73 protein-coding genes and 2 other annotated features (1 of these 75 cut by a window edge) are annotated in these 55,450 nt (G+C 42.5%); of the genes, 4 read left to right on the forward strand and 69 right to left on the reverse strand.

Annotation, left to right across the window (positions count from 1 at the left end):
- Positions 1-185 precede the first annotated feature (185 nt).
- A complete protein-coding gene (locus tag IHV12_RS20690; RefSeq protein ID WP_231620827.1) occupies positions 186-410 on the reverse strand; it encodes a hypothetical protein in 225 nt (74 codons plus the stop codon).
- Between the two features lie 150 nt (positions 411-560).
- Between IHV12_RS20690 and pdaB the strand changes: the two genes are divergently transcribed.
- Positions 561-1,322, forward strand: coding sequence for a polysaccharide deacetylase family sporulation protein PdaB (gene pdaB, locus IHV12_RS20695; RefSeq protein WP_197192135.1), 762 nt, complete (start codon positions 561-563; stop codon positions 1,320-1,322).
- Between the two features lie 22 nt (positions 1,323-1,344).
- Here pdaB and IHV12_RS20700 read toward each other — a convergent pair whose 3' ends face one another.
- Positions 1,345-1,965, reverse strand: coding sequence for a KinB-signaling pathway activation protein (locus tag IHV12_RS20700; protein ID WP_197192136.1), 621 nt, complete (start codon positions 1,963-1,965; stop codon positions 1,345-1,347).
- 148 nt (positions 1,966-2,113) lie between these two features.
- On the opposite strand from IHV12_RS20700, the gene gerD reads away from it, so the two are divergent.
- On the forward strand, positions 2,114-2,743 hold the full coding sequence (gene gerD / locus IHV12_RS20705; RefSeq protein ID WP_197192137.1) for a spore germination lipoprotein GerD: 630 nt from the start codon (positions 2,114-2,116) through the stop codon (positions 2,741-2,743).
- Between the two features lie 30 nt (positions 2,744-2,773).
- Here the strand turns inward: gerD and IHV12_RS20710 are convergent, their stop codons facing one another.
- The 40 genes from IHV12_RS20710 to rpsJ all read right to left on the reverse strand — a co-directional run bounded on the left by IHV12_RS20710 (position 2,774) and on the right by rpsJ (position 25,303).
- A complete protein-coding gene (locus tag IHV12_RS20710; protein WP_197192138.1) occupies positions 2,774-3,823 on the reverse strand; it encodes a P-loop NTPase in 1,050 nt (349 codons plus the stop codon).
- A gap of 298 nt (positions 3,824-4,121) precedes the next feature.
- The gene (gene cwlD, locus IHV12_RS20715; protein WP_197134160.1) at positions 4,122-4,847 is read right to left on the reverse strand and encodes an N-acetylmuramoyl-L-alanine amidase CwlD; all 726 of its coding nucleotides are present in this window, start codon (positions 4,845-4,847) and stop codon (positions 4,122-4,124) included.
- 72 nt (positions 4,848-4,919) lie between these two features.
- Positions 4,920-5,360: a DUF2521 family protein gene (locus IHV12_RS20720; RefSeq protein WP_197134163.1), complete on the reverse strand. Its 441-nt coding sequence runs from the start codon at positions 5,358-5,360 to the stop codon at positions 4,920-4,922.
- Between the two features lie 374 nt (positions 5,361-5,734).
- Entirely contained in the window at positions 5,735-6,127 is a 393-nt protein-coding gene (gene rpsI, locus IHV12_RS20725; protein WP_066237857.1) for a 30S ribosomal protein S9, read from the reverse strand.
- 16 nt (positions 6,128-6,143) lie between these two features.
- Positions 6,144-6,581: a 50S ribosomal protein L13 gene (gene rplM / locus IHV12_RS20730; RefSeq protein ID WP_137792238.1), complete on the reverse strand. Its 438-nt coding sequence runs from the start codon at positions 6,579-6,581 to the stop codon at positions 6,144-6,146.
- A 151-nt stretch (positions 6,582-6,732) separates the two neighbouring features.
- Positions 6,733-7,485 carry a tRNA pseudouridine(38-40) synthase TruA gene (gene truA / locus IHV12_RS20735; protein WP_197192139.1) on the reverse strand — a complete coding sequence of 251 codons (753 nt, stop codon included), beginning with the start codon at positions 7,483-7,485 and terminating at the stop codon, positions 6,733-6,735.
- A gap of 13 nt (positions 7,486-7,498) precedes the next feature.
- A complete protein-coding gene (locus IHV12_RS20740; protein ID WP_197134169.1) occupies positions 7,499-8,296 on the reverse strand; it encodes an energy-coupling factor transporter transmembrane component T family protein in 798 nt (265 codons plus the stop codon).
- A gap of 1 nt (position 8,297) precedes the next feature.
- Positions 8,298-9,164 carry an energy-coupling factor ABC transporter ATP-binding protein gene (locus tag IHV12_RS20745; protein WP_197192140.1) on the reverse strand — a complete coding sequence of 289 codons (867 nt, stop codon included), beginning with the start codon at positions 9,162-9,164 and terminating at the stop codon, positions 8,298-8,300.
- The gene (locus IHV12_RS20750) at positions 9,149-9,979 is read right to left on the reverse strand and encodes an energy-coupling factor ABC transporter ATP-binding protein (RefSeq protein WP_197134175.1); all 831 of its coding nucleotides are present in this window, start codon (positions 9,977-9,979) and stop codon (positions 9,149-9,151) included. Before IHV12_RS20750 ends, IHV12_RS20745 begins: the two co-directional genes overlap by 16 nt.
- Before the next feature lie 350 nt (positions 9,980-10,329).
- On the reverse strand, positions 10,330-10,692 hold the full coding sequence (gene rplQ / locus IHV12_RS20755; RefSeq protein WP_066237878.1) for a 50S ribosomal protein L17: 363 nt from the start codon (positions 10,690-10,692) through the stop codon (positions 10,330-10,332).
- A gap of 58 nt (positions 10,693-10,750) precedes the next feature.
- Complete coding sequence (locus IHV12_RS20760; RefSeq protein WP_066390697.1) at positions 10,751-11,695, reverse strand: DNA-directed RNA polymerase subunit alpha; 945 nt, start codon at positions 11,693-11,695, stop codon at positions 10,751-10,753.
- A 143-nt stretch (positions 11,696-11,838) separates the two neighbouring features.
- Positions 11,839-12,234: a 30S ribosomal protein S11 gene (gene rpsK, locus IHV12_RS20765; protein ID WP_066237883.1), complete on the reverse strand. Its 396-nt coding sequence runs from the start codon at positions 12,232-12,234 to the stop codon at positions 11,839-11,841.
- Between the two features lie 20 nt (positions 12,235-12,254).
- Positions 12,255-12,620 (reverse strand): 30S ribosomal protein S13, encoded by a 366-nt coding sequence (gene rpsM / locus IHV12_RS20770; RefSeq protein WP_066390695.1) that lies wholly within the window; start codon positions 12,618-12,620, stop codon positions 12,255-12,257.
- Between the two features lie 21 nt (positions 12,621-12,641).
- Positions 12,642-12,755: a 50S ribosomal protein L36 gene (gene rpmJ / locus IHV12_RS20775; RefSeq protein ID WP_007203526.1), complete on the reverse strand. Its 114-nt coding sequence runs from the start codon at positions 12,753-12,755 to the stop codon at positions 12,642-12,644.
- A gap of 35 nt (positions 12,756-12,790) precedes the next feature.
- Positions 12,791-13,009: a translation initiation factor IF-1 gene (gene infA / locus IHV12_RS20780; protein WP_066237890.1), complete on the reverse strand. Its 219-nt coding sequence runs from the start codon at positions 13,007-13,009 to the stop codon at positions 12,791-12,793.
- Positions 13,002-13,325, reverse strand: coding sequence for a KOW domain-containing RNA-binding protein (locus IHV12_RS20785; RefSeq protein ID WP_137792243.1), 324 nt, complete (start codon positions 13,323-13,325; stop codon positions 13,002-13,004). Before IHV12_RS20785 ends, infA begins: the two co-directional genes overlap by 8 nt.
- Positions 13,326-13,339: 14 nt before the next feature.
- Positions 13,340-14,086 (reverse strand): type I methionyl aminopeptidase, encoded by a 747-nt coding sequence (map, locus tag IHV12_RS20790; protein WP_197134178.1) that lies wholly within the window; start codon positions 14,084-14,086, stop codon positions 13,340-13,342.
- Positions 14,083-14,736 (reverse strand): adenylate kinase, encoded by a 654-nt coding sequence (locus IHV12_RS20795; RefSeq protein ID WP_066390692.1) that lies wholly within the window; start codon positions 14,734-14,736, stop codon positions 14,083-14,085. Before IHV12_RS20795 ends, map begins: the two co-directional genes overlap by 4 nt.
- A gap of 68 nt (positions 14,737-14,804) precedes the next feature.
- Positions 14,805-16,106, reverse strand: coding sequence for a preprotein translocase subunit SecY (secY, locus tag IHV12_RS20800; RefSeq protein ID WP_197134181.1), 1,302 nt, complete (start codon positions 16,104-16,106; stop codon positions 14,805-14,807).
- Entirely contained in the window at positions 16,106-16,546 is a 441-nt protein-coding gene (rplO, locus tag IHV12_RS20805; protein WP_197134184.1) for a 50S ribosomal protein L15, read from the reverse strand. The genes secY and rplO overlap by 1 nt, the downstream gene beginning before the upstream one ends.
- A 31-nt stretch (positions 16,547-16,577) precedes the next feature.
- Positions 16,578-16,766 carry a 50S ribosomal protein L30 gene (gene rpmD / locus IHV12_RS20810; RefSeq protein WP_066237910.1) on the reverse strand — a complete coding sequence of 63 codons (189 nt, stop codon included), beginning with the start codon at positions 16,764-16,766 and terminating at the stop codon, positions 16,578-16,580.
- A gap of 14 nt (positions 16,767-16,780) precedes the next feature.
- Positions 16,781-17,281, reverse strand: coding sequence for a 30S ribosomal protein S5 (gene rpsE / locus IHV12_RS20815; protein ID WP_066237913.1), 501 nt, complete (start codon positions 17,279-17,281; stop codon positions 16,781-16,783).
- A gap of 14 nt (positions 17,282-17,295) precedes the next feature.
- Positions 17,296-17,658: a 50S ribosomal protein L18 gene (rplR, locus tag IHV12_RS20820; RefSeq protein ID WP_066237916.1), complete on the reverse strand. Its 363-nt coding sequence runs from the start codon at positions 17,656-17,658 to the stop codon at positions 17,296-17,298.
- 31 nt (positions 17,659-17,689) lie between these two features.
- Positions 17,690-18,229 carry a 50S ribosomal protein L6 gene (rplF, locus tag IHV12_RS20825; RefSeq protein ID WP_066390685.1) on the reverse strand — a complete coding sequence of 180 codons (540 nt, stop codon included), beginning with the start codon at positions 18,227-18,229 and terminating at the stop codon, positions 17,690-17,692.
- Positions 18,230-18,253: 24 nt separating this feature from the next.
- Complete coding sequence (rpsH, locus tag IHV12_RS20830; RefSeq protein WP_066390683.1) at positions 18,254-18,652, reverse strand: 30S ribosomal protein S8; 399 nt, start codon at positions 18,650-18,652, stop codon at positions 18,254-18,256.
- 32 nt (positions 18,653-18,684) lie between these two features.
- Positions 18,685-18,870: a 30S ribosomal protein S14 gene (gene rpsN, locus IHV12_RS20835; protein WP_066390681.1), complete on the reverse strand. Its 186-nt coding sequence runs from the start codon at positions 18,868-18,870 to the stop codon at positions 18,685-18,687.
- 24 nt (positions 18,871-18,894) lie between these two features.
- The gene (gene rplE / locus IHV12_RS20840; RefSeq protein ID WP_066390678.1) at positions 18,895-19,434 is read right to left on the reverse strand and encodes a 50S ribosomal protein L5; all 540 of its coding nucleotides are present in this window, start codon (positions 19,432-19,434) and stop codon (positions 18,895-18,897) included.
- Between the two features lie 26 nt (positions 19,435-19,460).
- Positions 19,461-19,772 (reverse strand): 50S ribosomal protein L24, encoded by a 312-nt coding sequence (gene rplX, locus IHV12_RS20845; RefSeq protein ID WP_066294477.1) that lies wholly within the window; start codon positions 19,770-19,772, stop codon positions 19,461-19,463.
- A 57-nt stretch (positions 19,773-19,829) separates the two neighbouring features.
- A complete protein-coding gene (gene rplN, locus IHV12_RS20850; RefSeq protein WP_066237936.1) occupies positions 19,830-20,198 on the reverse strand; it encodes a 50S ribosomal protein L14 in 369 nt (122 codons plus the stop codon).
- Positions 20,199-20,243: 45 nt separating this feature from the next.
- Positions 20,244-20,507 carry a 30S ribosomal protein S17 gene (rpsQ, locus tag IHV12_RS20855; protein ID WP_066390676.1) on the reverse strand — a complete coding sequence of 88 codons (264 nt, stop codon included), beginning with the start codon at positions 20,505-20,507 and terminating at the stop codon, positions 20,244-20,246.
- 22 nt (positions 20,508-20,529) lie between these two features.
- Complete coding sequence (rpmC, locus tag IHV12_RS20860) at positions 20,530-20,733, reverse strand: 50S ribosomal protein L29 (protein WP_066237940.1); 204 nt, start codon at positions 20,731-20,733, stop codon at positions 20,530-20,532.
- A complete protein-coding gene (rplP, locus tag IHV12_RS20865; protein ID WP_066237943.1) occupies positions 20,723-21,157 on the reverse strand; it encodes a 50S ribosomal protein L16 in 435 nt (144 codons plus the stop codon). The genes rpmC and rplP overlap by 11 nt, the downstream gene beginning before the upstream one ends.
- A 2-nt stretch (positions 21,158-21,159) precedes the next feature.
- Entirely contained in the window at positions 21,160-21,819 is a 660-nt protein-coding gene (rpsC, locus tag IHV12_RS20870) for a 30S ribosomal protein S3 (protein WP_066237945.1), read from the reverse strand.
- Positions 21,820-21,822: 3 nt separating this feature from the next.
- Complete coding sequence (gene rplV, locus IHV12_RS20875) at positions 21,823-22,164, reverse strand: 50S ribosomal protein L22 (RefSeq protein WP_066237948.1); 342 nt, start codon at positions 22,162-22,164, stop codon at positions 21,823-21,825.
- A 19-nt stretch (positions 22,165-22,183) separates the two neighbouring features.
- Positions 22,184-22,462: a 30S ribosomal protein S19 gene (rpsS, locus tag IHV12_RS20880; protein WP_066237951.1), complete on the reverse strand. Its 279-nt coding sequence runs from the start codon at positions 22,460-22,462 to the stop codon at positions 22,184-22,186.
- Between the two features lie 57 nt (positions 22,463-22,519).
- Complete coding sequence (gene rplB / locus IHV12_RS20885) at positions 22,520-23,350, reverse strand: 50S ribosomal protein L2 (RefSeq protein WP_066390675.1); 831 nt, start codon at positions 23,348-23,350, stop codon at positions 22,520-22,522.
- A 28-nt stretch (positions 23,351-23,378) separates the two neighbouring features.
- A complete protein-coding gene (rplW, locus tag IHV12_RS20890; protein WP_137792245.1) occupies positions 23,379-23,666 on the reverse strand; it encodes a 50S ribosomal protein L23 in 288 nt (95 codons plus the stop codon).
- Positions 23,666-24,289, reverse strand: coding sequence for a 50S ribosomal protein L4 (gene rplD, locus IHV12_RS20895; RefSeq protein ID WP_066390669.1), 624 nt, complete (start codon positions 24,287-24,289; stop codon positions 23,666-23,668). The genes rplW and rplD overlap by 1 nt, the downstream gene beginning before the upstream one ends.
- A 17-nt stretch (positions 24,290-24,306) precedes the next feature.
- A complete protein-coding gene (gene rplC, locus IHV12_RS20900; protein WP_066237965.1) occupies positions 24,307-24,945 on the reverse strand; it encodes a 50S ribosomal protein L3 in 639 nt (212 codons plus the stop codon).
- Between the two features lie 49 nt (positions 24,946-24,994).
- Positions 24,995-25,303, reverse strand: coding sequence for a 30S ribosomal protein S10 (gene rpsJ / locus IHV12_RS20905; RefSeq protein WP_053356198.1), 309 nt, complete (start codon positions 25,301-25,303; stop codon positions 24,995-24,997).
- A 678-nt stretch (positions 25,304-25,981) separates the two neighbouring features.
- Between rpsJ and IHV12_RS20910 the strand changes: the two genes are divergently transcribed.
- A complete protein-coding gene (locus tag IHV12_RS20910; RefSeq protein WP_197192141.1) occupies positions 25,982-26,197 on the forward strand; it encodes a hypothetical protein in 216 nt (71 codons plus the stop codon).
- A 5-nt stretch (positions 26,198-26,202) separates the two neighbouring features.
- Here the strand turns inward: IHV12_RS20910 and tuf are convergent, their stop codons facing one another.
- The 27 genes from tuf to radA all read right to left on the reverse strand — a co-directional run bounded on the left by tuf (position 26,203) and on the right by radA (position 55,297).
- Positions 26,203-27,393, reverse strand: coding sequence for an elongation factor Tu (gene tuf, locus IHV12_RS20915; RefSeq protein WP_066390665.1), 1,191 nt, complete (start codon positions 27,391-27,393; stop codon positions 26,203-26,205).
- A 116-nt stretch (positions 27,394-27,509) separates the two neighbouring features.
- On the reverse strand, positions 27,510-29,588 hold the full coding sequence (gene fusA, locus IHV12_RS20920; RefSeq protein WP_197134187.1) for an elongation factor G: 2,079 nt from the start codon (positions 29,586-29,588) through the stop codon (positions 27,510-27,512).
- A 75-nt stretch (positions 29,589-29,663) separates the two neighbouring features.
- Positions 29,664-30,134 carry a 30S ribosomal protein S7 gene (rpsG, locus tag IHV12_RS20925; protein ID WP_197134190.1) on the reverse strand — a complete coding sequence of 157 codons (471 nt, stop codon included), beginning with the start codon at positions 30,132-30,134 and terminating at the stop codon, positions 29,664-29,666.
- 46 nt (positions 30,135-30,180) lie between these two features.
- On the reverse strand, positions 30,181-30,603 hold the full coding sequence (gene rpsL / locus IHV12_RS20930; protein ID WP_197134192.1) for a 30S ribosomal protein S12: 423 nt from the start codon (positions 30,601-30,603) through the stop codon (positions 30,181-30,183).
- A 116-nt stretch (positions 30,604-30,719) separates the two neighbouring features.
- Positions 30,720-30,968, reverse strand: a complete 249-nt coding sequence (locus tag IHV12_RS20935) for a 50S ribosomal protein L7ae-like protein (RefSeq protein ID WP_066237983.1) — start codon at positions 30,966-30,968, stop codon at positions 30,720-30,722.
- An 84-nt stretch (positions 30,969-31,052) separates the two neighbouring features.
- Positions 31,053-34,676 carry a DNA-directed RNA polymerase subunit beta' gene (gene rpoC, locus IHV12_RS20940; protein ID WP_197192142.1) on the reverse strand — a complete coding sequence of 1,208 codons (3,624 nt, stop codon included), beginning with the start codon at positions 34,674-34,676 and terminating at the stop codon, positions 31,053-31,055.
- A 29-nt stretch (positions 34,677-34,705) separates the two neighbouring features.
- Positions 34,706-38,248: a DNA-directed RNA polymerase subunit beta gene (rpoB, locus tag IHV12_RS20945; protein ID WP_197134196.1), complete on the reverse strand. Its 3,543-nt coding sequence runs from the start codon at positions 38,246-38,248 to the stop codon at positions 34,706-34,708.
- A 291-nt stretch (positions 38,249-38,539) separates the two neighbouring features.
- Positions 38,540-39,142 carry a class I SAM-dependent methyltransferase gene (locus IHV12_RS20950; RefSeq protein ID WP_197192149.1) on the reverse strand — a complete coding sequence of 201 codons (603 nt, stop codon included), beginning with the start codon at positions 39,140-39,142 and terminating at the stop codon, positions 38,540-38,542.
- 342 nt (positions 39,143-39,484) lie between these two features.
- On the reverse strand, positions 39,485-39,850 hold the full coding sequence (gene rplL / locus IHV12_RS20955) for a 50S ribosomal protein L7/L12 (protein ID WP_066237995.1): 366 nt from the start codon (positions 39,848-39,850) through the stop codon (positions 39,485-39,487).
- 47 nt (positions 39,851-39,897) lie between these two features.
- A complete protein-coding gene (gene rplJ / locus IHV12_RS20960; RefSeq protein WP_144704568.1) occupies positions 39,898-40,398 on the reverse strand; it encodes a 50S ribosomal protein L10 in 501 nt (166 codons plus the stop codon).
- Positions 40,399-40,437: 39 nt separating this feature from the next.
- Positions 40,438-40,588 (reverse strand) — a sequence feature (ribosomal protein L10 leader region).
- 45 nt (positions 40,589-40,633) lie between these two features.
- Positions 40,634-41,335 (reverse strand): 50S ribosomal protein L1, encoded by a 702-nt coding sequence (gene rplA, locus IHV12_RS20965; RefSeq protein ID WP_066390636.1) that lies wholly within the window; start codon positions 41,333-41,335, stop codon positions 40,634-40,636.
- 161 nt (positions 41,336-41,496) lie between these two features.
- Positions 41,497-41,922: a 50S ribosomal protein L11 gene (gene rplK, locus IHV12_RS20970; protein WP_066285502.1), complete on the reverse strand. Its 426-nt coding sequence runs from the start codon at positions 41,920-41,922 to the stop codon at positions 41,497-41,499.
- A gap of 158 nt (positions 41,923-42,080) precedes the next feature.
- Entirely contained in the window at positions 42,081-42,614 is a 534-nt protein-coding gene (nusG, locus tag IHV12_RS20975; RefSeq protein ID WP_066390634.1) for a transcription termination/antitermination protein NusG, read from the reverse strand.
- Between the two features lie 75 nt (positions 42,615-42,689).
- Entirely contained in the window at positions 42,690-42,896 is a 207-nt protein-coding gene (gene secE / locus IHV12_RS20980; protein ID WP_197134200.1) for a preprotein translocase subunit SecE, read from the reverse strand.
- Between the two features lie 57 nt (positions 42,897-42,953).
- Positions 42,954-43,103 carry a 50S ribosomal protein L33 gene (rpmG, locus tag IHV12_RS20985; protein WP_197134202.1) on the reverse strand — a complete coding sequence of 50 codons (150 nt, stop codon included), beginning with the start codon at positions 43,101-43,103 and terminating at the stop codon, positions 42,954-42,956.
- A 587-nt stretch (positions 43,104-43,690) separates the two neighbouring features.
- Positions 43,691-44,341: an RNA polymerase sporulation sigma factor SigH gene (gene sigH / locus IHV12_RS20990; RefSeq protein WP_066390628.1), complete on the reverse strand. Its 651-nt coding sequence runs from the start codon at positions 44,339-44,341 to the stop codon at positions 43,691-43,693.
- Positions 44,342-44,420: 79 nt separating this feature from the next.
- Positions 44,421-44,939, reverse strand: coding sequence for an NYN domain-containing protein (locus IHV12_RS20995; protein ID WP_137792248.1), 519 nt, complete (start codon positions 44,937-44,939; stop codon positions 44,421-44,423).
- Positions 44,936-45,709, reverse strand: a complete 774-nt coding sequence (gene rlmB / locus IHV12_RS21000) for a 23S rRNA (guanosine(2251)-2'-O)-methyltransferase RlmB (RefSeq protein WP_197192143.1) — start codon at positions 45,707-45,709, stop codon at positions 44,936-44,938. Before rlmB ends, IHV12_RS20995 begins: the two co-directional genes overlap by 4 nt.
- Positions 45,710-45,712: 3 nt before the next feature.
- The gene (locus tag IHV12_RS21005; protein ID WP_197134207.1) at positions 45,713-46,120 is read right to left on the reverse strand and encodes a Mini-ribonuclease 3; all 408 of its coding nucleotides are present in this window, start codon (positions 46,118-46,120) and stop codon (positions 45,713-45,715) included.
- The gene (cysS, locus tag IHV12_RS21010) at positions 46,121-47,524 is read right to left on the reverse strand and encodes a cysteine--tRNA ligase (protein ID WP_197134210.1); all 1,404 of its coding nucleotides are present in this window, start codon (positions 47,522-47,524) and stop codon (positions 46,121-46,123) included.
- The gene (gene cysE, locus IHV12_RS21015; protein WP_197134213.1) at positions 47,525-48,172 is read right to left on the reverse strand and encodes a serine O-acetyltransferase; all 648 of its coding nucleotides are present in this window, start codon (positions 48,170-48,172) and stop codon (positions 47,525-47,527) included.
- Between the two features lie 289 nt (positions 48,173-48,461).
- Positions 48,462-48,692 (reverse strand) — a binding site (T-box leader).
- 56 nt (positions 48,693-48,748) lie between these two features.
- Positions 48,749-50,218, reverse strand: a complete 1,470-nt coding sequence (gltX, locus tag IHV12_RS21020; RefSeq protein ID WP_197192150.1) for a glutamate--tRNA ligase — start codon at positions 50,216-50,218, stop codon at positions 48,749-48,751.
- A gap of 246 nt (positions 50,219-50,464) precedes the next feature.
- Complete coding sequence (gene ispF / locus IHV12_RS21025; RefSeq protein ID WP_197192144.1) at positions 50,465-50,941, reverse strand: 2-C-methyl-D-erythritol 2,4-cyclodiphosphate synthase; 477 nt, start codon at positions 50,939-50,941, stop codon at positions 50,465-50,467.
- A complete protein-coding gene (gene ispD / locus IHV12_RS21030) occupies positions 50,938-51,633 on the reverse strand; it encodes a 2-C-methyl-D-erythritol 4-phosphate cytidylyltransferase (protein ID WP_197134219.1) in 696 nt (231 codons plus the stop codon). Before ispD ends, ispF begins: the two co-directional genes overlap by 4 nt.
- Positions 51,634-51,651: 18 nt before the next feature.
- Positions 51,652-52,743: a PIN/TRAM domain-containing protein gene (locus tag IHV12_RS21035; RefSeq protein WP_197134221.1), complete on the reverse strand. Its 1,092-nt coding sequence runs from the start codon at positions 52,741-52,743 to the stop codon at positions 51,652-51,654.
- 95 nt (positions 52,744-52,838) lie between these two features.
- Positions 52,839-53,912: a DNA integrity scanning diadenylate cyclase DisA gene (gene disA / locus IHV12_RS21040; RefSeq protein WP_066390602.1), complete on the reverse strand. Its 1,074-nt coding sequence runs from the start codon at positions 53,910-53,912 to the stop codon at positions 52,839-52,841.
- 8 nt (positions 53,913-53,920) lie between these two features.
- Positions 53,921-55,297, reverse strand: a complete 1,377-nt coding sequence (gene radA, locus IHV12_RS21045) for a DNA repair protein RadA (protein ID WP_197192145.1) — start codon at positions 55,295-55,297, stop codon at positions 53,921-53,923.
- Between the two features lie 106 nt (positions 55,298-55,403).
- Here radA and IHV12_RS21050 point away from each other — a divergent pair, with 106 nt between their 5' ends.
- Positions 55,404-55,450, forward strand: partial view of a hypothetical protein gene (locus tag IHV12_RS21050; protein WP_197192146.1) — the start only. It continues 142 nt past the right edge of the window; only the first 47 of its 189 coding nucleotides appear in the window; the start codon lies at positions 55,404-55,406; its stop codon lies off the right edge, out of view.

The following is a 55,450-nucleotide window of genomic DNA, read 5'->3' on the forward strand; positions in this document are numbered from 1 at the left end:
GTGTGTTTCAGTGTGTCGCTCGTTTTGGCGACTTTTATAAGATACCACCGTTGGCTAGTTGATGTCAACTGCTTTTTTTAGTGATTCTTAATTTGTTTGTTTCGTTTGTTTCAGCCGCTGTAAAAGCGACAAGAAGTAATATACCACCTTCTTGATAATATGGTCAATAGTTTTTTCGAAAAAAGTTAATTTCTTTGTTTCCGCCTTAAATATCTTCTGCAATCAGAAGGCTTAGCGAACCTGCAGAACAAACGATAAATAATCTGATACCGCTCTTCTAATACAGTTTTTACAATGGAATCAATCTTATTGTCTTCAAGATCGACCCTTAGTTCTTCCATTTCCTTTTTTAACACATATTCAAACTCAGAAAGCTCTTGATGATTTAACAGCATCCCTACCAAAGACAATAGACGACACCCCTCTTATTTTTTCTTTTACCATTATGGCCATGAAAAGTCAGAGTTAATATTTTATAGGAATGTCTAAATTTTCGGTATATCTTGTCCCTTTCATCATAGATATTTTGTAAGGAAGATGGACAGGGGGTAGATGGTTTTATGAAATTTTTCTTCGTTATTAACGGCAAGAAAATGAAACAATACATGGTTGTTGTGTTTGCAGCTTTCTTTGCTGCCTCACTTGCATTTGTAGGACAGCAGCAACTATCTGTGTTTTCATCTAAAGATGGACCCCGTGCGATTTATAAGGGAGAAGACCAAGGAAACAAAGTATCTCTTACGTTTGATATCAGCTGGGGCGACAAACGGGTCACACCGATCTTAGACGTCTTAAAGGAAAAAGGCGTAAAAAACTGTACCTTTTTCCTATCAGCCGCTTGGGCTGAACGTCATCCTGAAATCGTCGAACGTATTGTAAAAGATGGTCATGAAGTAGCCAGTCTCGGTTATCAATACAAAAGCTATACAGATTGGGAAGATAAACAGATCAAGCGGGATATCCTTTTAGCTCAGGAGAAAATTAAAAAAGTATCCGGGAAAATGACTTCTCTCATACGACCGCCAAATGGGAATTTTGATGAGCGTGTCTTGAACATCTCAGAAGATCTCAACCACACGGTAGTTCATTGGAGCATCGACACGAAAGATTGGAAGAACCCTGGAGTAGATCGTATTGTTACAACTGCTACTGATGAGACGAAAGCAGGAGACATCATCTTGCTTCATGCATCGGATTCTGTTAAACAAACGCATAAAGCACTTCCAACTATTATTGATAAACTCCGCGACGATGGCTTTAAATTTGTGAGTGTAAGTGAGATGATCGCGAATACCGAGGCCAACAGTAAAGAAGTTAACTGATGAATGAAAAAACGCCCCTGCCTTATAAGGCAGTGGGCTTTGTTTGTTTAGATGATTTAGATTGATTTGACTGCAACAGTCGATGCAGCATTAAAATTTGATACGTGTTACAAAGCATGATCGGAACAAAGCCCATCCATAGTGAAAGGGTATTGTTTTCTTTTAACACCGGCACCCATTCTAAGATGGTTACGACTGTAATAAAGAAAAGCGTTGGGATGAACGCTACACTCGATGTTTGTTTTACTTTTACATATGCAATGACCAATCCGTAAGCTAAAATCGCAAGCGGAATAAGAATGTAGTTAACGAGGCTGTCGCCTTCCTTGTGAAAAGATGTATATCGTAAATAGAACAAATCGAAAAGTACGACCGCTATCAATACAAGTTGTACTCCGTTCCAAAGGCGATGACTTTTAAAAATACCAAGGCCAAAGCGATGAACCGTTAAATATGCAAAAAAGCCCATCTGACTAAATACACTGAACAACGCGCCAAAACCGATCAGTCCAAAAATATATAGAAGTACTTCTAAAGCGCTGCTGTCCTCTGGAAACTTTAATATAAGACCAACTGTGATTGCACTGACAACCCCAATTAATAATGTGGTAAAGAATAAAAAGATCCAACTTCTAATTTTCACGCGTGTTTTCCCCCTCTAACATGCTCCGTAACGATTGTACCAATGTCTATTTTAAATTGCCAGTTTTCCTTTAAATAACCAGTATAAATACGTGCTAAAAATCAATCCTATAAGTATCGAGCTCAACTTGAAAGGAGGAGGAATTCAAATGAAAAAAATATACATTTTCCTCTTTTGTATCTCTTTTGCTGTTCTTTCGGGCTGTGCTCAAGAAGCCCAGGGCAGTTCACAGGTCGATTACGAAGCGACGAAAAAGATGCTTGTCGATCTATTGAAGACAGATGAAGGAAAAAAAGCCATTAAAGAAGTTCTATCAGATAAAGAAATTCAACAAGATATACTCATTGATCAAGAAGTCATCAAACAGACGATTGAAAAGCAGCTTCTTTCTGAAAAGGGCCAAAAGTTTTGGCAGACCCTTTTTAAAGATCCGAAGTTCTCAGTAGCTTTTGCGAAAAGCATGCGAAAAGAACATGAGAAATTGATGAAGGATCTAATTAAAGATCCTCAGTATCAAGCAGAAGTGATGAAGATCATGCAGAACCCGCAAATGGCAGAAAAATTATTATCCCTCGTTGATACACAGCCAGTTAGAAAAGAAATGAAAAAAGTGATGCTTGAGACGTTTGAGAGTCCAATCGTACAAGCTCAAATTCAAGAGATGTTAAAGAAAGTGGCTCATGAAGAAATTGATCAGTCCATCTCGAAAAAAGGAAAAGAAGCTTCATCATCTGGCGGCGGACAAGAGCAACAAGAAGAGTCCACAAGCCCGCAATAAAAGCCTCCCGACAACCGGAAGGCTTTTTCTTTAATTTGTTTTATCAATAATTTTCTTTGCCATCTGAATGTAGTGTTCACCGATTGGATGTGTTTGGTCATATACACTTGGCGCAAAATCATCTTCTTTTATTTCAGGCTGACCAAGCGGTATTTGTCCTAGCAACGGTACATTTAACTCTTCTGCTAAACGCTTTCCGCCGTCTTTACCAAATACATATTCCTTTTCACCTGTTGATCCGCTTTGGAAGTAAGACATGTTCTCAACGATACCAAGCACTTCATGGTTTGTCTTGATTGCCATCGTTCCCGCTCGAGCTGCTACGAATGCTGCTGTAGCATGAGGTGTTGTTACGATTACTTCTTTACACTTCGGAAGCATCTTATGAACATCCAGCGCCACATCACCTGTACCTGGCGGCAAGTCTAGAAGAACATAGTCTAGATCTCCCCATTCTACTTCGCTGAAGAAATTCATGAGCATCTTCCCAAGCATCGGTCCACGCCAAATTACAGGTGCATTATCCTCCACGAAAAATGCCATAGAGATTACTTTTACATCAAAACGCTCAACCGGAAAGATATGGTCGCCCTTTACTTTCGGACGTTCTGTAATTCCCATCATATCTGGAACACTGAATCCGTAAATATCTGCATCGATCAATCCGACCTTTTTCCCAAGTCTCGCAAGAGCAACAGCTAAGTTGACCGAAACCGTTGATTTCCCTACGCCGCCTTTACCACTAGCGATCGCGATAAATTGAGTCTTGCTGTTTTCGGAAAGAAGAGTAGTTGGTGCAGTTTGGTTCGCTGCTTCACTTGGGTTTACAGCCGTAATATCGTCTCTTTTTTCGAAACGAAGTCCGACAGATTCCGCTCCAGCGTTTTTCAAAACTTGAACGATCTGCTGCTGCAGCTGCATTTGTTCAGGCGTTCCTGTATGTGCTAAGCCGATTTTCAGCCCCACATATCCTTCTTTTATCTTCAACTCACGTATACTCCCTGAGTCGACCATGCTTTTATGTAAATAAGGGTCTTGAATAGGACCTAACAGCTCGATGACTTTTTCTTCTGTAAGCACATAGACACATCCTTTACCTGTAAAATTCCTTTTCAGTATATCACAACCCCTACCGACAATCATGTAAGCGGTTTTTTTAGATGTGTGAATTTCACTCAAACGAGGAAGCTCGCTAAAGGAGGTATGAGCACTTACTGTCGTCTTTTATGAAAATACTGTCCACTTATTGAAATTTACTGTCCACTTTCAAAGAAATACTGTCCACTTTTACATATTTACTGTCCACTTCGGTATTTTTACTGTCCACTCCAAATTACTCGCCCGGAAAGCAGCACATGAAAATAGAGAAACACCCCCTCTAATCAAGAGGAGATGTTGGTGGTGTTTCATTTGTATAAAATCGCAGCATACCTTGGTAGATCGATGCCGCTATACTTTTTTGGTACGATTCTGTTTTTAACAGCTCTCGTTCTGATGGATTGGATAAGAAACCGACTTCGACTAGCGCTCCTGGCACTTCTGCAGTCCGCAGCAAGTATAAACCTTCTATGGATTTTGCAAACCGATCCGTATTATTTAGATTTCTTTTGATTTCGTCTTGTATAAATTTAGATACGGCTTCTCCGTCTTCTTTGCCGGGATGATAAAAGACTTGTGCGCCTCTCCACCTAGATGAGGGCAAAGAATTTAAGTGAATCGAAATAAATAAGTCCGCATGATTTTCGTTAATAATTTTTTTTCGCTCTTTTAAATCTTCCCATTTGCGATGTCGCAATTTTTTTGTACCTTCGTCCGCGAGGTCAGTGTCTGTTTCACGTGTCATGATGACAAGCGCTCCCGCTTCTTGTAAATAATCTCGAAGTAACATGGAAATGTTTAATGCGATCTCTTTTTCAAGAACTTCTCCATCACCAACAGCACCACCGTCAGCACCGCCATGGCCTGGGTCGATTACGATAATCTTTCCAGAGAGCGGCATGTTCCACGAGCGCCACGAATCATCATCTAAAAAATGATAGGTGAAAATAAAGATAAGGACAGCGCATCCAAGTGCAAATGCGGCTCCCTTCACCCACTTCTTCATGTTTTGTCCCCCTATACAAGCCATATATCACTATGTATATGGGACAAGAAGAAATTTATAACTGTTTAGCGATTATTGCAACTTCATCCGGTAGCGTTTTTCACCGTTTTTGTAGCCTTCCATCCACCAAATATGAACGAATGCCTCACAGCAAAGATGAAGAGATTCCATCATCATCTCTGTTCCCCAGCACCAGAACTGCCAATATTCAAAAAGGCCGTCTGCGATTGCCTGTTGTTTTGCATATGCTCTTTCCTTAATCTTTTCTAATGTTTCTCCATGATACGCAAATCGGCTGTAGCCTGCACCTAAGAGATAAGAATCGATTGCCATATCGATGCACGCATCTTCAATGTCATTTTGATAAAGAAGCGAGTATTGAAAAAATGGTTGAAACAAACGCTGAAATTCTTTTTTTATGGTAGCAAGGGATAAGTCCCGAAGTACTTTCCGCTCGAACGTTTCTTTTTTGAAGCGCTGCTTTTCTTTAAAGTTGTTTAATACGATTGCCATTAATACCTCCCCTTTCATCATGTTGTGTTTTCCATATCTATATTTTCTCCAGAGATGGCTTCACGACACTTCATAAAAGATGGGAATAACTCTTTATGGCATTATGGAGGGGAAAAAGGCAGGGCACGATAAGATCTGCGTTAGACTTAATTTTTTCGTTTTTGACTTAATTATTTTAAATTAGACTTAATTATTCGGTTAAGACTTAATTATTTAAAATTAGACTTAATTATTTGGGTTAAGACTTAATTTTCACGATTTTAGGCTTAATGGTTTGGAATTAGACTCAATCTTCTCGAACTAGACGCAATTCACAAATAAAAAAACCCCGCTCTCTAAAAAAGAGAACAGGGTTTTGAAAAACGTAATAGAAATTAACGTTTTGAGAACTGAGGTGCACGACGAGCGCCTTTAAGTCCGTACTTCTTACGCTCTTTCATACGAGCGTCACGAGTAAGGAATCCAGCTGCTTTAAGAGAACCGCGGTACTCAGGATCTGCTTCAAGAAGCGCACGAGAGATACCGTGACGGATAGCTCCTGCTTGTCCAGTGTATCCACCGCCATGAACAGTAACTAATACGTCATACTTGTCAGTTGTTTCAGTTGTGTTAAGTGGTTGCTTAACGATAAGCTTTAAAGTTTCTAATCCGAAAAATTCGTCAATGTCACGTCCGTTAATTACGATACGGCCTTCACCAGGAACTAATCGTACACGCGCTACGGAGTGCTTACGACGTCCAGTGCCATAATATTGTACTTGTGCCACGTAAATACCCTCCTTTTTATCCGCGTAACTCGTAGTTTACAGGTTTTTGTGCTTGGTTGTTGTGCTCAGCTCCAGCGTAAACGTGAAGCTTTTTGAACATTTGGCGACCAAGGCTGTTCTTTGGAAGCATACCTTTGATTGCTAGTTCAAGCATTTGAACTGGACGAGTTGTACGCATTTCTAATGCAGTTCTCGTACGCAGTCCACCTGGGTGACCAGTGTGGCGGTAGTAAATTTTGTCTGTTAATTTCTTACCTGTTAATTCAATCTTCTCAGCGTTGATGATGATTACGTGATCACCAGTGTCAACGTGTGGTGTATAAATAGGCTTATGCTTACCGCGAAGGATAGATGCAACTTCACTGGATAGACGTCCAAGTGTTTTGCCTTCAGCGTCGATCACAAACCATTTACGTTCTACTTCAGAAGCTTTCGCCATGAAAGTCGTACGCATGTGTTTTCCCTCCTGTATCTTCAATCAAATTTCATTATATTCATGTGAACATTTCCCGAGATATCTACACGGGGCATGTGGACGATATCTGTAGAAATACCAAATAATATCTTATAATATATAAACAACGATGTCAAGCGTATCCTAAATATTATTCCGTTTTATCTTCATATTCTACATGAAAGAGATAGAGTCCGTTTGCTGGAGCTGTTTTTCCAGCGAGTGCACGGTCTTGGCCTTGTATAATTCCTAAGATCTCATGGGGTTTGAGCTTTCCTTGTCCCACTTCTAAAAGAGTACCAACAAGAATGCGAACCATGTTATATAAAAAACCACTGCCTCTTACCTTCAGCGTTAGGACGTTACCTTCTTCCTCAACATCTAAAGCAAAGATCGTTCGAATTTTATCTTCCACTTCCGACTTTGCTGATGAAAATGAGGTGAAGTCATGTGTACCTAAAAATAACGATGCAGCTTGCTTCATATCCTCTACGTTTAAAGAATAGGGAAAATGAAACAACTGATTCCTTTGAAACACATCTGGTTGCTTACTTCTTAAAATTTTATAATGATACTCTTTACCTGTTGCAGAGAAACGAGAATGAAACGAATCGCTGACCAACTCTACGTCTTTTATTAGAATATCATTCGGAAGCATCGCATTCAATGCCTTCCCCCAAGCTTCAGAAGGAATCTCCATAGGTGTATCAAAATGAAACACTTGACCGATGGCATGAACACCCGCATCCGTGCGTCCTGAGGCATAGATTCCTACAGGTTCCCCTTTGTGCATCTTTTGCAGGACGGCCTGAATCGTTCCTTGCACCGTTCTGCCGCTAGGCTGTATTTGGTATCCGGCAAACTCAGTACCATCATAAGCTACGGTTACTTTCATACGAGCCATGTTCAATCTCCTTTTAATTGCGTAATAAGAATAGCGCAAGAGTCAGCAATGCTAGTAAAAGCAGTGCAAACGTATCACGTTGATGCCACTCTAGCGCTCGAAGTCGCGTTCTGCCTTCACCACCACGATAACCTCTCGCCTCCATCGCAAGAGCGAGTTCTTCAGCCCGCTTAAACGACGAGACGAATAACGGAACTAACAGCGGTACAAAAGCCTTTGCTCGTTCTTTGATCGGTCCGCTCGTGAAATCAGCACCACGTGCCATCTGCGCTTTCATGATTTTTTCCGTCTCTTGTAAGAGCGTTGGAATAAACCTGAGTGAGATCGACATCATCAATGCGAACTCATGAACAGGAAGTTTCCACTTTTTTAAAGGTCCTAACAAGTGTTCCAACCCGTCAGTAATATCGATCGGTGTTGTTGTTAAGGTTAAGAGCGACGTCATCATAACAAGTAATAAAAGCCTTAAGGCAATGAATATCCCTTGAATCACTCCGCCTTCGTAAATTTCAAGAAAGCCCGCTTTATAAAGCAAATCGCCTTCTTTTGTTAAGAAAATATGCAAAAGCATCGTAAACACGACCAGTAAAAGAATCGGCTTTAATCCTTTATATAAAAAACGAAGTGGAACTTTTGACAAACTGATCGTTACAAACGTAAAAGCGATCAGTAGTCCATAAGTCAGCCAGTTGTTCGCCAAAAAGACGATAAACAAATAAAAGAAGGCAGCAATGAGCTTCGAGCGGGAATCCATTCGATGAAGGGGAGAGGAAGCTGGGTAATACTGCCCGATAATAACATTCTGCAGCATATTAATTCCCCCTCTTCTTCAGACTCTGACTAACTTGTTTAGCCAGCTCGTCCACTGTAAACTTCGATAATGTCAGATTCAAACCAGACTTCTCATTCCATTTTTGTAAAAATTGAACGGTCTCTGGCACATCTAATCCGGCTTTCTGTAGAGCTTCTCGCTCACTAAAGATGTCAGTCGGCTTACCATGGAGATACAGTTCACCTTTATGCATCACAGCAATCTCATCTGCGTATCTCGAAGCGTCTTCCATACTGTGAGTAACAAGTATCGTAGTGAGGTTATTTCTCTCATGCAGGGAATAGAACAGCTCCATAATCTCAACACGCCCAGCTGGATCAAGTCCTGCTGTAGGCTCGTCCAAGATCAGCACTTCGGGATTCATGGCAAGAACACCTGCAATCGCCACACGACGCATCTGGCCACCGCTTAAGTCAAAGGGAGACTTCTGCAGAACACTCTCGGGAAGTCCTACCATCTCAATTACTTTAGTAGCAGTTAGCTTCGCGCTTTCTTCTGACACACCAAAATTCCGTGGACCAAACATGATATCTTTTTCAACCGTTTCTTCAAAAAGCTGATGCTCAGGATACTGAAAAACAATACCGGCTTTTTTTCGAAGTGATTTTAAATCTTGTTTCTTACCGCCAGCCTTAAGTTCAGTACTGCCCATCTTTATCGAGCCTGCTGAAGGCTTTAATAGCCCGTTAAGATGTTGAATAAGTGTAGACTTTCCAGAGCCAGTGTGCCCGATCAAAGCAAGGAAAGTACCATCCGCGATGTCGAGGTTAATATCGTGCAGAGCACGCCTCTCGAACGGAGTTCCCTCCATGTATCTATGCTCTAGACGGTTTATGCTAATTTCCATAATGCATTCACCAGCTCTTCCTGCGTTAAATAGCTTTTATCAAGCTCCACACCTTGTTGGCGAAGAGCCTCACTTAACTTTAGTGAAAACGGTAAATCCAGACCGGCCGATTTCAAAAGTTCACGCTGCTGAAAAATGTCTTCAGGTACGCCTTCAGCTGCCTTCTCTCCCATTTTCATGACGACAACTCTGTCTGCACTTAGCGCTTCCTCTAAATCATGAGTGATAGAAATGACAGTGATGCCCTCTTTTTCATTCAGTTCGCGCACAGTCTCGATCACTTCAATTCGACCGATCGGATCGAGCATCGATGTCGCTTCATCCAAAACGATAACAGAAGGTTTCTGTGCCAATATACCGGCTATTGCCACTCGTTGCTTCTGCCCACCGGATAATTGATGAGGTTCCTGGTTTAAGAAAGCTTCCATTCCCACTCTCTCTATACTTTCATTGATACGCTTTACCATCTCGTCTCGCGGAACACCGAAATTCTCCAGGCCAAACGCGATGTCATCTTGTACGCTCGTTCCTACAAACTGGTTATCTGGATTTTGAAACACCATCCCGACAAGTCTTCTTATTTCCCAGATGTCGTCTGGAAGGCCTGTCGTGTACTGTGAGACATATACAGCCCCCTCATTAGGCAACAACAGCCCGTTGAGCATTTTTGCCAACGTGGACTTCCCAGAGCCGTTATGGCCCACGATCGATAGCCATTCCCCTTTGTGTACATCTAACGTTACACCTTTAAGCGTAGGTGTCTCTTCTCCCGGATAATAAAAGGTCACATCTTTAACGGTAATGATGTTTTCCATGTGACATCCTCCTCTTAACTGCTGCTCATTCTAAGCTGCTCTCTGCTCAATTACTTTTAACAATAATGGGCTTGAACTTTCAATAACTTTTTTTAATGGTTTTGCTTTAGAACTTTGTTGTCCCTTCATTGAAAAGTTGATTGGAGCGCAAGGTGCGAGACTCCTGCGGGACAAGCGGTCAGGTGAGACCCTTAACGGCGCAAAGCGGCAAGGGGCTCACCGCCTGCCCCGCGGAAAGCGAGCACCTGGAGCGCAAATCAACTCTCGCAATTACTACTTGGCTTTTCAATAAAAATAAAAAAGGGCAAGATTGTCATTGAAGACTTGATCCCGCCCTTTCATACGTTTTATTAAACTAATTCAATGATAACCATTGGTGCACCATCACCACGGCGAGGGCCGATTTTTGCGATGCGAGTGTAACCACCGTTACGCTCTGCATAGCGAGGTGCAAGATCACTGAAAAGCTTTTGTAGAGATCTTTGTCCAGACTCAGCGTCTGCTACTTCGTTACGAAGGAACGATGCAGCTTGACGGCGAGCATGAAGGTCTCCACGCTTACCAAGCGTAATCATTTTCTCAGCAAATTTACGAACTTCTTTTGCACGTGCTTCTGTAGTTTCAATACGCTCGTTGATGATTAAATCAGTAGCTAAATCACGAAGCATTGCTTTACGAACCGCAGATACACGACCTAACTTTTGGTATCCCATGCTTGTATTCCCTCCTCTGCGCGTTTCTCTCTCGTCTTGAAAAAGCGCGTATTACGAATTAATCGTCAGCGCGTAATGAAAGACCTAGCTCTTCAAGTTTCTCTTGAACTTCTTCAAGAGATTTCTTTCCAAGGTTGCGTACTTTCATCATGTCTTCTTCAGACTTATTCGCAAGTTCTTGAACTGTATTAATGCCAGCACGCTTTAGGCAGTTATAAGAACGAACAGAAAGATCAAGTTCTTCGATCGTCATCTCAAGTACTTTTTCTTTTTGGTCTTCTTCTTTTTCTACCATAATCTCAGCGTTCTGAGCTTGATCTGTTAAGCCAACAAAAATGTTTAAATGTTCGCTAATGATCTTCGCACCAAGAGAAACTGCTTCCTCTGGACGAATGCTCCCATCTGTCCATACATCAAGCGTTAGCTTATCATAGTTTGTTACTTGTCCTACACGAGTGTTTTCCACTTGATAGTTCACACGCGAAATTGGCGTGTAAATTGAATCAACAGGAATAACCCCGATCGGCAGGTCTTCGCGTTTATTGCCTTCTGCCTGTACATAACCACGACCACGTTTCGCATGAAGCTTCATTTGGAAATGAGCTCCTTTTGCTAGTGTTGCGATATGAAGATCCGGATTAAGGACTTCAACATCGCTGTCATGAGTAATGTCGCCAGCTGTTACAACACCGTCACCTTGTACATCGATTTCAAGTGTCTTCTCTTCATCAGAGTAAATCTTCATTGCAAGTTTCTTTAAGTTTAAGATGATGGTTGTAACATCTTCAACTACACCTTCAACTGTAGAGAACTCATGCAATACGCCATTGATCTGAATAGATGTAACTGCTGCACCAGGTAGTGAGGACAACAAGATACGACGCAAGGAGTTGCCTAGTGTAGTCCCGTATCCACGTTCAAGTGGTTCAACAACAAACTTTCCGTATGTGGCATCGTCGCTGATTTCAACCGTCTCAATTCTTGGCTTTTCGATTTCGATCATTCAACTGAACCCTCCTTCAAACGTCGAATCTCGGCTGGAGATTTCCAGCCGAAATTCCCCATAGGCATTCCGACTTATCATTTACCAAAACTTTCACTATAACCATTATAGACAAGTTATAGAAATATATACCGTGTATATTGTTACACGCGACGGCGTTTTGGCGGGCGGCAACCGTTGTGAGGTACAGGAGTAACGTCACGAATAGCTGTTACTTCTAAGCCTACCGCTTGAAGGGCACGGATTGCTGCTTCACGTCCAGCACCAGGTCCTTTAACGGATACTTCCAACGTTTTCATACCATGTTCCATTGCAGTTTTACCAGCTGTTTCAGCTGCCATTTGTGCTGCGAACGGAGTAGACTTACGAGAACCTTTAAATCCTAGGTGACCAGCAGTCGCCCAAGAGATTGCGTTCCCGTGCGTGTCAGTGATCGTAATGATCGTGTTGTTGAATGTAGAACGGATATGTGCTACGCCGACTTCAACATTCTTTTTGACACGACGTTTACGTGTATTAGTCTTACGTGCTTTTGCCATTTAGAGTTTACCTCCTTTACTTACTTTTTCTTATTCGCTACTGTACGACGAGGTCCTTTACGAGTACGGGAGTTGTTCTTCGTGTTTTGACCACGTACTGGTAATCCACGACGATGACGAACACCACGATATGCTCCGATCTCGATTAGACGCTTGATGTTTAGTGATACTTCACGACGAAGGTCACCTTCCACTTTGTGTCCATCGATGACTTCGCGGATTTTATTTAATTCATCTTCAGTAAGATCACGAACGCGTGTATCTTCAGAAACTCCAGCTCCAGCAAGAATTTGCTGTGCTTTTGTTTTACCGATACCGAAGATGTATGTTAAAGAGATTACTACTCGCTTATCACGAGGAATATCTACACCTGCAACACGTGCCATAATTTTTGCACCTCCTGTATATTAACCTTGTTTTTGTTTATGTTTCGGGTTTTCACAGATCACCATTACAGTGCCTCTGCGGCGAATCACTTTACATTTTTCACATATTGGCTTGACTGATGGTCTTACCTTCATTGTTTATAACCTCCTTATGTCACGGAGTACATTGATTATTTAAAACGATACGTTATACGACCACGTGATAAGTCATACGGAGACAATTCTACGGTTACTTTATCCCCTGGAAGAATTCGAATGTAGTGCATACGAATCTTTCCAGAAACGTGCGCTAGAACTTTGTGTCCGTTTTCTAGTTCAACACGAAACATGGCGTTCGGAAGAGGTTCAATTACTGTACCTTCGACCTCAATAACATCATCTTTAGCCATCGACTTGATCTCCCTTCTTCAGAGCAATGACTTTCTCGTCGGAAAACTTCGCTACTGCATAACGCAATTTGCCATTGGTTACACGACCTGTTTCAAGAATGCTTTTAACAACTTCCGGAGAAGTAAAATCCAGCAGCTCTAAGTGGTTTAGGTTCTTACGCTTGGCTCGATCAAACTTTCTCTTGTCACCATCTGCTACGAGGACGAAACGTCCATCGAGAATACCGACAATCACACCTAACCGATCTGCGTCTCTTCCTTTTAGTATCCGAACCAGTTGACCTATGCTCGGTACCGAATCAGATTCGCTTACCATTTCATCACCTTCACTTAGATCTTTGTTAAGATTTCAAAGCCTTCTTCCGTAATGACAACCGTGTGTTCGAAATGAGCACACCATTTGCCATCCGTTGTGACAACCGTCCAGTTATCGGATAATGTTCGAACATAGCGAGTTCCCGCATTAATCATAGGCTCTATTGCTAGAACCATGCCCTTTTTCAGCACCGGCCCTTTACCAGGCGGTCCATAATGAGGAATTTGCGGGTCCTCATGTAAGTCCTGGCCTATTCCGTGTCCGACATATTCGCGAACAACAGAAAACCCTTCACCCTCAGCATACTTTTGTATCTCATGAGAAATGTCAGTTAACCGGGCACCGGCTTTTGCTTTTTCGAGTCCTTTATACAAAGACTCTTCCGTTACATCCAGAAGTTTTTGAGCTTCATCTGAAATCTCGCCAACTCCATACGTCCAAGCGGAGTCACCGTGGTATCCTTTGTACTTCGCCCCAATATCTATAGAGATAATGTCGCCATGGTTGAGTACGCGTTTACCTGGAATTCCGTGCACAAGTTCTTCATTTACAGAAGCACAGATGCTTCCACTAAAACCATTATAGTTTTTAAATGAAGGAATTGCACCTTGGCTGCGGATAAACGTATCAGCAATTTTATCCAGTTCCTTAGTAGTTATGCCAGGCTTAATGTGTTTTTTTAACTCTTGATGAGTTAAGGCAACAATGCGACCTGCCTCCCGCATGATTTCAATCTCTCGCGGTGTTTTGCAGATTATCATTTCGCCAATCCCCCAATAAGTTGGTCAATGTCTTGAAAGACTTTGTCGATATCCTGATCACCATTCATGTTTTTCAGGTAACCTTTTTCACCATAAAAATCAAGCAGTGGTTTAGCCTGCTTCATGTTTACATTTAAACGGTTTCGAACGGTCTCTTCATTATCATCTTGACGTTGGATAAGCGTACCGCCGTCTTTATCACATACTCCTTCAACCTTTGGCGGGTTGAATATTACATGATACGTGCTTCCGCATGTTTGGCAAATCCGACGACCTGTTAATCGCTGCATAAGCTGATCAGAATCTACTGAAATGTTTAACACATAATCAATCGTTCTTCCAAGCTCTGTTGTGATTTCTTCCAGTGCTTCCGCTTGGGCAACTGTCCGAGGGAATCCATCTAGTAAAAATCCTTTTTCGCAGTCCTTTTTAGAAAGTCGGTCACGTACGATACCGATTGTAACTTCGTCAGGAACGAGGTTACCCGCATCCATGTACGATTTTGCCTCAAGTCCAAGAGGAGTCTCCTCTTTAATTGCTGCTCGGAACATATCTCCAGTAGAGATATGAGGTATTCCGTATTTCTCAACAATTCTTTCTGCTTGAGTACCCTTACCTGCTCCGGGCAATCCCATTAAGACTAGATACATCTAATCCCTCCATAAATCACAATCGTCTTTTATCAAGAGCATATGGGAAGATGAATCTTCCCGTGCTCTTATTTAATGAAGCCTTTGTAGTGTCGCTTGATCAGCTGACTCTCAATCTGCTTCATGGTGTCAAGTGCCACACCTACAACAATCAGCAAGCTTGTTCCACCAATTTGAATGGCTGGCGGAAGGTTCAAACCTGGAATTGCTGTAAAGACAACTGGCAGGACTGCAACTGCAGCCAGGAAAAGAGATCCAACAAATGTTAATCGATACAGAATTCTTGTTATATAAGTTTGAGTGTTAGCTCCTGGACGAATGCCAGGAATGTATCCACCCTGCTTCTTTAAGTTTTCCGCCATTTGCTCCGGATTTACTTGGATAAACGTATAGAAATACGAGAATCCGATAATAAGGAGCGCATATATAATCATTCCGACTGGTTTCGTGTAGTCAAACGTGTTGATAATCCAAGTCGTAACATCATTCTGTCCGAAGAAGCCGGCAACAGTTCTTGGCGTGATGATCAAGGAAATCGCGAAGATAACCGGGATAACACCTGCTGCGTTTACTTTAATCGGAAGATGAGTTGACTGGCCGCCAACAGGCTTTGTTCCAACGACTCGCTTTGCATACTGAATCGGGATTTTCCGAACACCTTGTTGAATAAAGATAACACCCATAATAATGAGTACAATCGCAAGAGCAAGCAGTACAATCGTTACAATATGCATGAATAACTGATCGTTACCACCTTCAAATTGCGTTGTGAAAAGCTGGTTAACTGCTGTAGGAATAGCTGCGGCAATCCCCGCAAAAATCAGAACTGAAATTCCGTTTCCAATCCCCTTAAGGGTAATCTGCTCACCTAACCACATTAAGAATGCAGTACCTGCAGTTAAAACTAACGCGATAAAAAGATACGTAGACATACTAGGGTTTTGAATAAGTCCTGGGAAAAGATTGTTAAAACCGATAGACATACCGATTGCCTGGATAAAACCAAGAACAATAGTTCCATAGCGAGTGAACTGAGCTAATTTCTTACGCCCAACTTCACCTTGCTTACTCCACTCCGTAAATTTAGGAACAACGTCCATCTGCAGAAGCTGCACGATGATCGATGCTGTAATATACGGCATGATACCCATAGCGAAAATGGAGAAGTTCTGTAAAGCTCCACCGCCAAACGTATTCAAAAAACCAAAAATGTTAGCACTGTCGCCCGTACTGAATTTCAGTACATCACGATTTACGCCTGGTACTGGGATAAATGTTCCTAGACGGAACACTACCAGCATAGCAAGTGTAAACAATATCTTGTTTCTCAGATCACCCACACGCATAATGTTGGAGATTGTCTGGAACATTAGATCACCTCAGTAGTTCCGCCCGCTGCTTCAATTGCTTCTTTAGCAGAAACAGAGAATTTGTGCGCCTTAACTGTAAGCTTAGCTTCTAACTTGCCATTTCCAAGAACTTTAATTCCGTTTTTAAGACTGCTAACTACTCCTGTTTCGATAAGAAGTTCCGGAGTAACTACTGTGCCCTCTTCAAAACGAACTAGCTTCTCAAGATTTACAACTGCATACTCTTTACGAGTAGGGTTTGTGAATCCGCGTTTCGGTAAACGACGTGCTAGTGGATTTTGTCCACCTTCGAATCCAGGTCTAACACCACCGCCTGAACGAGAGTTTTGACCTTTATGACCACGACCACTTGTTTTACCATTGCCTGATCCGATACCGCGACCTAAACGGTTGCGAACTTTACGGGATCCTTCTGATGGCTTCAACTCATGAAGTTTCATCTGAGCACCTCCTCATGATTTATTTATCTTATTAAGCTTCTAATTCTTTCACTGTTAAAAGGTGAGACACCTTGTTAACCATACCGCGGATAGCCGCGTTATCTTCGTGTACAACCGTCTGGTGCATTTTGCGCAAACCAAGTGTCTTAACAACGATACGTTGGTTTTCAGGACGGCCGATAACACTACGAGTGAGGGTGATTTCTAATTTCTTAGCCATCTAAAGTTCCCTCCTTAACCTAAAAGCTCTTGTACTGATTTACCGCGAAGTTTCGCAACGTCTTCAGCACGCTTTAAATTTTTCAAACCTTCGATAGTTGCACGAACCATGTTGATTGGGTTGTTAGATCCAAGTGACTTAGAAAGGATGTCACCTACACCAGCAAGCTCCAATACTGCACGTACAGGTCCACCAGCAATTACCCCAGTACCTTCAGATGCAGGTTTAAGAAGTACGTTACCTGCTCCAAAGCGTCCAATTACTTGGTGAGGAATTGTTGTTTTTACGATCGGTACAGTTACTAAGTTCTTCTTAGCATCTTCAATCGCCTTACGGATCGCTTCTGGTACCTCTTGGGCTTTACCAGTACCGAATCCAACGTGACCGTTTTTGTCACCAACTACAACTACTGCAGCAAAGCGGAAACGACGTCCACCTTTTACTACCTTAGCTACACGGTTAACGGTAACGACGCGTTCTTCAAGTTCAAGTTTGTTAGGGTCGATACGCATCAGGTTCCCTCCTTCGATTAAAATTCTAACCCAGCTTCACGAGCTGCGTCTGCTAATGCTTTAATACGTCCGTGATATAAATATCCGCCTCGGTCAAATACTACCGATTTGATTCCTTTTTCAACTGCGCGCTTAGCGATTTCTTGACCAATCGCTTTAGCAGCATCTACGTTTCCACCGTTTTCTACACTTACACCTTTATCAAGGGAAGATGCAGATACAATTGTTACACCTGCTTGATCATCGATCAATTGAGCATAGATGTGCTTTGTAGAACGGAATACGTTCAAACGAGGACGTTGTGCTGTTCCGCTTACAACGCGGCGAACACGAGCATGTCTTTTCTTACGAGCGACATTCTTATCTGCTTTCGTGATCATCCTTTGCACTCCTTTCCGCTACCTAACGGCTTTATTTACCAGTTTTACCTTCTTTACGGCGAACGAATTCACCTTCGTAACGAATACCTTTACCTTTGTAAGGCTCAGGTGAACGAACTGAACGGATGTTTGCAGCAACTTCACCTACACGTTGCTTGTCAATACCCTTAACGATTACCTTCGTGTTAGAAGGTACTTCGATGTCGATCCCTTGCTCAGGAACGATTTCAACAGGATGAGAGTAACCTACGTTAAGTACAAGCTTGTTACCAGCTTTGGAAGCACGATATCCAACCCCGATAATTTCTAGAGCTCTTTCATAACCGTTAGTTACACCGATAACCATGTTGTTTAGTACGCTACGAGTTGTACCATGCAATGCACGGTGCTCTTTGTGGTCGCTCGGGCGTTCCACAGTAATTTCGTTATCTTGAACATTAATCTTAATGTCAGCATTGAATTTGCGAGAAAGTTCACCTTTAGGGCCTTTTACAGAAACCGTGTTGTCAGTTGCAACATCGATTGTAACGCCACCTGGAACTTCAATCGGTTTGTTACCTACGCGAGACATGTTGACACCTCCATTCGCTATTTATTACCAAACGTACGCTAGTACTTCGCCACCCATTTGTGATTGGCGAGCTTCTTTATCAGTCATAATGCCTTTAGAAGTAGATACGATCGCAATACCAAGTCCTCCAAGTACACGTGGAAGATCAGTTGATTTTGCATAAACACGTAGTCCAGGCTTAGAGATACGCTTAAGACCTGAGATTACACGCTCATTGTTAGAACCGTACTTAAGGAAGATACGAATCATTCCTTGTTTGCTATCCTCTACATATTCCACATCGCGAACAAAACCTTCACGCTTTAGGATTTCTGCGATTTCTTTTTTCATATTAGAAGCAGGAAGCTCCAATTTATCGTGACGAACAGTGTTTGCGTTGCGGATACGAGTAAGCATATCTGCAATTGGATCTGTCATAACCATTACTAGTTACCTCCTTCCCTTTTTTCAGGGTATTACCAGCTGGCTTTTTTAACGCCAGGAATTTGACCTTTGTAAGCAAGTTCTCTGAAACAAATACGGCACAGTTTGAACTTGCGGATTACTGAATGAGGACGCCCGCAACGTTCACAGCGCGTATATTCTTGCACTCCGAACTTTTGCTTGCGTTGTTGCTTAGCAATCATGGATTTCTTTGCCACGGGTAAACCTCCTTTGGCTAAAGGTTATTTTTGGAACGGCATTCCGACTTGTGTAAGAAGCTCACGTGCTTCTTCGTCAGTGTTCGCAGTCGTTACGATAACGATGTCCATTCCGCGAACTTTGTTTACTTTATCATAGTCGATCTCCGGGAAGATCAATTGCTCTTTAACTCCAAGCGTGTAGTTACCGCGGCCGTCGAAAGACTTCTTGGAAACCCCGCGGAAGTCACGTACACGTGGAAGGGAAACGCTGATTAACTTATCAAGGAAGTCATACATGCGCTCTCCGCGAAGTGTAACTTTTGATCCGATCGGCATACCTTCACGAAGTTTGAATCCAGCGATAGATTTCTTAGCACGCGTGATCACAGGCTTTTGACCAGCGATTGCTGTAAGTTCCTCTACTGCTGTATCTAACACTTTAGAGTTGGATACTGCTTCACCAACACCCATGTTGATAACGATTTTTTCGATCTTTGGTGCTTGCATTACTGAAGTGTAATTAAACTTTTCCATTAGAGATGGTAAGATCTCTGCTTTATATCGCTCTTGTAGACGGTTCATTATGTGTCCTCCTTTCACTCTGAGACTTATTTATCTAGGGTTTCACCAGATTTTTTGGCCACACGAACTTTTTTCCCATCAACTACATTGTAGCCTACACGAGTAGGAGCACCAGTTTTAGGGTCAAGAGGCATTACGTTAGAAGCATGAATTGGTGCTTCTTGGCTAAGGATTCCACCTTGTGGATTAGCTTGAGAAGGTTTTGCGTGTTTCTTAACAACGTTCACACCTTCAACAAGCACTCTATTTAGCTTCGGATAAGCTTCAAGGATCACACCTTGTTTACCTTTATCCTTGCCGGAAATAACTTGTACTTTATCGCCTTTTTTCACATGCAATGGCATTGTGATGTTGCACCTCCTTACAAGACAATAAACGCCTTGCTAGTAAATATATTAAAGAACTTCTGGAGCAAGAGATACGATTTTCATAAATTGCTTGTCACGAAGTTCACGTGCTACTGGTCCGAAGATACGAGTTCCTCGAGGACCTTTATCATCCTTAACGATTACAGCCGCGTTCTCATCAAAGCGGATGTAAGATCCGTCGTTACGGCGCATACCACGCTTAGAACGTACCACTACCGCTTTAACAACGTCACCTTTCTTAACAACGCCACCTGGTGTTGCGGACTTAACCGAACAAACGATAATGTCACCAACGTTAGCGTACTTACGACCAGAACCACCAAGAACTTTAATGCAAAGTAACTCTTTCGCACCGGAGTTATCAGCTACTCTTAAACGGGATTCTTGTTGAATCATGCGAATGGACCTCCTTTCGGATATGAGTATAATCCGAACAATTTATTAAATAATTACTGCTTCTTGTACTACTTCAACTAGACGGAATCGCTTGTCTTTAGAAAGCGGACGCGTTTCCATAACCTTTACGATATCGCCAATTTTAGCAGTGTTGTTTTCATCATGCGCTTTTAACTTTTTAGAGTATTTAACGCGCTTGTTATATAAAGTGTGAGTCTTGTAAGTTTCTACAAGCACTGTAATCGTTTTGTCCATCTTGTCAGAAACAACACGACCAGTGTACACCTTGCGCTGGTTACGTTCACTCATTGTGCGAACCTCCTCTCAAGATTTAACCGTTAGTAATCCCAAGCTCTCTTTCACGTAAAACCGTTTTTGCACGGGCAATTGCTTTACGAACTTCACGAATGCGGGCCGGGTTTTCAAGTTGACCTGTCGCTAGTTGGAAACGAAGGTTAAAAAGCTCTTCTTTAAGTGCTTTTGCTTTTTGTTCAACTTCTGCAGTGGTCAGGTTACGAATATCATTAGCCTTCATTTGTGTCACCACCCACTTCTTCGCGTTTAACAAACTTACATTTTACAGGAAGTTTGTGTGCTGCAAGACGCAACGCTTCGCGTGCCACTTCTTCAGAGACACCTGCGATTTCAAACATAACTTTTCCTGGCTTAACTACTGCTACCCATCCTTCAGGAGCACCTTTACCAGATCCCATTCGGACTTCTAGAGGCTTTGCAGTGTAAGGCTTAGACGGGAAAATTTTAATCCATACTTTACCGCCACGCTTCATATAACGAGTCATCGCAATACGAGCTGCTTCGATCTGACGGTTAGTAATCCAGCTAGCTTCAAGAGCTTGCAAACCGAATTCTCCGAAATGAACTTCAGTACCGCCTTTTGCGTTCCCACGCATTTTACCGCGGTGTTCACGACGATATTTAACACGTTTTGGCAATAACATAATTATTTGCCTCCTTCCTCTTTTTTCGTTCCTCTTGTTGGAAGGACCTCACCACGATAAATCCAGATTTTAACTCCAAGCTTACCGTAAGTTGTGTCTGCTTCAGCAGTACCGTAATCGATGTCTGCACGAAGTGTGTGAAGAGGAACTGTACCTTCACTATAATGTTCAGCACGAGCGATATCAGCTCCGCCAAGACGGCCTGACACTTGTGTTTTGATACCTTTCGCTCCCATACGCATTGCACGTTGGATCGCCTGCTTCATAGCACGACGGAAAGATACACGGTTTTCAAGTTGACGAGCGATGTTTTCAGCTACTAGCTTAGCATCAACGTCAGCTTGTTTGATTTCAAAGATGTTTACGTGAACTCTTTTACCAGTGATGTCGTTAAGGGCTTTACGAAGTGCTTCAACTTCAGATCCACCTTTACCGATAACCATTCCTGGTTTAGCAGTTTTGATTGTGATATTCACACGGTTAGCTGCACGTTCGATTTCAACACCTGATACAGCAGCGTCTTTTAAACGCTTTTCAATATAAGAACGGATCTTAAGGTCTTCATGTAAAAGATTAGCGTAATCCTTTTCAGCGTACCATTTTGAATCCCAGTCACGGATGACGCCAATACGTAGACCTATTGGATTTACTTTTTGACCCACGTCTTAACCCTCCTTCTTTTCAGAAACAACGATTGTGATGTGGCTAGTACGTTTGTTGATACGGCTTGCGCGACCCATCGCACGAGGACGGAAACGCTTAAGAGTAATACCTTCATCAACGAACGCTTGCTTAATCACCAAGTTGTTCGGTTCCATTTCATAGTTGTGTTCTGCGTTTGCGATAGCAGACTTAAGCACCTTTTCAATTACAGGAGAAGCTGCTTTAGGCGTCAAACGTAGAATCGCAAGTGCCTCACCTACTTGCTTGCCTCGAATCAAGTCGATTACGATGCGAGCTTTACGAGGAGCAATACGCACTTGTTTAGCAATTGCTTTTGCTTCCATTTTGTGTACCTCCCCTCAATTAACGTCTTGTTTTCTTATCATCAGCTGCATGGCCTTTGTAAGTACGAGTAGGTGCAAACTCACCTAACTTGTGACCGACCATATCTTCTGTACAATAAACCGGCACGTGCTTACGACCATCATAAACAGCGATTGTGTGACCGATGAAGTCAGGGAAAATCGTAGAACGACGAGACCAAGTTTTAACTACTTTCTTGTCGTTAGATTCATTAAGTGCCTCGACCTTTTTCATCAAGTGGTCATCTACAAAAGGCCCTTTTTTCAAACTGCGACCCATTTGAGAACCTCCCTTTGTGTTTGCGCTACGGCTCGATTGAACCGTAGTACAATCACATTATTTTTTGCGACGACGTACAATGTACTTGTCAGTTTGGCTATTTTTCTTACGAGTTTTATATCCAAGAGTTGGTTTACCCCATGGAGACATTGGTGATTTACGTCCGATTGGAGCGCGTCCTTCACCACCACCGTGTGGGTGATCGTTAGGGTTCATTACAGAACCACGAACTGTTGGGCGGATACCCTTCCAACGAGAACGACCTGCTTTACCAACGTTCACAAGTTCATGCTCTAAGTTTCCAACTTGACCGATAGTTGCACGGCAAGTAAGAAGGATCATACGAACTTCACCAGAACCTAGACGAACTAGCGCGTACTTTTCTTCTTTACCAAGAAGTTGAGCTTCAGCACCAGCTGAACGAGCTAATTGTCCACCTTTACCAGGCTTAAGTTCGATGTTGTGAATTGTAGAACCTACAGGAATGTTAGCTAATGGAAGTGAGTTACCTACTTTAATATCAGCTTCAGTACCGGACATGATTTCTTGCCCTACTTTAATTCCTTTTGGAGCTAAGATATAACGCTTCTCACCATCTGCATAGTGGATTAGCGCGATGTTAGCCGTACGGTTTGGATCGTATTCAATTGTAGCAACGCGACCTGGTATTCCGTCTTTGTTACGTTTGAAATCGATGATACGATACTTACGCTTGTGTCCTCCACCTTGGTGACGAACAGTTAGTTTACCTTGGTTGTTACGCCCAGCTTTTTTGCTAAGAGGAGCAAGCAAGGATTTTTCTGGTTGGTCAGTTGTAATTTCAGCAAAGTCAAGCTGAGACATGTTACGACGACCGTTAGTTGTCGGTTTAAACTTTTTGATACCCATTGTAATTTCCCTCCTTTACGAGTTCTTTTTAAACTCCTTCAAAAAAGTCGAGTTCTTTGCTTTCTGGAGTTAATGTAACTACTGCTTTTTTACGTTTAGAAGTGTAACCAGTATGACGGCCTACACGCTTGAACTTACCTTTGTAGGTAGCAGTGTTTACAGATTGAATTTTTACGCCAAAGATTTCTTCTAGTGCGCCTTTGATTTGAGTCTTAGTAGCACGAGGATTAACTTCGAACGTGTATTTTTTGTCAGCCATTATTTCAGTAGAACGCTCTGTAATAACGGGGCGCTTAATCACATCACGAGCTTCCATTATGCGAGCACCTCCCCTACTTTTTCCACAGCGTCTTTAGTCATAAGAAGCTTGTCGTGGTTTAACACGTCAAGAACACTAACGCCGTTAGCCGTAACAACTGTTACGCCAGGGATGTTACGTGCAGACAATGCAACAGCGTCATTGTAATCAGCAGTTACAACTAATGCTTTACGATCTGCGGATAGATTTGCAAGAACTTGCATCATTTCCTTTGTTTTAGGAGCTTCGAATGCAAGACCTTCTAAAACGATTAAGTCGTTATCTAGAACCTTAGAAGATAGCGCTGATTTAATAGCTAAGCGACGAACCTTCTTTGGTAATTTGTAAGAATAGCTTCTTGGTGTTGGTCCGAAAACCACTCCACCGCCAACCCATTGTGGAGAACGGATAGATCCTTGACGAGCACGTCCAGTACCTTTCTGTTTCCAAGGCTTGCGTCCACCACCAGCAACTTCAGAACGGTTCTTTACATCGTGCGTTCCTTGGCGCTGTGATGCTTGCTGCATAATAACAGCGTCAAAAAGCACGCTTTTATTTGGTTCAATACCGAAAACGGAATCGTTTAATTCGATATCGCCAGCTTGAGTACCATCTTGTTTAAATAATGCTACTTTTGGCATCAGATTGTCCTCCTTCCTTATTTAGCATCCTTTGCTTTAACAGCAGAGTTAATTGTAACGTAGCTCTTTTTCGCTCCAGGTACGTTACCTTTGATTAGTAGAAGATTACGTTCTGCATCAACTCTTACAACTTCTAAGTTTTGTACAGTTACTGTATCTCCGCCAGTACGTCCAGGTAATGCTTTCCCTTTGAAAACACGGTTAGGGTCAACTGCACCCATTGAACCAGGACGACGGTGGTAACGGGAACCGTGGCTCATTGGCCCGCGTGATTGCCCGTGACGTTTGATAACACCTTGGAATCCTTTTCCTTTAGATGTACCAGTAACGTCTACAGCGTCACCTTCTGCAAAAATGTCAGCTTTGACTTCCTGACCAACTTCGTATCCCGCAACATCAACATTACGGAATTCTTTAACGTAGCGCTTAGGGCTCGTGCTAGCTTTAGCAGCATGTCCTGCTTGTGGCTTGTTAGTACGAGAGTCTTTTTTATCATCAAATCCAAGTTGGATAGCTTCGTAGCCATCATTCTCAACGGATTTCTTTTGAAGAACAACGTTAGGAGTTACTTCTACTACAGTAACTGGAATTAGATCTCCGTTTTCTGCGAAAACTTGAGTCATACCAATTTTTCTACCTAAGATTCCTTTGGTCATTCGTCACACCTCCTATTAATAAGTAAAATATTTATAAGCAAACGTGAAATTATAGTTTAATTTCGATGTCTACACCAGACGGTAGATCCAAACGCATTAACGAATCAACTGTTTGTGGTGTTGGCTCGATAATATCGATCAAGCGCTTATGAGTACGCATTTCGAACTGCTCACGAGAGTCCTTGTACTTATGAACCGCACGAAGGATCGTGTAGATCGCTTTCTCAGTAGGTAGTGGGATAGGACCTGATACCTTTGCTCCTGAACGCTTAGCAGTTTCTACGATTTTTTCAGCTGATTGATCAAGAATTCTGTGATCATACGCCTTTAAACGGATACGAATCTTTTGCTTTGCCATTTTTTTCCCTCCTTTATTCGCCTATTTTGATAAACAGACATTGCTCCGCGGAAATTCAACCTGATATCACCAGCCATGGCAAAGGGGCCTAGTGTGTCAGCAACCTTCCGGATCATCGCAGTGAATGACCAACATTACTTATTATAGAGAAAAGCAATGCCCAATGCAAGTGTTATTTGCATTTATTTATTGCTAATCGCACTTTTTCTATTATAGAGACTTTATCAGGAGATTTCAACTTCCTTTTTCTTCTTTTGCATATTTGAATGTGTTTCTTCTATATATATAGAAGAAATGCGATTGGTGGTGGTGAATTTAGATTGTTCCAGCTCCAGCAACCGTGCGCATGGAGTTGATTTTATACCTCGCGGATTTATGGTGTGAACTCCCGGAATTATGAATCGAATTTCAGGATTTACGATTTGATTTACCGTTCCGCTACTTTTTAAAGGATCTCATATCACTTTTTCTTTATAAGAGCCATTTATTAAAAATATTATTCTTTTATCTCTCTTATAAATAAGTACATGGTTTTTTAATCCTTGTCTACTTTGACAGTTGATTGGAGTGGAAGTGCAAGACTCCTGCGGGACAGGCGGGCAGTCCGAAAAGTGGAAGTGGCTTGTCCAGCCCCGACAAGCAAAAGGTGAATAGACTAGGAAGGTGCTCTTTGCCTTCATGGTCTATTTAACTTTTGACCTCAAGGGGCTAGCCACTGCAACTAGACAGATGAGACACTTATACGTGAAACGTAAAAATGTGGCTCATCGCCTGCCCCGCGGAAAGCGAAGCACTGGAACGGAAATCAACTACTTTCATCAGCAACAAAGCGTTATAAATGAATTCAAAATAAAAAACACCCTCCAAAAGGAGAGTGTTTTTATTAAAGAGTAATAAGATTACTCAGTGATTGTTGCAACTACGCCTGCACCAACAGTACGTCCACCTTCACGAATAGAGAACTTAGTTCCTTCTTCGATAGCGATTGGAGCGATTAGTTCTACAGTCATCTCAACGTTATCTCCAGGCATAACCATTTCTACGCCTTCAGGAAGTTGGATGATACCAGTTACGTCAGTTGTACGGAAGTAGAACTGAGGACGGTAGTTAGAGAAGAATGGAGTGTGACGTCCACCCTCTTCTTTTGAAAGAACATAAACTTCTGATTTGAACTTAGTGTGAGCTTTAACAGTACCTGGCTTAGCAAGAACTTGTCCACGCTCAACATCTTCACGAGAAACCCCACGAAGAAGTGCACCAATGTTGTCACCAGCTTCAGCATAGTCAAGAAGCTTACGGAACATTTCAACACCTGTTACAGTTGTTGATTTTGGCTCTTCAGTAAGACCAAGGATCTCAACTACGTCACCAACTTTTACTACACCACGCTCAACACGTCCAGTAGCAACTGTACCACGACCAGTGATTGAGAATACATCCTCAACTGGCATCATGAATGGCTTTTCAGTGTCACGTGGAGGAGTTGGGATATAAGAATCTACAGCGTCCATTAGCTCGTAGATTTTAGCTTCCCAATCAGCGTCTCCTTCAAGAGCTTTAAGAGCAGAACCTTTGATTACAGGAATATCATCTCCTGGGAAGTCATACTCAGAAAGAAGGTCACGAACTTCCATTTCTACTAGCTCAAGAAGTTCTTCGTCGTCTACCATGTCACACTTGTTCATGAATACAACAAGGTAAGGTACACCTACTTGACGAGAAAGAAGGATGTGCTCACGAGTTTGTGGCATTGGGCCGTCAGCAGCAGATACTACTAGGATCCCACCATCCATTTGTGCTGCACCAGTGATCATGTTCTTAACATAGTCAGCATGTCCTGGGCAGTCTACGTGTGCATAGTGACGAGAATCAGTTTCATACTCAACGTGTGCAGTTGAGATTGTGATTCCACGTTCGCGCTCTTCTGGAGCACCGTCGATTTGGTCATAAGCCATTGCTACACCCTTACCGTTTTTCTTAGCAAGAACAGTAGTGATAGCAGCTGTTAAAGTTGTTTTACCATGGTCAACGTGACCGATAGTACCAATGTTAGCATGCGTTTTGGAACGATCAAATTTCTCTTTACCCATGAGAAAGATTCCTCCTTAAATATGTTTACATATAGTAGATTTTTTTATTTAAAACGAACAGTTTGTACTGCCCATTTTAGATTACATGAAAATGTTGCTTCTTACAACTGAGGAGATTAAGCTCCAGTTGATTTTTTGATGATTTCTTCAGAGATTGACTTAGGTACTTCTTCGTAGTGATCGAAGTGCATTGAGTAAGTACCGCGGCCTTGTGTACGAGAACGCAAGCTAGTTGCATATCCGAACATCTCAGCAAGTGGAACCATCGCTTTAACGATTTGTGCGTTACCACGAGCTTCCATACCTTCAACACGTCCACGACGGGAAGTTACGTCACCCATGATGTCACCCATATACTCTTCAGGAACCGTTACTTCAACTTTCATGATCGGCTCTAGAATTGCAGGGTCACACTTTGATTTAGCGTTCTTAAGAGCCATTGAACCGGCAATCTTAAACGCCATTTCGTTGGAGTCAACATCATGGTATGATCCATCAACGATACGAGCTTTAAGGTCAAGTAATGGGAAACCAGCAAGCATTCCGTTTTTCATTGATTCTTCGATACCAGCTTGAACTGCAGGGATGTATTCACGAGGAACTGCCCCACCAACGATTTTGTTTTCAAATACGAATCCAGATCCTTCATCACCTGGCTCGAATTCGATCCAAACGTGACCGTATTGTCCACGACCACCAGACTGACGAACGAATTTACCTTCAACCTTAGCAGCTTGGCGAATTGTTTCACGGTAAGCAACCTGAGGAGCACCCACGTTAGCTTCTACCTTGAATTCACGGCGCATACGGTCAACTAGGATGTCAAGGTGAAGCTCACCCATACCTGCGATGATCGTTTGTCCAGTTTCTTCGTTTGTTTCAGTACGGAATGTTGGATCTTCTTCAGCTAGCTTAGCAAGTGCCATACCCATCTTGTCTTGGTCTGCTTTAGACTTCGGCTCGATAGATAGTGAGATAACTGGCTCTGGGAATACCATGGATTCTAAGATAACAAGGCTCTTTTCATCACAAAGTGTATCACCAGTTGTAGTGTCTTTAAGACCTACAGCAGCTGCGATATCTCCAGCGTATACGACAGAGATCTCTTCACGGGAGTTTGCATGCATTTGAAGGATACGTCCAACACGCTCGCGCTTTCCTTTAGTAGAGTTCTGTACGTATGATCCTGAGTTTAGTGTACCAGAGTACACACGGAAGAATGTTAACTTACCAACATAAGGGTCAGTCATAACTTTAAATGCAAGTGCAGAGAATGGTGCTTCGTCACTTGATTCACGAGTTACTTCTTCTTCAGAGTCAGGAAGTACACCCTTGATAGCTGGTACATCGATTGGCGATGGAAGGTAATCAAGAACTGCGTCTAGCATAAGCTGTACACCTTTGTTCTTAAATGCCGAACCACACATTACCGGATAGAACTCAACGTTACAAGTACCTTGACGGATACCTGCTTTAAGTTCTTCGTTCGTAATTTCTTCGCCTTCTAAGTACTTCATCATCATTTCTTCATCTAGCTCAGCAACCGCTTCGATAAGTTTTCCACGGTATTCTTCAGCTAAAGGCATGTGCTCTTCCGGAATGTCACGAACTTCGATATCAGTACCAAGATCGTTTCCGTAGAATACAGCTTTCATTTCGATAAGGTCGATGATTGCTTCGAATTGGTCTTCCGCACCGATCGGTAATTGGATCGGGTGAGCGTTAGCACCAAGGCGGTCATGAATCGTTTTTACGGAGTATAAGAAATCCGCACCGATCTTGTCCATTTTGTTTACGAATACAATACGAGGTACCCCGTAAGTAGTCGCTTGACGCCAAACTGTTTCTGTTTGTGGTTCAACACCTGATTGAGCATCAAGTAATGCAACCGCTCCGTCTAATACACGTAATGAACGTTCTACTTCAACTGTAAAGTCTACGTGTCCTGGTGTATCAATGATGTTGACACGGTGACCTTTCCATTGAGCAGTAGTAGCAGCGGAAGTAATCGTGATTCCACGCTCTTGTTCCTGCTCCATCCAGTCCATTTGTGAAGCTCCTTCATGAGTTTCACCAATTTTGTGGATACGGCCAGTATAGTAAAGAACACGTTCAGTAGTCGTTGTTTTACCAGCATCGATGTGAGCCATGATACCGATATTACGAGTATTTTTTAAGGAGAATTCTCTAGCCATGAATTTCTCTCCTTCCCTTTTTAAAAGGAATTTTTATAGTGTTTTAGAGACAGTCCGAGAACTGTCTCTATGATTTTACCAGCGGTAGTGAGCAAACGCTTTGTTTGCTTCTGCCATTTTGTGCATATCTTCGCGCTTCTTAACTGAAGCACCAGTGTTATTAGCAGCATCCATGATCTCATACGCAAGACGTTCTTCCATTGTCTTTTCTCCGCGTAGACGAGAGTAGTTCGTTAGGTAACGAAGTCCTAGTGTTGTACGACGCTCTGGGCGAACTTCAACTGGTACTTGGTAGTTAGCTCCACCAACACGGCGAGCACGAACTTCAAGAACTGGCATGATATTTTTAAGAGCTTGTTCAAACACTTCCATAGGATCTTGGTTTGTACGTTCTTTAATAAGTTCGAACGCATTGTACAAGATTGTTTGAGCTACCCCTCTCTTACCGTCAATCATAATTTTATTGATTAGACGAGTTACAAGCTTAGACTTGTAAATTGGATCAGGTAACACATCACGACGAGCAACAGGTCCTTTACGTGGCATGTGGTCCCCTCCTTTCTAATAGTTGTTTTAATTTATTTTAATAATATTACTTCTTAGCTTCCTTTGGACGCTTCGTTCCGTATTTAGAACGACCTTGCATACGGTTGTTAACACCAGCCGTATCAAGAGCACCACGAACGATGTGGTAACGTACCCCCGGTAAATCTTTTACACGTCCTCCACGGATAAGAACAACACTGTGCTCTTGAAGGTTGTGGCCAATACCAGGAATGTAAGCTGTAACTTCGATTCCGTTAGTTAGACGAACACGCGCATATTTACGAAGCGCCGAGTTCGGCTTCTTAGGAGTCATAGTACCAACACGCGTACAAACTCCACGCTTTTGCGGAGATGAAACGTCAGTTTGGGACTTTTTGAAGCTGTTGTAACCTTTGTTTAACGCAGGAGAGTCAGATTTCTTTGATTTAGAAACACGACCTTTGCGAACTAATTGGTTAATTGTAGGCATTTTGTATTTCCTCCTCTCTTTTTTCGTAATACCACCGACCCAGGTGGTTCATTTTAGGACAAAAGAAAGTTTTTGCGAGAGGAGCGATATTGATGCCCATCGCAAAAACATGAATTTTATCCTTTTATCGCAACAGTTGCGGCCCCGACATCTATACCGCATGCTTTTCCAAGCTTTTTCATGGAATCAACCTTTACGATCGGTACGTGCTTCTCTTCGGCAATTTGCAATACTTTGCTCGTTACTCGAAAATCCGCGTCTTCCGCAACGACCAGCTCTTTGACCTCGCCGTTCTGTAAAGCTTTGATTGTTTGCTTAGTACCTACGATAATTTCAGAAGCCTGTGTCACTTTTTCATAAGACATACGAATATCCTCCAAAGTAACAAATCTTAGGAGCACATCCGTAATCATATCACCGATGCGCTCCCGATGTCAACATTTCATTTATTAATCTTGAGAAACAAGTTCTGTAGGCAATTCTGCCTCTTCATTGTTCTCATCTTCAACTACTGGAGAGTTGATTCCGATGTTTCTGTAACGGTTCATACCTGTTCCAGCCGGGATCAGCTTACCAATAATAACGTTTTCCTTAAGTCCGAGTAATTCGTCACGCTTACCTTTGATGGCAGCATCCGTAAGAACTCGTGTTGTTTCTTGGAATGATGCAGCAGATAAGAATGATTCTGTCTCAAGAGATGCTTTTGTGATACCAAGAAGCACTGGACGACCTGTGGCAGGCGTTCCACCTTCAAGAAGTACACTACGGTTAACATCCGTGAAGGCATGAATATCCATAAGAGCTCCTGGAAGTACTTGAGAATCACCAGAATCGATGATGCGCACTTTACGAAGCATTTGGCGAACCATTACTTCAACGTGCTTATCTCCGATTTCTACCCCTTGCATACGGTAAACTTTCTGAACCTCACGCAATAGGTATTCTTGTACGCCTTCTGCACCACGTACTTTAATTAATTCTTTAGGATCGATCGAACCTTCCGTCAATACTTGACCTGCAGTTACTTTATCGCCTTCGACCGCTTTAATGCGGGCACCGAAAGGAATTGTGTAAGTTCTAGATTCAATCTCACCTTGAACGACTACTTCACGCTTATCTTTATTGTCGTTCACGCCAACAACCGTACCTTCAAGCTCAGAGATAACCGCTTGACCTTTCGGGTTACGCGCTTCAAACAATTCTTGGATACGCGGAAGACCTTGTGTAATATCGTCTCCAGCTACACCACCTGTATGGAAGGTACGCATTGTAAGCTGTGTACCTGGCTCACCGATGGATTGAGCGGCGATAATTCCAACAGCTTCCCCAACTTCAACGTCAGAGCCTGTTGCAAGGTTTCGTCCGTAACATTTCTTACAAACGCCGTGACGTGTGTCACAAGTAAATACAGAACGGATCGTTACTGCTTTCACGCCTACTTCTTCAATATGAGCGGCCATGTCTTCAGTGATCAGCTGATTAACGTCTACAAGAAGTTCTTTTGTTTCAGGATGGTATACCTTTTTATAAGCAGTACGGCCGATCAAACGCTCATGAAGAGGCTCGATAACTTCGTTGCCTTCTTTAATAGCTGCAACTTCTAAGCCACGGTCCGTTCCACAGTCATCTTCACGTACGATAACATCTTGAGCAACGTCAACCAAACGACGAGTAAGGTAACCTGAGTCAGCTGTTTTAAGGGCTGTATCGGCAAGACCTTTACGCGCTCCGTGTGTAGAGATAAAGTACTCGAGTACTGTTAGACCTTCACGGAAACTTGATTTGATTGGAAGCTCGATGATTTTACCAGCCGGGTTGGCCATCAGACCACGCATACCAGCTAGCTGCGTAAAGTTAGATGCGTTACCACGGGCACCGGAGTCACTCATCATGAAGATTGGGTTTCGCTTATCAAGTGTACCCATCAATTTATTTTGGATTTCGTCTTTCGCCAAACTCCAAACATTAATTACACGCTCATAGCGCTCTTCTTCCGTGATCAAACCACGTCTGAATTGCTTTGTAACGTTAACTACTTTTTCTTCGGCTACAGCAAGGATCTCTTGCTTTTCAGGTAATACAACGATATCGGATACACCGATCGTGATACCAGCGCGCGTAGAATATTTAAATCCTAAGTCCTTCATGCGGTCAAGCATCTTAGACGTTTCAGTAATCTTAAAGCGTTTGAATACTTCCGCGATAATCTTACCTAGGATTCCTTTCTTAAATGGAACAATTTCCTCATGCTTCTGAATTTCCTCTTTTACATTAGCAGCCGGATCTAAGAAGTACTTTTCAGGTGTTTCCACTTGAAGGTTCGTCGTAGTCGGTTCGTTAATGTACGGGAATGACGGCGGCAGGATTTCGTTGAATAACAACTTACCTACTGTAGTCATAAGAAGCTTAGATTGCTGTTCATCTGTGAAAGTTTCTTTATTTAAGCTGGATACCGGTACTGCAATACGAGAATGCAAGTGCACGAATCCATTTTCATAAGCGATGATCGCTTCATTGATGTCTTTGAATACAGACCCTTCACCAATAGCTCCTTCACGTTCAAGAGTTAGGTAATAGTTACCTAAAACCATATCCTGTGACGGTGTTACTACCGGCTTACCATCTTTCGGGTTCAAGATGTTTTGGGCAGCTAGCATTAGAATACGAGCCTCTGCTTGTGCTTCAGCAGATAGAGGAACGTGGACCGCCATTTGGTCACCGTCAAAGTCAGCGTTGTAAGCTGTACATACGAGCGGGTGAAGACGGATTGCACGACCTTCTACAAGCGTCGGTTCGAATGCTTGGATACCAAGTCTGTGAAGTGTAGGTGCACGGTTTAGTAGAACTGGGTGTTCACGAATAACTTCTTCAAGTACATCCCAAACTTCTGGCTGAACGCGCTCTACTTTGCGTTTTGCACTCTTAATGTTGTGTGCAAGACCTTTTGATACTAGCTCTTTCATAACGAATGGTTTGAAGAGCTCAAGTGCCATCTCTTTAGGAAGACCACATTGGTACATCTTTAAGTTCGGACCTACTACGATAACCGAACGGCCAGAGTAGTCAACACGTTTACCTAGCAAGTTTTGACGGAAACGTCCTTGTTTCCCTTTCAGCATGTGTGAAAGTGATTTTAACGGACGATTTCCTGGTCCAGTAACCGGACGGCCACGACGACCATTATCGATTAATGCATCGACTGCTTCTTGAAGCATACGTTTTTCATTTTGAACGATAATGTTAGGAGCACCTAGATCTAATAGACGCTTCAAACGGTTGTTACGGTTGATAACACGACGGTAAAGGTCGTTAAGGTCAGATGTGGCAAAACGTCCACCATCAAGCTGAACCATCGGACGCAATTCCGGCGGAATAACCGGAAGTACTTCAAGAATCATCCAGTCGGCATGGTTGCCAGAATGACGGAATGCTTCTAATACTTCTAAACGCTTAATCGCACGTGTACGACGTTGTCCTTGTGCTGTTTTAAGCTCTTCTTTCAACATCTCAACTTCTTTTTCAGCATCGATGTCTTCTAGAAGACGTTTGATCGCTTCTGCACCCATTTGTGCAGTAAAACCTTTTCCATACTTTTCACGGTATGTGCGGTATTCCTTCTCTGAAAGCAGTTGTTTCTTCTCAAGAGGTGTATCTCCTGTATCAGTAACAACATATGAAGCAAAGTAGATTACTTCTTCTAATGCTCTTGGAGACATATCCAAAACAAGACCCATACGGCTTGGGATACCCTTGAAGTACCAAATGTGAGATACAGGAGCAGCAAGCTCGATGTGACCCATACGGTCACGTCGAACTTTAGCTCTTGTTACTTCAACACCACAACGGTCACAAACCACGCCTTTATAACGGACGCGCTTATACTTTCCGCAATGACATTCCCAGTCTTTTGTCGGACCGAAAATTCTTTCACAGAACAAGCCGTCTTTTTCAGGCTTAAGTGTACGGTAGTTGATTGTTTCAGGTTTCTTTACTTCCCCTCTTGACCACGACCGGATTTTGTCCGGTGAAGCAAGACCAATTTTCATATATTCAAAATTATTTACGTCTATCAAGGAGCGTACCTCCCTTTTGATATCCTGTTTTAGTCATTCGAAGTGTAAGACTCAAGATTTAGATTTAATTTCTCGCTTGCCTGATCGTCTTCATCATCAAGCTCTCTCATTTCAATTTCCTTGTCATCTCCAGAACAGATCTTAACGTCCATTCCAAGAGATTGAAGTTCTTTGATCAATACTTTAAATGATTCTGGAACACCAGGTTCAGGAACGTTTTCACCCTTAACGATGGCTTCATACGTTTTCACACGGCCGACAACATCATCGGATTTAACCGTTAGAATTTCCTGTAGTGTGTATGCAGCACCATATGCTTCAAGTGCCCATACTTCCATCTCACCGAAACGCTGACCTCCAAATTGAGCTTTACCACCCAGAGGCTGCTGTGTAACAAGTGAGTAAGGTCCAGTAGAACGAGCATGCAACTTGTCATCAACCATGTGAGCCAGTTTGATCATATACATAACCCCAACTGATACACGGTTATCAAACGCCGTACCTGTACGTCCATCATAAAGTACCGTTTTACCATCGCGAGCCATTCCAGCTTCTTCGATCGTAGACCAAACATCTTCCTCACGCGCTCCATCGAATACCGGTGTAGCAACATGAATGCCTAGCTGACGTGCAGCCATTCCAAGGTGAAGCTCCAATACCTGACCGATGTTCATACGGGAAGGTACCCCTAGCGGGTTTAACATGATGTCAACTGGTGTTCCATCTGGAAGATAAGGCATATCTTCTTCAGGCATAATTTTAGAAATTACACCTTTGTTTCCGTGACGGCCGGCCATCTTATCTCCTTCGTGAATCTTACGTTTTTGCACGATGTATGCACGAACGAGCTGATTCACACCTGGAGGAAGTTCATCGCCATCTTCACGGTTAAACACTTTAACGTCAAGGATGATTCCATCTCCACCGTGAGGAACACGCAATGATGTATCGCGAACTTCACGAGCTTTTTCACCGAAGATCGCATGCAATAGACGTTCTTCAGCTGTTAATTCAGTTACACCCTTAGGCGTTACTTTACCAACTAAGATATCTCCATCTTTAACTTCTGCACCAACACGGATGATTCCGCGTTCGTCCAGGTTGCGTAATGCATCTTCTCCGACGTTTGGAATATCACGAGTGATCTCTTCCGGTCCAAGTTTTGTATCACGCGCTTCTGACTCATATTCTTCAATATGGATCGAAGTATAAACGTCGTCTTTAACGAGACGCTCACTCATGATGACAGCATCCTCGTAGTTGTAACCTTCCCAAGTCATGAAGGCAACAAGAACGTTACGACCTAAAGCAAGTTCACCGACTTCCATTGAAGGGCCATCCGCTAAGATTTCCCCTTTCGTCACGCGGTTACCTGTGCTTACGATCGGACGCTGGTTATAACACGTTCCTTGGTTGGAACGAATAAACTTAAGCATGTTGTAAGTGTCAAGGTCGCCTGAAACTTCCTTGCCATCTACTTCTTTAATGCGGCGTACTTGAACTTGTTTTGCTGTAACACGTTCAACAATTCCTTCGTGCTTACAGATAACTGCAGCTCCAGAGTCTTTTGCTGATACGTGCTCCATTCCTGTACCAACGATCGGTGATTCAGGAACAAGTAAAGGTACAGCCTGACGTTGCATGTTCGCTCCCATTAGGGCACGGTTGGAGTCATCATTCTCTAAGAACGGAATACAAGCTGTCGCAGCAGATACTACCTGTTTCGGCGATACATCCATATAATCGATGCGTTCGCGCTTAACAACAGTGTTATCACCACGGAAACGTGCGATTACGTCTTCGTTCATGAACTCTCCGTTATCACCTAAGATCGAGTTCGCCTGTGCAACTACGTATAAATCTTCTTCATCAGCAGTCAAGTAATCAATACGGCTCGTTACACGACCTGTTTCAGGATCAACCCGACGGTATGGTGTTTCGATAAATCCATATTGGTTCACTTTTGCATAAGAAGAAAGTGAATTGATCAAACCGATGTTCGGACCCTCCGGCGTCTCAATCGGACACATACGACCGTAGTGAGAGTAGTGAACGTCACGAACTTCAAATCCTGCACGTTCACGTGTAAGACCACCTGGCCCTAGTGCAGATAGACGACGTTTGTGCGTCAATTCTGCTAGCGGGTTCGTTTGATCCATGAACTGTGAAAGCTGAGAGCTTCCGAAGAACTCTTTAATCGAAGCAATAACAGGACGAATATTGATCAATGCTTGTGGTGTGATCGCATTTGTGTCTTGGATCGACATACGCTCACGCACAACACGTTCCATTCTGGAAAGTCCGATTCTGAATTGGTTTTGCAGAAGCTCACCAACAGAACGCAGACGACGATTACCAAGATGGTCAATATCATCTGTTGTACCTACTTGATGCAATAAGTTGAAGAAGTAGTTAATAGAAGCAATAATGTCAGAAACTGTGATGTTTTTAATTTCTTTATCAACAAGTCCGTTTCCGATAACATTAATGATTCTTTCACCTTCTTGATCATCAGGTGCATAGATTTTGATAGATTGAAGAGCGATATCTTGATCTTCAGCCACTCCTCCTGCTGGTGTTACGGTTTTAAAGCCTACACCACTCTCAAGAGCAGGGATAATCTTATCTAGCGTTCTGCGGTCAAGAAGCGTACCTTCTTCAGCAATCACTTCACCCGTTTCAGCGTCAACAAGCGTTTCAGCTAGTTTTTGGTTGAAGAGACGATTCTTTATATGAAGCTTTTTATTGATTTTATAGCGTCCAACGTTAGCTAAGTCATAGCGTTTAGGATCAAAGAACCTAGAATCTAATAAACTTTTTGCGTTATCTACTGTTGGAGGCTCTCCCGGACGAAGACGCTCATAGATTTCTAGAAGGGCTTTTTCCGTTCCTTCTGTATTATCCTTATCTAGCGTGTTGCGAAGATACTCGTCTTCTCCAAGCAAATCAATGATTTCTTGATCAGACCCAAACCCTAAAGCACGAAGCAATACGGTAATAGGGATTTTTCTTGTGCGGTCAATACGCACATAAACTACGTCCTTAGCATCCGTTTCGAACTCCAGCCAAGCACCGCGGTTTGGAATGACAGTAGCGGTAAAACCTTTTTTACCGTTTTTGTCGATTTTCTCACTATAGTAAACACTTGGTGAACGAACGAGCTGTGATACAATTACACGCTCTGCCCCGTTGATCACAAAGGTTCCCGTATCTGTCATTAACGGGAAATCTCCCATAAATACTTCCTGCTCTTTTACTTCGCCCGTCTCTTTATTGATCAGACGCACTTTCACACGAAGCGGAGCAGCGTAAGTAACATCGCGCTCTTTTGATTCATCTACAGGATACTTCGGCTCACCTAAGTTATAATCAATAAACTCTAAAACGAGGTTCCCTGTAAAATCCTCAATCGGCGAAATGTCTCGGAACATTTCACGTAACCCCTCATCAAGAAACCATTGATAGGAAGCGGTTTGAATTTCAATTAAGTTTGGTAATTCAAGCACTTCGCTAATCCTTGCATAACTTCTTCGTTGGCGGTGGCGTCCAAACTGAACTAGTTGACCTGTCAACTGCTTCACCCCTCAAATCCAGCGTTTTTTTCGTGTATCATATTTCTATCTAACATTCTATTAAGAAGGTTAGAAAACAAAAAGAAAAAGGGTTTCATATTTTTAAAACCGCAGTTTTCCTATTTTGATAAAAGCTATTATATAATTTTGTCCAACTTTTTCGCATTCTATACGTCTAAACATGAGTAAAAAACGTTGATTTATCAACGTTTTTTCGCTTACCACGAAAAATAAGCAGCAAAATGCGAATCCATTGGCATTTTATAATACTAACATACGGAATTTATCAAGTCAAACTTTTATTGCACGTAAAATATAGTAGCCTTTTTTCTTCGCAACCGTTTCAACTTGTCCGAATAATTGTTCCATTTTGTCCATAGCAGATGGCGCACCTTGTTTCTTTTGAATGACTACCCACAACTCGCCACCAACGCAAAGTTTGTGATAAGCTTCTTCAAAGATTTGATGAACGACTGTCTTACCTGCACGAATTGGAGGATTTGTGATAACAGCAGCAAACTCTTCATCTTTCACTTCCGCAAATAAGTAACTTTTATAGATCTTAACGTTACTCACCTTGTTCTTATCTGCATTCAGCTTAGCAAGCTCAACTGCTCTTTCATTGATATCCACCATTTGAACAACACGATCTTGTTCCGCTCTAGCAAGCGAAAGTCCAATCGGTCCGTATCCGCATCCTACATCTATATAATCACCAGGTACTTCTGGAGGTACAAAGGACTCTATTAAAACACGACTGCCAAAATCTACTTCTTTCTTTGAAAAGACACCAGCATCCGTCGTAAAGCGAAATTTTTCGCCATTTAATGAAAAATCCCATGTTTCTCTTTTACTTTCTGTACCAGGTGTTTCAGAATAATAATGGTTCTTCATCGTTTTTAAACTCTCCTTACCTTCTGATAAAGACAGTATTCCCGTTCCGTAATTCTTTAACGGTCTATCTGCAATGCTTTTACAATGTCGCCTTTGAAAGTAGTTGATTTCCGTTTCAGTTGCTCGCTTTCCGCAGGGCAAGCGCTGAGCCACATTCGTACGTTTCACGTATAAGTGTCTCACCTGCCCGCCTGTCCTGCAGGAGTCTCGCACCTTCCACTTCAATCAACTGTTCAATGAAGAGACAAGATTAGAAGCTGCTAATTTAGAATAAATTTATTCTAAAAAGATTAAGCGAAACAAACAAAAAGGTCCGCCATCGGGCGAACCTTTTCTTTTGAATTACTTAACTTCAACAGAAGCTCCAACTTCTTCAAGCTTAGCTTTGATTTCTTCAGCTTCGTCTTTAGATACGCCTTCTTTAACTGGCTTAGGAGCACCGTCAACAAGTTCTTTCGCTTCTTTAAGTCCAAGACCTGTAAGTTCACGAACAACTTTGATAACTTTAATTTTTGAAGCTCCACCACTTGCAAGAATTACGTCGAATTCAGTTTGTTCAGCAGCAGCGTCTCCACCAGCAGCTCCACCAGCTACAGCTACAGGAGCAGCAGCAGTTACACCAAACTCTTCTTCGATTGCTTTTACTAGGTCGTTAAGCTCTAAAACAGTCATTGTTTTTAAGCTTTCAATGATTTGCTCTTTAGACATTATAATTTCCTCCTTATGGAATGTAAGTTATTGGTTGAAGATAAGGCTTATGCGCCTTGTTCTTCTTTTTGTTCTGCAACGGCTTTAGTAGCCAACGCAAAGTTGCGGATAGGTGCTTGAAGCACGCTGAGTACCATAGAAAGAAGACCTTCTCTTGATGGAAGTTCAGCAAGAGCTTTCACTTCTTCTAGAGACGCGATACGTCCTTCGATTACACCAGCTTTGATCTCAAGCGCTTCGTGTTTCTTAGCGAAGTCGTTAAGAATCTTAGCAGGAGCTACAACATCTTCATTCGAGAATGCGATCGCTGTAGGACCAGTTAAGTGTTCTGCTAATTCTTTAAGGTCATTCTCTTCAGCAGCGCGAACTACCATTGAGTTTTTGTAAACTTTAAACTCGATGCCAGCATCACGTAAAGACTTACGAAGTTCAGTAACCTCAGAAACAGTAAGACCACGGTAGTCAACAAGGATTGTTGATTGGCTATTTTTGATTTTCTCAGAAATAGTGGATACTAACTGCTTTTTTGTTTCTAAAATGCTGCTCATTATTACACCTCCTGTAAAATGATTGCATCACCGCAGGTTTTGTCCAAAAACAAAGCCTCCATGTCGAGACATGGAGGCGTGAGTATCTAAAGTCATAAGTAATTAACTAATGAGCTTACGATGCTTCACCTCGGCAGGAAGATTTAAGCCAGTTGGCTCCTGCTGTCTACGGCATTCATCTGATGCGTTTGTGTTTAACAGTATATAATATAACGGGTCGAAACCCGTTTGTCAACTATCGTTTTACAGCGAATGAAGATGGATTAACTTTGATCCCAGGTCCCATTGTAGAAGAAACAGCTACGTTCTTCATGTAAGTTCCCTTTGCAGCTGCAGGCTTAACTTTCAACAATGTTTCGATGATTGTGTTAAGGTTTTCTGCAAGCTTTTCAGCTTCGAAAGATACTTTACCGATTGGAACGTGAACGTTACCAGTCTTGTCGACACGGTATTCTACTTTACCAGCTTTGATTTCGTTAATCGCTTTTTCAACTTCAAATGTAACTGTTCCTGTTTTAGGGTTAGGCATTAAACCTTTAGGTCCTAGAACACGTCCAAGTTTACCAACTTCAGCCATCATGTCCGGAGTTGCAACGATTACGTCGAACTCGAACCAACCTTGTTGGATTTTGTTGATGTAGTCAGAATCGCCAACGTGATCTGCTCCAGCAGCTTCAGCTTCTTTTGCTTTTTCACCTTTTGCGAAAACTAATACACGTTGAGTCTTACCAGTTCCGTTTGGAAGCACTACTGCTCCACGAACTTGTTGGTCAGCTTTCTTCGTGTCTACACCTAAACGAACTGCAACTTCTACAGACTCGTCAAATTTTGCAGGAGCAGCTTTTTTAACTAGCTCGATCGCTTCTGCAGCGTCATATGCTTTTGTGCGGTCTACTAATTTAGCCGCTTCTTGGTACTTCTTACCTTTGTTTGCCATTGTATTGTCCTCCTTATGTGGTTTAGCGGATATTCCTCCCACTTATTGCACTAAAAAATCAAGTGCAATTACACGCATTGCATGAATAAAGGTTGCGAACCGTTTGACGGGCAGGATATCAATCCATTTACTCGCAACCTAATAGACATCAAACACAGGGATTAGTCTTCGATAACAATTCCCATGCTGCGTGCAGTACCTTCAACCATACGCATTGCAGCTTCAACGCTAGCAGCGTTTAGGTCAGGCATTTTTGATTCTGCGATTTCGCGAACTTTATCACGCTTTACAGTCGCAACTTTTTTCTTGTTCGGCTCACCAGAACCTGACTCGATTCCTGCAGCTTTCTTTAAAAGAACAGCAGCCGGAGGAGTTTTAGTGATGAATGTAAATGAACGGTCTTCGAAAACCGTGATTTCTACCGGAATGATTAAACCAGCTTGATCAGCAGTACGAGCGTTGAATTCTTTACAGAATCCCATGATGTTTACCCCAGCTTGTCCTAGTGCAGGTCCAACTGGCGGTGCCGGGTTTGCTTTACCAGCAGGGATTTGAAGCTTTACCATCTTAATAACCTTTTTAGCCACGCGACACACCTCCTTAAGTCCGTGATGTGGTATTATGGGCCGAAACCCTCCCACTCAAAAATACGCTTCCCCTCCTAAAAGAGAGGAAGCAGTTGATTAGTAATATCAAACATAAAAAATTCTATCACCTTTTTGAAGTGATTACAAGTCTTTTTCCATTATAACTTGCTAACTTGGGTAAACTCAAGTTCAACTGGTGTCTCACGGCCAAACATGTTGACGTGAACTTTCAGCTTCTGTTTTGTTGCATCGATCTCTTCGATCGTACCAACAAAGTCAGCAAAAGGACCTTCTTTTACTTTTACAGATTCCTTGATTTCGAAATCAACTTCAACGCGTGGAGCTTCCATACCCATACCTTTAAGTATATGATCTACTTCCTCAGGCAATAGTGCCGTTGGCTTCGAGCCCGCTCCAGCAGAACCGACAAATCCTGTTACCCCAGGCGTATTACGTACAACGTACCATGAATCATCTGTCATGATCATCTCCGTTAATACATAACCAGGGAAAACTTTCTTCATGCTTGTTTTTGTCTTACCGTTCTTTGTTTCGGTCTCTTCTTCTACAGGTACAAGTACACGGAAAATCTTATCTGTCATCCCCATAGATTCCAAACGCTTTTCCAAGTTTGCTTTTACTTTGTTTTCATAACCTGAATAGGTATGAACTACGTACCAATTTTTTTCCATACGATGGGACCCGTGTCCTTTCCCTCCTAAAATGGATATACTCTAGCATTCTATCCAAAAGAAGCTATATCTAATCTACCCTAAAATAAGCTCAACTAATTGTGAAATACCTAGATCCACAACCCAGAAGAACAAAGCCATAATCACTACAGTTGACAGTACAATCCCCGTATAGCGAAATAACTCTTTTCGCGTAGGCCAGCTAACACGCTTCATCTCCTTATTTACATCGGAAAGAAACTTTGCTGGTGATTTCTTTGTCTTTTCTGCAACATCCGCCATCTTCATAAACCCCCATGCCTTTGATCAATTAACATTTATAAAAAAAGCTTGTTTCGCTTACTTCGTTTCCTGGTGAATGGTATGAGCATTGCAGTAGCTGCAAAACTTTTTAACCTCGACTCGTTCAGGATTGTTTTGCTGGTTCTTCATCGTTGTATAATTTCGTTTCGAGCATTCTTTACAGGCTAAAAAAACTTTTTTTCTCATGCTAAATAAACACCTTTCGTGCGACAAACCCACTCATCCACGTTACAATGTTACTTTTAAAACCTTAACATAGGGGTATACGCTTGTCAATAAAGGGAAAATGACGTTTTGAGAGCTCATTGTGTTGGGAATGTAAGTGGTTGATTATCGTATTAGAGGGTTTGCTTTGTTAGGGATGCAACTCCATTTTGTACTCCAGACAACTTGGCGGTAGCTTGATTAAACAAAATTAATGATAAAAACCATCACTCATCGATAAAAATGTGTGAAAGTCAGCTAAAAATGATTTAGCTAGCTATTTTGTTCTCATGAGCACAATAGTTCTTGCCATTTTCTACTCAAATCAGGTGATTAACGTATACCCACCCTAGTATTCATCCTGCTAATCCATGAAATATGAGCCTTAATTCTAGAAATCATTCAATTAATCCAGCGAGTTTTGGCTATAATCCAGCGAGTTTTGTGCATATATCGGCGAGTTGACAAAATACGATTATCATCAACCCGTCAAATACCCCCACCCACGCGCATACCAGCTAAACAACCTCTCAAACCCAAAAGAAAAAGAGCAGGAACAATCCCCGCTCTTAAGATGATATTTCTCTTAGCTCTAAATAACGCTCTAATTTACGTTTCACTCGTTGAAGCGCGTTGTCGATCGACTTCACGTGTCTGTCGAGATCCACTGAGATTTCCTGGTACGATCTTCCGTCAAGGTACAGCATCAGAACTTTACGTTCCAGGTCACTTAATATTTCTCCCATCTTCACTTCAATATCATCAAATTCTTCTTGATTGATAATCAGTTCTTCTGGATCAGTGACTTTTGTACCGCATATTACATCCATTAGTGTACGGTCAGACTCCTCATCATAGATCGGCTTGTCCAACGACACGTAAGAATTTAACGGAATGTGCTTTTGTCTAGTTGCCGTTTTGATAGCGGTAATCATTTGCCTTGTTATACATAGTTCGGCAAAAGCTTTAAAGGATGACAGCTTGTCCTCTTTAAAATCGCGAATGGCTTTATACAGTCCAATCATGCCTTCTTGAATGATATCTTCCCGGTCTGCACCGATCAAAAAGTATGATCTTGCTTTCGCACGAACAAAGTTTTTATATTTGTTGATCAAATATTCAAGTGCTGCGCTGTCCCCCTCATGAACCAGTTCCACAAGGCTTTCATCTTCCATGAGCTCGTAATCGCTTACTGACCGTTCCTTGAGATCTATGTTCACGACAAATCCCCCCACCAGGTTTTTACCGGCAAAATATAGCAATATTATAGCTCATAGTTCACAAAAGCGTCAAGATTCCTTATTTTTGCCCTCTTCTCCATCTTTCAAATATTTCGGCAATTTCGTCTGAAAGAAGGATAGATGAGGAGGTTTGCTTCCTTTTCCGCTCGCCAACGGACACATGGATATGCTTTTCGATTTCGTCCATCTCATTCTTTAATTCTCTCGCAGATTTTCTTAATGCGCCCTTACCAAAAATCTGCCACTGTTCGGTTGAATCTGAAGTTGCTACGTAAATTCGCGTATCTATTGATTTTAACTCTCCGACCAAACGTTCAATCCGCTCATCTGCCGTTTCGTTCTCTCTTGTAAAAATGACTTCAACGCGGTGGTTTTTCGTTTTTTTCTCTGTGCCAGGTGTGAGATGGGCATCAAATACGACGATTACTTGATACCCAGTCGTCCCCTGGTATTCTGCCATATATTCGATCAGCAGGTCTCTTGCTTTGGCAAAATCCGATGTTTTTAAGCTCCGTAATTCGGGCCAAGCGCCAATGATGTTGTAGCCATCAACAATCAAATAGTGGCGGGTTTTCATTTTCGCGCTTCTAACGGATTGCGGTTACGGTACACTTCATACATCAAGAGACTAGCAGCAACGGATGCATTAAGCGAGGTAACCTTCCCTTTCATCGGAAGCTGAACAAGGAAATCGCACGTTTCTGATACGAGTCTTCCCATTCCTTTTCCTTCGCTTCCGATCACAAGACCTAAAGGCATGTCCCACTTTGCTTGTCTGTAGTCATCTTTCCCTTTCATGTCTGCGCCGGCAAACCACATACCGCGGTCTCTTAACTCTTTCATCGTTTGAACAAGATTCGTAACACGAACAACCGGAATGTATTCGATCGCACCCGTTGAAGCTTTTGCTACTGTAGCGGTCAATCCTACTGAACGTCTTTTCGGAATAATGATGCCATGTGCACCAACTGCATCAGCCGTACGCATGATCGAACCTAAATTATGAGGATCTTCAAGCTCGTCCAATAAAAGAAAGAACGGCTCTTCTCCTCTTTCTTCTGCAATTTTAAACAAATCATCAATCTCTGCGTATGAGTATGCTGCTACACCAGCGATTACACCTTGATGGTTGCCTCCCCCGCTTAATGAATCGAGCTTTTGCTTCGGTACATATTGCACAAGGACATTTTGTTTTTTCGCCATTGAGACGATCGTACTTACCGGTCCTTTTTGAGATCCTTCACCTACGAAGATTTTATTAATATCACGGCCTGAACGAAGTACTTCCATCACTGGATTTCTGCCGATGATCAATTCTTGTTCTTTTTGTTCTTTTGCTTCACTCATCTTTTAGACCTCCCCCTTTTTATTATCTGATAACACATATTCCATCATGTTCGCTAAACGTTCATGGTTATTTAACAGATAGAGATAACCGATGATCGCCTCAAAGCTTGTTGCATGCCGGTACGTTTGAACATCCGTATTTTTCGGAACGGTTCCTTGGTTCGCATTGCGCCCACGCTTAATAACAGCGACCTCTTCTTCTGTAAAATAGTTTTCTTCAAGCAGCTGAACGACCATGCTCGCTTGCGCTTTTGCTGAAACAAACTTCGTGGCCGATACGTGGAGCTTGTTCGGCTTCACCTGTCCATTACGGATAAGGTGTTCACGCACGAACTGCTCCATCACCGCATCTCCCATATAAGCAAGCGTGGTTCCGTTCAATTGTTTAATATCTGCGTCCGTTATCTTCATTTACTTATCTCTTTTCCACCGTACACCTTGTGCGGTATCTTCCAAAATGATGTTCTGTTCTTTTAGCTGATCACGAATTTCGTCAGCGCGAGAAAAGTTCTTTTCTTTACGCGCTTGATTACGTTCTTGAATGAGAGCGTCAATCTCTTCATCTAACAATTCCTCTTCTTTATGAAGAGTAAGTCCCAGCACACCCGCAAGCTCATCGAACAGAGCGATGAACTCTGTAATAACGGCTTTAGAAGTGTTTTTCTCTTGCAGATATACGTTCGCTTCTCTCGAAAAATCAAAAAGATGAGAGATCGCGTTCGCCGTGTTAAAATCATCATCCATATCCGTGATGAATTTCTCTCTAGTCTCTTTAACAAGCTGAGTCCATTTTTCTGTATCTACAGATAGGTCTGCCGATACACTCAAGCGGTGTTTTAAGTTTTCATAAGACGTACGGATTCTATTCAACCCTGCCTCTGCCGCTTCTAACAACTCTTGACTGAAGTTGATCGGATTGCGGTAGTGTACGGCCAGCATAAAGAATCGGATAACTTGCGGATCCTGCTGTTGCACAAGATCATGAACAAGTACAAAGTTCCCAAGTGATTTGGACATTTTTTCGTTATCAATATTAATATACCCATTATGCATCCAATACTTAGCCATCGGAGCTTCATTTAATGCTTCCGATTGTGCGATCTCATTCTCGTGATGAGGAAAAGCTAGATCTTGACCGCCGCCATGAATGTCGATCGAGTCACCTAAGTATTTTTTCGCCATAGCGGAGCATTCGATATGCCAGCCTGGACGACCTTTCCCCCAAGGGCTCTCCCAATAGATCTCCCCATCTTTCGCTGCTTTCCATAGCGCAAAATCAAGTGGATCTTCTTTTTTCTCTCCTACTTCAATTCTCGCACCAGATCTTAAGTCATCGATCGATTGATGAGAAAGTTTACCATAGCCGTTGAACGAACGCGTCTTGAAATAAACATCTCCCGCTGCTTCATAAGCAAAACCTTTTTTGATGAGGTTCTCGATAAAATCAATGATCTCTGGCATCGTTTCTGTTACACGCGGATGTGCGTCAGCTTTTTGTACGCCTAGTGCGCAAGTATCCTCATGATACGCATGGATGAACTTCTCGGCGATCGTTGGGACATCGCTTCCCATCTCATTAGCCGCTTTAATGAGCTTATCATCAACATCCGTAAAATTGGAGATGAACTGCACATCAAAATCTCTGTATTCCAAGTACTTTCTCACTGTATCAAAAACAATAGCCGGTCTCGCGTTACCGATATGAATATAGTTATATACAGTCGGTCCGCACACATACATCTTCACTTTTCCTTCTTCTAACGGGACAAAAAGCTCTTTTTGACGTGTCATCGTATTATAGATTTTAATACCCATTTAGACATCACTCCCTTTTTTCAATCTTTCCAGTTCGTTACACATTCTTTTTAACTCGTCGTGCATTTCTCTAAATTTATCAGCTACCGGATCAGGCAGATCGCGATGATCAAGTTCGCATCCTACTTTAATGCCATCCTTAATCACGACTCTTCCTGGTATTCCAACTACTGTGGCATCAGGCGGAACGTGTTGAAGAACAACCGATCCTGCCCCAACTTTTGAATTTTTTCCGATGGTAATGTTACCCAGCACCTTGGCTCCTGTAGCAACAAGAACATGATCTTCAAGCGTGGGATGCCTTTTACCTTTTTCTTTTCCCGTACCTCCGAGCGTAACACCCTGATAGAGCGTCACGTCATTGCCGATGATACACGTTTCGCCGATCACAACACCCATGCCGTGATCGATAAAAAAGCGTCTGCCGATCTGGGCTCCTGGGTGTATTTCGATACCGGTAAAAAAGCGGCTGATCTGTGAGATTAAACGAGCTAAAAACAGCCAGTTTCGTTTGAATAACTTATGTGCTAATCTATGGGCCCAAACTGCGTGGAGTCCAGAGTATGTTAGGAATACTTCGAATGAACTTCTAGCTGCTGGGTCTTTCTCAAAAACAACCTGAATGTCTTCTCTCATGGCTGAAAACATGTTCTCCAACCTCCTTGCATAAAAATATCGTGCTTTTACTGTGAATACAATGTTGCCTTGGAAGAGGTTGATTTCCGTTCCAGGTGCTTCGCTTTCCGCGGGGCGTGCGGTGAGCCCCCTGCCGCTTTGCGCCTTTAGGGGTCTCTCCTGCCCACTCGTCCTAGCCTAGAGTCTTACACCTTCCACTACAATCAACTAGCCAAAGTTGAAAAAAAGTGATTCATAAGCAAAATTGTTTAGATCTAATCTAAGCATTAGAAAATAAAAAACGCCCCTGTGCCAAATATGACACAGAGACGTATGGATAAACGCGGTTCCACTCTGTTTAACAGGCTTAATTTAAAACTCACCTGTTCCCTTAAGCTCCATAACGGGGAGTTGCCGCCCAAACCTACTAAAACTTTCGGCAAGGGACTCCGAGGGGCACTTCAGCAAGCATTTTCATGAACCACTTTCAGCCGGTGATGGCTCTCTCTACTATGAAAAGGCGCTAGCCTACTTTCCTCATCTGCGTTTTACATGTTTTTTATAAGTTTCTTTTACTATATTATAATCTTTGCAAAATGTGTACTTTTATTACTTTTTAATTTGAGTCAGTACAGCATTTACGCGCTTTGTAATCACATCTTTACCGAGAAGGGACACGGCAGCAGGCAGATCTGGACCATGTTGCTGACCAGTTGTTGCCACACGAATCGGCATGAACAAGTTCTTCCCTTTTTGACCTGTTTCCTTCTGAACAGCTTTCATCATCGCCTTGATGTCTTCCGCTTCAAAAGAATTACTGTTTTCGATCTGAGTTAAGAACGATTCCATAACGGATGGAACCCCTTCACCTTGTAAGACTTCAAGTGCTTCTCCTTCATACTCGATCTCTTGTTTGAAGAATAGTTCCGTTAAGTCTACGATTTCAGCACCATAGCTCATTTTTTCCTGATGAAGAGCGACAAGCTTTGTGATCCATTCCTGTTCTTCAGGACTTGGGTTTTCTGAAACTCTGCCCGCTTTTACTAGGTGAGGCATACACAACTCAACGATACGAGCTACGTCTTGCTGTTTCATATATTGGTTGTTCAGCCATTCTAACTTTTGCGTATCAAAAACGGCAGGAGCTTTGGATAGACGGTTCGGATCAAAGATCTCAATAAACTGCTCACGGCTGAAGATCTCTTCTTCTCCACCTGGAGACCAGCCTAGTAGAGCTATAAAGTTAAACAGTGCTTCTGGCAAGTATCCTAAATCTTTGTATTGTTCGATAAACTGAACGATCGATTCATCACGTTTACTCAGTTTTTTACGGTTTTCATTCACGATCAATGTTGTATGACCGAACTTCGGATGAGAAAAACCAAGCGCATCATAGATCAATAACTGCTTTGGTGTGTTTGAGATGTGATCATCCCCACGAAGTACGTGAGAGATCGCCATTTCGTGGTCATCGATAACAACAGCGTAGTTGTAAGTTGGAATTCCATCTTTTTTTACGATAACAAAATCACCAAAGCCGCTTGATTCAAACGACACTTCACCTTTAACCATGTCATCAAACGTAATCGTACGGTCCTGAGGAACTTTAAAACGAATGCTCGGACGACGACCTTCTTCTTCTAGAGCCGCTTTTTCTTCAACTGATAAGTTTAGACAGCGTCCATCATAAACGGGAGTATCGCCTTTTGCCATCTGCTCTTCACGAGAAGCCTCAAGCTCTTCTTCTGTACAATAACAAGTGTATGCAAGACCTTTTGAAAGTAGTTCATCTGTATACTTTTCATAGAGATCTAAACGTTCCATCTGACGATACGGACCGTAATCTCCTCCGATATCAACACTTTCATCCCAATCCATACCGAGCCATTTCAAATGATCCAGCTGACTCTCTTCTCCGCCTTGAATGTTACGCTTCTGGTCCGTATCTTCAATACGAATAATAAATTTTCCGCCAGTGTGGCGTGCATATAGATAATTGAATAGAGCTGCACGTGCATTCCCTATATGTAAGTGTCCCGTTGGACTTGGTGCATAACGCACTCGAACTTCGTTTGCCATCATGTTTCACCTCTATAATTTTTTTCTTCTTTAGATGAATGGTTGGATCGTTTGACGGATCCTCTTCACTGAAAAGTTGATTGGAGTGCAAGGTGCGAGACTCCTGGGGGATCAGCGGGACAGGTGAGACTCTTAATAGCGCAGAGCGCTAAGAGGCTCACCGCACGCCCCCCGGAAAGCGAGCAACCTGGAACGGAAATCAACCGCTCCCTTAAACTCCATAGCCTTCCTTCTACAGCAGTATAACTATGCCTTCTCTATCAACACTACCGCTTGAGCTGCGATTCCCTCTTCGCGTCCGGGAAATCCTAGCTTTTCAGTCGTCGTCGCCTTCACGTTGATTCTATCTACATCAACATCAAAAATACCGGCGATCACTCCGCGCATCTCTTCAATGTACGGAAGCATCTTTGGTTTTTGAGCAATGATCGTACAATCTATATTACCTAAAGAATAACCTTTTTTCTCAACCAATTTCCAAGAATCGAGCAACAAGCGCTTCGAATCTGCGCCTTTGTAAGCTGGATCTGTATCTGGAAAGTGTTTCCCGATATCTCCTTCACCTGCTGCGCCTAATAATGCATCAGTAATGGCGTGCAAAAGAACGTCAGCATCAGAGTGCCCTAAAAGTCCCTTCTCATAAGGAATCGTTACACCGCCAATGATTAACGGACGACCCTCACTAAAGGCATGTACATCAAAACCCTGTCCGATGCGCATCATGCTTTTTCCCCCTGTCTCTCTAACAAAATGGCTTGTCCAAATAACAAGTCATCAGACGTAGTTAATTTTATATTATGATAGTCTCCCATTACAATAGCGACTGTTTGTCCAATTCGTTCCACTAGGCTTGCGTCATCCGTTCCAATATAGCCTTCTTCGTCTGCCTTTCTGTGTGCATCCATTACGATAGAAAGACGAAAAGCTTGCGGGGTTTGAACAGCCCACAAGCTGGAACGGTCGATCGTTTCTTCCACTACATTCTCTAATACCCGCTTGACCGTATCCTTAACAGGAACAGCTAACACGGCAGAGCCTGTATCTCGTGCCGTGTTAATGAGTTGTAAAATAGAATCATGTGTGATGAAAGGCCGTGCTGCATCATGAATGAGAACGAGGTCTACATCTGTAGGTACGACCTTCAATCCCTCATAGACACTTTGCTGACGTTCTTTTCCGCCTGGAACGATTTTGCGCACTTTTTTGTATTGGAACGACTCTACAAAGTCTTGCATCTGCTGCAATTCCTTTTCACTGCCGACAAGAATCACACCCTCGCAATGCGGATCGTTTTCAAACACAAGTAGTGTGTGCGCGAGAACTGGTTTTCCTAAGAGCTCGATCCACTGCTTAGAGATCCCAGCATTCATGCGTTTACCTTGTCCAGCAGCAGGAATGACTGTCCAATAATTCACGTGCTTCCCCACCGTTCGTTACAATGCTTTTTCTAATAGTTTCTTTTTGGCAAAAATCATTCTACCCGCTGATGTTTGAAGTACGGATGTAACAACAACATCAATCGTTTTTCCTACATAATCGCGACCATCTTCTACGACGATCATCGTTCCATCATCCAGATAGCCTACACCTTGACTCTGTTCTTTTCCGTCTTTGATCACTTGTACAACAAGCTCTTCGCCAGGAAGAACAACGGGTTTTACCGCATTTGCAAGGTCATTAATATTTAGTACTGCAACGTTTTGCAGTTCACATACTTTGTTCAAGTTAAAATCATTCGTAACGACGACACCGGATAACAGTTGAGCGAGCTTTACAAGCTTGCTATCAACTTCTGTTACCTCTTCAAAGTCACCTTCATAGATTTCAACTTTCATAGAAAGCTCTTTTTGAATACGATTTAGAATATCAAGGCCACGGCGCCCTCTGTTACGTTTTAAAACATCTGAGGAATCAGCAATATATTGCAATTCTTCTAAAACAAAACGAGGAATGATAAGCGGACCTTCTAAAAAGCCAGTTTGACAGATATCAGCCACTCGGCCATCGATAATGACGCTCGTATCTAAAATCTTATACTTACCACCCGGTTTTTCGATCTCTGCTTCTTTTTTTCGTTCTTTCCCTTGGCTTTTCAAAGAGAACAGCTGAATCAACTCGTCTCTCTTTTTAAAACCTACTTGAAAGCCTAAATAACCGAGCAGGAATGTGATCGCGATCGGCAGGATCGAGCTGACCACAACAATATCCATAGAGCTTAACGGTGACTGGATTAAAAAGGCTACGATCAGTCCGATAATAAGTCCCATCGTCCCGGATAAAAGATCAGTTGCTGGAGCTTTTACAACCGTCTCCTCAGCCCAGCGGATTAAACCTACTACGTAATCGGACAGCCAGAATGTAGATAAAAATAATATAAGTGCACCAATCACTGCCCCGACATATGGGGATGTTACTTGATTCGGAAGATCACCGAAATTAAGTACACGAATGAGATCTGGTATATATAGATAGCCTAGCATGCCCCCTATTACGATGAAAAATAGTTGAACAATTCTTTTTAGCATGCCTGATTCACCTCCCCTAATCATTATTTACAAAATGACCGTATTAAAAACGTGCAAAAAATAGAAAATTCCTTTTTTTACTCAGAATGTTCCATTTAGATATGACGATCGACGAAAAGCTGTTCCTGAATGCGTTTGAGACCTTCTTTTACTTTTTTGGCACGAATCTCACCGATACCCTCTACCTCGTCCAATTCATCGATGGACGCACGCAAAATTTGCGGAAGGTTTTCAAATGCATCTGTTAAATTCTCAATAATAACAGCTGGAAGCCTTGGAATCTTGCCAAGAATACGGTATCCGCGTGGATGAATCGTCTCATCCTGCATATTCATACCGGCTGAGAAGCCTAAAAGTTTCATAATAACGGATTCATCAAATAATTCTTCAGATGATAGTTTGTTCAATTGGCGAAGAATCGCATAAGGATCACTTTCACGATCTTTCATATAGTCCTTTATTAAAAGCAATGCTTCTTCCTCGATGTTAGAAACGAGCTCCTCCATCTGGATTCGAATCAGTCTTCCTTCAACACCAAGTTCATTAACATATTTAATAATCTCATTTTTTATGCGTAAAACCATCTCAATTCTGTGAATAACTTGTGTAACTTCTTGGAAAGTCACTAATTCTTCAAATTCTAGCGCTCCAAGGTTCGTAACACTTTGGTCAAAAACCACTTTATATTTCTCAAGCGTTTGAATCGCTTGATTCGCTTTCGTCAAGATCACACCGATCTCTTTTAGTGAATAACGAATCATCCCTTGATATAGAGTGATTACGTTACGACGTTGAGAGATAGAGATCACAAGGTTGCCTGTTTGGCGCGCAACACGTTCGGCGGTTCTGTGACGAATCCCCGTTTCTGTAGACGGAATCACCGTATCTGGAATGAGCTGTGTGTTCGCATACAGAATTTTAACAGCATCTTCATTCAAAATGATCGCACCATCCATCTTGGCAAGTTCATATAGTGATGCGGGTGAGTATTTGCAGTTAATAGAGAAACCTCCATCAACGATTTCTTTTACTTTATCGTTATATCCAACAACGATCAGTCCACCAGTGTTCGCTCGCAGTACGTTGTCGATTCCTTCCCGAAGTGGTGTCCCGGGAGCAACTAGCTGTAGCATTTGGCTTATGATTGCTTCTTTTATCGCATGGTCCATAATATGCTTTACCCTCCTAACGCTGCTTGTAACGCCTCATAAACGGTCGATACTCCGACGACTTGTATTCCTTTTGGAACCGTCCAGCCACCTATATTTTTATCAGGAATAATAGCTCGCGTAAAACCTAATTTTGCAGCTTCATGTACGCGCTGCTCGATACGGGAAACCCTTCTAACCTCTCCCGTTAATCCTATTTCTCCAATCATAACATCTGTTGGCTTTGTTGGTGAATCGCGAAAGCTTGAAGCGATGCTGATCGCAACAGCAAGATCGATCGCTGGCTCATCCAGCCGAACTCCACCTGCAACATTCAGATACGCATCCTGGTTCTGAAGCAGCAGTCCGACTCTCTTTTCTAAAACAGCCATAAGCAGCGATACACGGTTGTGATCGATACCCGTAGCCATCCTTCTAGGATTACCAAAGCTCGTTGGTGATATTAAAGCCTGAAGTTCTACTAGCATCGGACGCGTTCCTTCAAGAGACGCAACTACTGTCGAACCCGCTGCCCCTTTCGAACGTTCTTCTAAAAAGATCTCAGAAGGGTTTAATACTTCTTCGAGGCCGACTTCCTTCATTTCGAAAACACCAATTTCATTCGTAGAGCCGAAACGGTTCTTAACTGCTCGTAAGATACGGAAAGTATGATGTCTTTCACCTTCAAAGTACAATACCGCATCTACCATATGCTCTAAAAGACGCGGTCCAGCGATATTTCCTTCTTTTGTAACATGTCCAACGATAAATACAGCAATACCTTTCGTTTTCGCCATACGCATCAAATGTGACGTACACTCTCGTACTTGCGATACACTTCCTGGAGCTGAAGTCACTTCAGCCCGATAGACGGTTTGAATCGAGTCGATAATCATTACAGAAGGCATCACATCTGCCATCGCCTGCTCGATCAGCTCTAGATCTGTTTCTGATAAAACAAACAAGTCCTTTGCTCCGATATCTAAACGATCTGCACGCAGCTTCGTCTGTTTAACAGATTCCTCACCAGATATGTATAGAACACGCTCTCCTCTTTGTGCAAGCTGCGCTGATGTTTGCAGCAATAGTGTGGACTTACCGATTCCGGGGTCTCCTCCAACTAAAACCATTGAGCCTGGAACGATCCCTCCACCTAAAACACGGTTGAATTCCTGATAGTTTGTCGGTATGCGCGGCTCTTGCTCACTTTTTACATCTGCTATTGACTGGGGTTTCTGTTTTACGTTCTTATCTCCACCAGAGGTTAATCCTCTTATATTTTTTTCAGGTCGAATCGTTTCCTCCACCATCGTGTTCCACGCATGGCACCCTGGACATTTCCCCATCCATTTCGGAGATTCATAACCGCAATCTTGGCAAAGAAAGATTGATTTTACTTTAGCCATCTAAAAAACTCCTCTTCCGAACTTAACACTTTAATATCTATCTATTTCATAACCTTTAGTTTCTAGTTTCAGACGCTTCGAGTAATTGATACTTTTAAGAGACTTCATGGAAAGGTTGATTGGAGTGGAAGGTGTGAGACTCCTGCGGGACGA

The sequence above is a fragment of the Fictibacillus sp. 7GRE50 genome, from assembly GCF_015903875.1.
GTDB lineage: Bacteria > Bacillota > Bacilli > Bacillales > Fictibacillaceae > Fictibacillus > Fictibacillus phosphorivorans.

Coding starts and splice junctions, on each gene's coding strand:
- IHV12_RS20795 (WP_066390692.1), bottom strand. CDS start 14,736: ATGTATCTAGTCTTAATGGGATTGCCCGGAGCAGGTAAGGGTACTCAA.
- cysE (WP_197134213.1), bottom strand. CDS start 48,172: ATGTTTTCAGCCATGAGAGAAGACATTCAGGTTGTTTTTGAGAAAGAC.
- fusA (WP_197134187.1), bottom strand. CDS start 29,588: ATGGCTAGAGAATTCTCCTTAAAAAATACTCGTAATATCGGTATCATG.
- rplR (WP_066237916.1), bottom strand. CDS start 17,658: ATGATCACGAAAGCAGATAAGAATGTCGCTCGTAAGAAAAGACATGCT.
- rplM (WP_137792238.1), bottom strand. CDS start 6,581: ATGCGTACGACTTTCATGGCGAAAGCTTCTGAAGTAGAACGTAAATGG.
- rplB (WP_066390675.1), bottom strand. CDS start 23,350: ATGGGTATCAAAAAGTTTAAACCGACAACTAACGGTCGTCGTAACATG.
- rplA (WP_066390636.1), bottom strand. CDS start 41,335: ATGGCAAACAAAGGTAAGAAGTACCAAGAAGCGGCTAAATTAGTAGAC.
- rplD (WP_066390669.1), bottom strand. CDS start 24,289: ATGCCAAAAGTAGCATTATTTAAACAAGATGGTACTCAAGCTGGCGAT.
- nusG (WP_066390634.1), bottom strand. CDS start 42,614: ATGGAAAAAAATTGGTACGTAGTTCATACCTATTCAGGTTATGAAAAC.
- rlmB (WP_197192143.1), bottom strand. CDS start 45,709: ATGAGTGAAGCAAAAGAACAAAAAGAACAAGAATTGATCATCGGCAGA.
- IHV12_RS20910 (WP_197192141.1), top strand. CDS start 25,982: ATGGTCTATTTAACTTTTGACCTCAAGGGGCTAGCCACTGCAACTAGA.
- rplF (WP_066390685.1), bottom strand. CDS start 18,229: ATGTCTCGCGTAGGTAACAAACCGATTGAAGTTCCAGGTGGCGTTACA.
- IHV12_RS20950 (WP_197192149.1), bottom strand. CDS start 39,142: ATGAAGAACCATTATTATTCTGAAACACCTGGTACAGAAAGTAAAAGA.
- rpmC (WP_066237940.1), bottom strand. CDS start 20,733: ATGAAGGCTAATGATATTCGTAACCTGACCACTGCAGAAGTTGAACAA.
- rplV (WP_066237948.1), bottom strand. CDS start 22,164: ATGGAAGCAAAAGCAATTGCTAAACAAGTGCGTATTGCTCCTCGTAAA.
- rpsG (WP_197134190.1), bottom strand. CDS start 30,134: ATGCCACGTAAAGGACCTGTTGCTCGTCGTGATGTGTTACCTGATCCA.
- radA (WP_197192145.1), bottom strand. CDS start 55,297: ATGGCTAAAGTAAAATCAATCTTTCTTTGCCAAGATTGCGGTTATGAA.
- rplO (WP_197134184.1), bottom strand. CDS start 16,546: ATGAAACTTCATGAGTTGAAGCCATCAGAAGGATCCCGTAAAGTTCGC.
- cwlD (WP_197134160.1), bottom strand. CDS start 4,847: ATGAAGAAGTGGGTGAAGGGAGCCGCATTTGCACTTGGATGCGCTGTC.
- IHV12_RS21005 (WP_197134207.1), bottom strand. CDS start 46,120: ATGAAGATAACGGACGCAGATATTAAACAATTGAACGGAACCACGCTT.
- gltX (WP_197192150.1), bottom strand. CDS start 50,218: ATGGCAAACGAAGTTCGAGTGCGTTATGCACCAAGTCCAACGGGACAC.
- rplN (WP_066237936.1), bottom strand. CDS start 20,198: ATGATTCAACAAGAATCCCGTTTAAGAGTAGCTGATAACTCCGGTGCG.
- truA (WP_197192139.1), bottom strand. CDS start 7,485: ATGGCTCGTATGAAAGTAACCGTAGCTTATGATGGTACTGAGTTTGCC.
- infA (WP_066237890.1), bottom strand. CDS start 13,009: ATGGCTAAAGATGATGTTATTGAGGTCGAAGGTACAGTAATTGAACCT.
- IHV12_RS20935 (WP_066237983.1), bottom strand. CDS start 30,968: ATGTCTTATGAAAAAGTGACACAGGCTTCTGAAATTATCGTAGGTACT.
- rpsJ (WP_053356198.1), bottom strand. CDS start 25,303: ATGGCAAAGCAAAAGATTCGTATCCGTTTAAAGGCGTATGATCACAGA.
- pdaB (WP_197192135.1), top strand. CDS start 561: ATGAAATTTTTCTTCGTTATTAACGGCAAGAAAATGAAACAATACATG.
- rpsQ (WP_066390676.1), bottom strand. CDS start 20,507: ATGAGTGAACGTAACCAGCGCAAGGTGTACACTGGTCGTGTTGTTTCT.
- rpmJ (WP_007203526.1), bottom strand. CDS start 12,755: ATGAAGGTAAGACCATCAGTCAAGCCAATATGTGAAAAATGTAAAGTG.
- disA (WP_066390602.1), bottom strand. CDS start 53,912: ATGGACCATGCGATAAAAGAAGCAATCATAAGCCAAATGCTACAGCTA.
- IHV12_RS21035 (WP_197134221.1), bottom strand. CDS start 52,743: ATGCTAAAAAGAATTGTTCAACTATTTTTCATCGTAATAGGGGGCATG.
- rpsM (WP_066390695.1), bottom strand. CDS start 12,620: ATGGCACGTGTTGCAGGTGTAGATATTCCTCGTGATAAGCGAGTAGTA.
- secY (WP_197134181.1), bottom strand. CDS start 16,106: ATGTTCCAGACAATCTCCAACATTATGCGTGTGGGTGATCTGAGAAAC.
- rplP (WP_066237943.1), bottom strand. CDS start 21,157: ATGTTATTGCCAAAACGTGTTAAATATCGTCGTGAACACCGCGGTAAA.
- rplQ (WP_066237878.1), bottom strand. CDS start 10,692: ATGGGATACCAAAAGTTAGGTCGTGTATCTGCGGTTCGTAAAGCAATG.
- IHV12_RS20720 (WP_197134163.1), bottom strand. CDS start 5,360: ATGGCAATCGTATTAAACAACTTTAAAGAAAAGCAGCGCTTCAAAAAA.
- rpmD (WP_066237910.1), bottom strand. CDS start 16,766: ATGGCTAAGAAATTAGAAATCACCCTCACTCGTAGTGTTATCGGCCGT.
- rplL (WP_066237995.1), bottom strand. CDS start 39,850: ATGTCTAAAGAGCAAATCATTGAAAGCTTAAAAACAATGACTGTTTTA.
- rpsL (WP_197134192.1), bottom strand. CDS start 30,603: ATGCCTACAATTAACCAATTAGTTCGCAAAGGTCGTGTTTCTAAATCA.
- rplW (WP_137792245.1), bottom strand. CDS start 23,666: ATGGAAGCTCGTGATGTGATTAAGCGCCCCGTTATTACAGAGCGTTCT.
- secE (WP_197134200.1), bottom strand. CDS start 42,896: ATGGCGGATGTTGCAGAAAAGACAAAGAAATCACCAGCAAAGTTTCTT.
- gerD (WP_197192137.1), top strand. CDS start 2,114: ATGAAAAAAATATACATTTTCCTCTTTTGTATCTCTTTTGCTGTTCTT.
- IHV12_RS20760 (WP_066390697.1), bottom strand. CDS start 11,695: ATGATCGAAATCGAAAAGCCAAGAATTGAGACGGTTGAAATCAGCGAC.
- rpsK (WP_066237883.1), bottom strand. CDS start 12,234: ATGGCAAAAGCACGTAAGACTAATACACGTAAACGTCGTGTCAAAAAG.
- rpsS (WP_066237951.1), bottom strand. CDS start 22,462: ATGGGTCGCAGTTTGAAAAAAGGGCCTTTTGTAGATGACCACTTGATG.
- IHV12_RS20745 (WP_197192140.1), bottom strand. CDS start 9,164: ATGGAAATTAGCATAAACCGTCTAGAGCATAGATACATGGAGGGAACT.
- ispF (WP_197192144.1), bottom strand. CDS start 50,941: ATGATGCGCATCGGACAGGGTTTTGATGTACATGCCTTTAGTGAGGGT.
- IHV12_RS20785 (WP_137792243.1), bottom strand. CDS start 13,325: ATGGTAAGCGAATCTGATTCGGTACCGAGCATAGGTCAACTGGTTCGG.
- rpmG (WP_197134202.1), bottom strand. CDS start 43,103: ATGAGAAAAAAAGTTTTTTTAGCCTGTAAAGAATGCTCGAAACGAAAT.
- cysS (WP_197134210.1), bottom strand. CDS start 47,524: ATGGGTATTAAAATCTATAATACGATGACACGTCAAAAAGAGCTTTTT.
- rplJ (WP_144704568.1), bottom strand. CDS start 40,398: ATGAGCAGCATTTTAGAAACAAAAAAGCAGTTAGTATCCACTATTTCT.
- IHV12_RS20995 (WP_137792248.1), bottom strand. CDS start 44,939: ATGAAAACCCGCCACTATTTGATTGTTGATGGCTACAACATCATTGGC.
- rpsH (WP_066390683.1), bottom strand. CDS start 18,652: ATGGTTATGACAGATCCAATTGCAGATATGCTTACTCGTATCCGCAAC.
- IHV12_RS20750 (WP_197134175.1), bottom strand. CDS start 9,979: ATGGAAAACATCATTACCGTTAAAGATGTGACCTTTTATTATCCGGGA.
- map (WP_197134178.1), bottom strand. CDS start 14,086: ATGATAATCTGCAAAACACCGCGAGAGATTGAAATCATGCGGGAGGCA.
- rplC (WP_066237965.1), bottom strand. CDS start 24,945: ATGACCAAAGGAATCTTAGGTAGAAAAATTGGTATGACTCAAGTTTTC.
- tuf (WP_066390665.1), bottom strand. CDS start 27,393: ATGGGTAAAGAGAAATTTGATCGTTCCAAAACGCATGCTAACATTGGT.
- rplE (WP_066390678.1), bottom strand. CDS start 19,434: ATGAACCGTCTACAAGAGCGATATAAAGCAGAGATCTTACCATCTCTA.
- IHV12_RS20740 (WP_197134169.1), bottom strand. CDS start 8,296: ATGCTGCAGAATGTTATTATCGGGCAGTATTACCCAGCTTCCTCTCCC.